General features: G+C 58.5%; 50 protein-coding genes and 1 tRNA gene (1 of these 51 running past the window's edge). 22 read left to right on the forward strand and 29 right to left on the reverse strand.

The genetic code is table 11. The annotated features are described in order from the left end of the window. Positions 1-340 precede the first annotated feature (340 nt). Entirely contained in the window at positions 341-2542 is a 2202-nt protein-coding gene (gene katG / locus AC2FLB_RS20105; protein ID WP_496709946.1) for a catalase/peroxidase HPI, read from the reverse strand. Between the two features lie 428 nt (positions 2543-2970). On the opposite strand from katG, the gene AC2FLB_RS20110 reads away from it, so the two are divergent. After that, complete coding sequence (locus AC2FLB_RS20110; RefSeq protein ID WP_496709947.1) at positions 2971-4590, forward strand: GMC family oxidoreductase; 1620 nt, start codon at positions 2971-2973, stop codon at positions 4588-4590. Between the two features lie 4 nt (positions 4591-4594). Here the strand turns inward: AC2FLB_RS20110 and AC2FLB_RS20115 are convergent, their stop codons facing one another. Then, positions 4595-5440 (reverse strand): SDR family oxidoreductase, encoded by an 846-nt coding sequence (locus AC2FLB_RS20115; RefSeq protein WP_496709948.1) that lies wholly within the window; start codon positions 5438-5440, stop codon positions 4595-4597. An 89-nt stretch (positions 5441-5529) separates the two neighbouring features. Here AC2FLB_RS20115 and AC2FLB_RS20120 point away from each other — a divergent pair, with 89 nt between their 5' ends. After that, a complete protein-coding gene (locus tag AC2FLB_RS20120; RefSeq protein ID WP_142637587.1) occupies positions 5530-6162 on the forward strand; it encodes a class I SAM-dependent DNA methyltransferase in 633 nt (210 codons plus the stop codon). 6 nt (positions 6163-6168) lie between these two features. Here the strand turns inward: AC2FLB_RS20120 and AC2FLB_RS20125 are convergent, their stop codons facing one another. Genes AC2FLB_RS20125 through AC2FLB_RS20135 form a run of 3 tightly spaced genes read right to left on the reverse strand, consistent with a single transcriptional unit; the run spans position 6169 to position 10120 of the window. Further along, positions 6169-6948 carry a carnitinyl-CoA dehydratase gene (locus tag AC2FLB_RS20125; protein WP_496709949.1) on the reverse strand — a complete coding sequence of 260 codons (780 nt, stop codon included), beginning with the start codon at positions 6946-6948 and terminating at the stop codon, positions 6169-6171. Further along, a complete protein-coding gene (locus AC2FLB_RS20130) occupies positions 6945-8963 on the reverse strand; it encodes an acetate--CoA ligase family protein (protein WP_496709950.1) in 2019 nt (672 codons plus the stop codon). The genes AC2FLB_RS20125 and AC2FLB_RS20130 overlap by 4 nt, the downstream gene beginning before the upstream one ends. Continuing rightward, positions 8960-10120 (reverse strand): acyl-CoA dehydrogenase family protein, encoded by a 1161-nt coding sequence (locus AC2FLB_RS20135; RefSeq protein WP_281973960.1) that lies wholly within the window; start codon positions 10118-10120, stop codon positions 8960-8962. The genes AC2FLB_RS20130 and AC2FLB_RS20135 overlap by 4 nt, the downstream gene beginning before the upstream one ends. Positions 10121-10197: 77 nt before the next feature. Between AC2FLB_RS20135 and AC2FLB_RS20140 the strand changes: the two genes are divergently transcribed. Beyond that, complete coding sequence (locus tag AC2FLB_RS20140) at positions 10198-11139, forward strand: GlxA family transcriptional regulator (protein ID WP_496703623.1); 942 nt, start codon at positions 10198-10200, stop codon at positions 11137-11139. Here the strand turns inward: AC2FLB_RS20140 and AC2FLB_RS20145 are convergent. Then, on the reverse strand, positions 11136-12125 hold the full coding sequence (locus tag AC2FLB_RS20145) for a sterol desaturase family protein (RefSeq protein ID WP_496709951.1): 990 nt from the start codon (positions 12123-12125) through the stop codon (positions 11136-11138). The two genes, AC2FLB_RS20140 and AC2FLB_RS20145, sit on opposite strands and share 4 nt — an antisense overlap. Before the next feature lie 12 nt (positions 12126-12137). Then, positions 12138-12893: a class II aldolase and adducin N-terminal domain-containing protein gene (locus AC2FLB_RS20150; RefSeq protein ID WP_142637575.1), complete on the reverse strand. Its 756-nt coding sequence runs from the start codon at positions 12891-12893 to the stop codon at positions 12138-12140. A 116-nt stretch (positions 12894-13009) separates the two neighbouring features. On the opposite strand from AC2FLB_RS20150, the gene AC2FLB_RS20155 reads away from it, so the two are divergent. The 4 genes from AC2FLB_RS20155 (at position 13010) to AC2FLB_RS20170 (ending at position 17709) form a co-directional block, all read left to right on the forward strand. Beyond that, positions 13010-13885: a LysR family transcriptional regulator gene (locus AC2FLB_RS20155; RefSeq protein WP_496693079.1), complete on the forward strand. Its 876-nt coding sequence runs from the start codon at positions 13010-13012 to the stop codon at positions 13883-13885. A gap of 143 nt (positions 13886-14028) precedes the next feature. Further along, a complete protein-coding gene (gene ade / locus AC2FLB_RS20160; RefSeq protein ID WP_496709952.1) occupies positions 14029-15831 on the forward strand; it encodes an adenine deaminase in 1803 nt (600 codons plus the stop codon). Next, positions 15828-17291, forward strand: a complete 1464-nt coding sequence (locus tag AC2FLB_RS20165; RefSeq protein WP_496709953.1) for an AMP nucleosidase — start codon at positions 15828-15830, stop codon at positions 17289-17291. The genes ade and AC2FLB_RS20165 overlap by 4 nt, the downstream gene beginning before the upstream one ends. Positions 17292-17421: 130 nt before the next feature. After that, entirely contained in the window at positions 17422-17709 is a 288-nt protein-coding gene (locus tag AC2FLB_RS20170) for an HU family DNA-binding protein (protein ID WP_142637567.1), read from the forward strand. 431 nt (positions 17710-18140) lie between these two features. On the opposite strand, the gene AC2FLB_RS20175 is transcribed toward AC2FLB_RS20170, so the two are convergent. Beyond that, a tRNA-Arg gene (locus AC2FLB_RS20175) sits at positions 18141-18217 on the reverse strand. 115 nt (positions 18218-18332) lie between these two features. On the opposite strand from AC2FLB_RS20175, the gene AC2FLB_RS20180 reads away from it, so the two are divergent. Both AC2FLB_RS20180 and AC2FLB_RS20185 read left to right on the forward strand, forming a co-directional pair. Then, on the forward strand, positions 18333-19358 hold the full coding sequence (locus AC2FLB_RS20180) for a LacI family DNA-binding transcriptional regulator (RefSeq protein ID WP_496690504.1): 1026 nt from the start codon (positions 18333-18335) through the stop codon (positions 19356-19358). A 3-nt stretch (positions 19359-19361) separates the two neighbouring features. After that, positions 19362-20576, forward strand: coding sequence for a winged helix-turn-helix domain-containing protein (locus AC2FLB_RS20185; protein ID WP_496709954.1), 1215 nt, complete (start codon positions 19362-19364; stop codon positions 20574-20576). On the opposite strand, the gene AC2FLB_RS20190 is transcribed toward AC2FLB_RS20185, so the two are convergent. Next, positions 20569-21267, reverse strand: coding sequence for a fumarylacetoacetate hydrolase family protein (locus tag AC2FLB_RS20190; protein ID WP_496693083.1), 699 nt, complete (start codon positions 21265-21267; stop codon positions 20569-20571). The genes AC2FLB_RS20185 and AC2FLB_RS20190 overlap by 8 nt on opposite strands. Before the next feature lie 616 nt (positions 21268-21883). Then, entirely contained in the window at positions 21884-22336 is a 453-nt protein-coding gene (gene hpaR / locus AC2FLB_RS20195; RefSeq protein WP_142637561.1) for a homoprotocatechuate degradation operon regulator HpaR, read from the reverse strand. Between the two features lie 228 nt (positions 22337-22564). Here hpaR and AC2FLB_RS20200 point away from each other — a divergent pair, with 228 nt between their 5' ends. Together AC2FLB_RS20200 and AC2FLB_RS20205 are read left to right on the forward strand one after the other, a co-directional pair. Further along, on the forward strand, positions 22565-23977 hold the full coding sequence (locus AC2FLB_RS20200) for a pyridoxal phosphate-dependent decarboxylase family protein (protein WP_496709955.1): 1413 nt from the start codon (positions 22565-22567) through the stop codon (positions 23975-23977). Between the two features lie 9 nt (positions 23978-23986). Next, a complete protein-coding gene (locus AC2FLB_RS20205) occupies positions 23987-24754 on the forward strand; it encodes an HpcH/HpaI aldolase family protein (RefSeq protein WP_496699028.1) in 768 nt (255 codons plus the stop codon). Here AC2FLB_RS20205 and AC2FLB_RS20210 read toward each other — a convergent pair. After that, positions 24751-25893 carry a DUF3095 domain-containing protein gene (locus AC2FLB_RS20210; protein WP_496702974.1) on the reverse strand — a complete coding sequence of 381 codons (1143 nt, stop codon included), beginning with the start codon at positions 25891-25893 and terminating at the stop codon, positions 24751-24753. The genes AC2FLB_RS20205 and AC2FLB_RS20210 overlap by 4 nt on opposite strands. A 141-nt stretch (positions 25894-26034) precedes the next feature. Here AC2FLB_RS20210 and AC2FLB_RS20215 point away from each other — a divergent pair, with 141 nt between their 5' ends. From AC2FLB_RS20215 to AC2FLB_RS20225, 3 genes are all read left to right on the forward strand, one after another. Further along, positions 26035-27207 carry an MFS transporter gene (locus AC2FLB_RS20215; RefSeq protein WP_496679284.1) on the forward strand — a complete coding sequence of 391 codons (1173 nt, stop codon included), beginning with the start codon at positions 26035-26037 and terminating at the stop codon, positions 27205-27207. Positions 27208-27230: 23 nt separating this feature from the next. After that, positions 27231-28265, forward strand: a complete 1035-nt coding sequence (locus tag AC2FLB_RS20220) for a glycosyltransferase family 4 protein (RefSeq protein WP_496709956.1) — start codon at positions 27231-27233, stop codon at positions 28263-28265. Between the two features lie 111 nt (positions 28266-28376). After that, entirely contained in the window at positions 28377-29399 is a 1023-nt protein-coding gene (locus AC2FLB_RS20225) for an aspartate-semialdehyde dehydrogenase (protein ID WP_496693089.1), read from the forward strand. A gap of 163 nt (positions 29400-29562) precedes the next feature. Here the strand turns inward: AC2FLB_RS20225 and AC2FLB_RS20230 are convergent, their stop codons facing one another. From AC2FLB_RS20230 to AC2FLB_RS20240, 3 genes are all read right to left on the reverse strand, one after another. After that, positions 29563-30462, reverse strand: a complete 900-nt coding sequence (locus AC2FLB_RS20230; RefSeq protein ID WP_496709957.1) for a type IV pili methyl-accepting chemotaxis transducer N-terminal domain-containing protein — start codon at positions 30460-30462, stop codon at positions 29563-29565. Between the two features lie 163 nt (positions 30463-30625). Beyond that, on the reverse strand, positions 30626-31156 hold the full coding sequence (locus AC2FLB_RS20235; protein WP_496709958.1) for an SRPBCC family protein: 531 nt from the start codon (positions 31154-31156) through the stop codon (positions 30626-30628). A gap of 104 nt (positions 31157-31260) precedes the next feature. Then, a complete protein-coding gene (locus tag AC2FLB_RS20240; RefSeq protein ID WP_142637545.1) occupies positions 31261-31911 on the reverse strand; it encodes a carbonic anhydrase in 651 nt (216 codons plus the stop codon). A 144-nt stretch (positions 31912-32055) separates the two neighbouring features. Here AC2FLB_RS20240 and AC2FLB_RS20245 point away from each other — a divergent pair, with 144 nt between their 5' ends. From AC2FLB_RS20245 to AC2FLB_RS20255, 3 genes are all read left to right on the forward strand, one after another. Then, on the forward strand, positions 32056-32445 hold the full coding sequence (locus tag AC2FLB_RS20245) for a hypothetical protein (protein WP_496690522.1): 390 nt from the start codon (positions 32056-32058) through the stop codon (positions 32443-32445). Between the two features lie 63 nt (positions 32446-32508). Then, positions 32509-33891 (forward strand): leucyl aminopeptidase family protein, encoded by a 1383-nt coding sequence (locus tag AC2FLB_RS20250; RefSeq protein ID WP_496709959.1) that lies wholly within the window; start codon positions 32509-32511, stop codon positions 33889-33891. Then, positions 33888-34625: a C40 family peptidase gene (locus AC2FLB_RS20255; protein WP_496709960.1), complete on the forward strand. Its 738-nt coding sequence runs from the start codon at positions 33888-33890 to the stop codon at positions 34623-34625. Before AC2FLB_RS20250 ends, AC2FLB_RS20255 begins: the two co-directional genes overlap by 4 nt. Here the strand turns inward: AC2FLB_RS20255 and AC2FLB_RS20260 are convergent. The 10 genes from AC2FLB_RS20260 to AC2FLB_RS20305 form a co-directional block, all read right to left on the reverse strand. Beyond that, entirely contained in the window at positions 34622-34972 is a 351-nt protein-coding gene (locus tag AC2FLB_RS20260) for a DUF2794 domain-containing protein (protein ID WP_496693095.1), read from the reverse strand. The genes AC2FLB_RS20255 and AC2FLB_RS20260 overlap by 4 nt on opposite strands. Positions 34973-35043: 71 nt before the next feature. Beyond that, positions 35044-36711 (reverse strand): ABC transporter permease, encoded by a 1668-nt coding sequence (locus tag AC2FLB_RS20265; RefSeq protein WP_496693096.1) that lies wholly within the window; start codon positions 36709-36711, stop codon positions 35044-35046. A 119-nt stretch (positions 36712-36830) separates the two neighbouring features. Further along, positions 36831-38051 carry a phenylacetate--CoA ligase family protein gene (locus AC2FLB_RS20270; protein WP_496693097.1) on the reverse strand — a complete coding sequence of 407 codons (1221 nt, stop codon included), beginning with the start codon at positions 38049-38051 and terminating at the stop codon, positions 36831-36833. 19 nt (positions 38052-38070) lie between these two features. Further along, a complete protein-coding gene (locus AC2FLB_RS20275) occupies positions 38071-38904 on the reverse strand; it encodes an ABC transporter ATP-binding protein (protein WP_496679309.1) in 834 nt (277 codons plus the stop codon). 108 nt (positions 38905-39012) lie between these two features. Next, positions 39013-40296, reverse strand: a complete 1284-nt coding sequence (locus AC2FLB_RS20280) for an ABC transporter substrate-binding protein (RefSeq protein WP_496693098.1) — start codon at positions 40294-40296, stop codon at positions 39013-39015. Positions 40297-40369: 73 nt separating this feature from the next. Further along, a complete protein-coding gene (locus AC2FLB_RS20285) occupies positions 40370-41446 on the reverse strand; it encodes a branched-chain amino acid ABC transporter permease (protein ID WP_142637529.1) in 1077 nt (358 codons plus the stop codon). A gap of 3 nt (positions 41447-41449) precedes the next feature. Then, complete coding sequence (locus AC2FLB_RS20290) at positions 41450-41707, reverse strand: hypothetical protein (protein WP_496693118.1); 258 nt, start codon at positions 41705-41707, stop codon at positions 41450-41452. A gap of 2 nt (positions 41708-41709) precedes the next feature. Beyond that, complete coding sequence (locus tag AC2FLB_RS20295) at positions 41710-42696, reverse strand: branched-chain amino acid ABC transporter permease (protein ID WP_142637525.1); 987 nt, start codon at positions 42694-42696, stop codon at positions 41710-41712. A gap of 77 nt (positions 42697-42773) precedes the next feature. After that, positions 42774-43592, reverse strand: a complete 819-nt coding sequence (locus AC2FLB_RS20300) for an ABC transporter ATP-binding protein (RefSeq protein WP_142637523.1) — start codon at positions 43590-43592, stop codon at positions 42774-42776. Positions 43593-43670: 78 nt separating this feature from the next. Further along, a complete protein-coding gene (locus AC2FLB_RS20305) occupies positions 43671-45614 on the reverse strand; it encodes an AMP-binding protein (RefSeq protein WP_496679343.1) in 1944 nt (647 codons plus the stop codon). A 575-nt stretch (positions 45615-46189) separates the two neighbouring features. On the opposite strand from AC2FLB_RS20305, the gene nadA reads away from it, so the two are divergent. Genes nadA through nadC form a run of 3 tightly spaced genes read left to right on the forward strand, consistent with a single transcriptional unit; the run spans position 46190 to position 49668 of the window. Further along, positions 46190-47242, forward strand: coding sequence for a quinolinate synthase NadA (gene nadA / locus AC2FLB_RS20310; RefSeq protein WP_496709961.1), 1053 nt, complete (start codon positions 46190-46192; stop codon positions 47240-47242). 6 nt (positions 47243-47248) lie between these two features. Next, positions 47249-48817 carry an L-aspartate oxidase gene (locus AC2FLB_RS20315; protein ID WP_496709962.1) on the forward strand — a complete coding sequence of 523 codons (1569 nt, stop codon included), beginning with the start codon at positions 47249-47251 and terminating at the stop codon, positions 48815-48817. Continuing rightward, positions 48814-49668, forward strand: coding sequence for a carboxylating nicotinate-nucleotide diphosphorylase (nadC, locus tag AC2FLB_RS20320; RefSeq protein ID WP_496709963.1), 855 nt, complete (start codon positions 48814-48816; stop codon positions 49666-49668). The genes AC2FLB_RS20315 and nadC overlap by 4 nt, the downstream gene beginning before the upstream one ends. A 41-nt stretch (positions 49669-49709) precedes the next feature. Here nadC and AC2FLB_RS20325 read toward each other — a convergent pair whose 3' ends face one another. From AC2FLB_RS20325 to AC2FLB_RS20345, 5 genes are all read right to left on the reverse strand, one after another. After that, positions 49710-50684, reverse strand: a complete 975-nt coding sequence (locus tag AC2FLB_RS20325; RefSeq protein ID WP_496709964.1) for a hypothetical protein — start codon at positions 50682-50684, stop codon at positions 49710-49712. 91 nt (positions 50685-50775) lie between these two features. Further along, entirely contained in the window at positions 50776-51228 is a 453-nt protein-coding gene (locus tag AC2FLB_RS20330) for an SRPBCC family protein (protein ID WP_496707726.1), read from the reverse strand. A gap of 144 nt (positions 51229-51372) precedes the next feature. After that, the gene (locus AC2FLB_RS20335; protein WP_142637508.1) at positions 51373-52911 is read right to left on the reverse strand and encodes a tripartite tricarboxylate transporter permease; all 1539 of its coding nucleotides are present in this window, start codon (positions 52909-52911) and stop codon (positions 51373-51375) included. A gap of 10 nt (positions 52912-52921) precedes the next feature. Beyond that, entirely contained in the window at positions 52922-53353 is a 432-nt protein-coding gene (locus tag AC2FLB_RS20340) for a tripartite tricarboxylate transporter TctB family protein (RefSeq protein WP_496693124.1), read from the reverse strand. Positions 53354-53439: 86 nt separating this feature from the next. Beyond that, positions 53440-54408: a Bug family tripartite tricarboxylate transporter substrate binding protein gene (locus AC2FLB_RS20345; protein ID WP_142637503.1), complete on the reverse strand. Its 969-nt coding sequence runs from the start codon at positions 54406-54408 to the stop codon at positions 53440-53442. A 148-nt stretch (positions 54409-54556) separates the two neighbouring features. Here AC2FLB_RS20345 and AC2FLB_RS20350 point away from each other — a divergent pair, with 148 nt between their 5' ends. Both AC2FLB_RS20350 and AC2FLB_RS20355 read left to right on the forward strand, forming a co-directional pair. Further along, complete coding sequence (locus tag AC2FLB_RS20350) at positions 54557-55228, forward strand: response regulator transcription factor (RefSeq protein WP_496709965.1); 672 nt, start codon at positions 54557-54559, stop codon at positions 55226-55228. Further along, positions 55221-56369, forward strand: the 5' portion of a protein-coding gene (locus AC2FLB_RS20355; protein WP_496709966.1) for a sensor histidine kinase. It continues 249 nt past the right edge of the window; only the first 1149 of its 1398 coding nucleotides appear in the window; its start codon is at positions 55221-55223; the stop codon falls past the right edge of the window. Before AC2FLB_RS20350 ends, AC2FLB_RS20355 begins: the two co-directional genes overlap by 8 nt.

A 56369-nucleotide genomic window follows, 5' to 3' on the forward strand; every position in this document is an offset into this window, starting at 1 on the left:
GCGTCCGGCCGTCTCTCCAACCCGTCCCACCGTCTCTCCAGTGTGTCACAAGCGCCTCAGCAGCGCCGGTGAAGGGGTATTTACGGATTAGGTCTGGGACCTGCAACCCCCAATCTGAAAAAACTTTGCATTTCTTAACAGAAACTTCTCTAGGTTAATGAAAACAACAGGTTAGCTTAATAATTCTCTCTTCCGAGCCGGTAACGGACCGCACGGAATGGGGGAAAGAACAGCCCCTGGGCGGAATCGTACCCAATGCTGGGTATGCGCCCGGAACCGGGGCAAACAAAACGCCGCCCGAGTCTCCTCAGACGGCGCAAATTCTGCGAAGGTCGCAGGCTTACTTCAGATCGAACCTGTCTGCATTCATGACCTTGTTCCAGGCCGAGACGAAGTCGCAGACAAATTTGCCTTCTGCGCCTGCCTGACCGTAGACCTCGACCAGAGCCCGCAGCTGCGAGTTGGAGCCGAAGACCAGATCGACGCGGGTACCGGTCCACTTGACCTCACCGCTGGCGCGGTCCCGACCCTCATAGACGCCCTTGCCCGCGGGTTTCCATTCGGTGCCCATGTCCAGCAGGTTGGTGAAGAAGTCGGTGCTGAGCGTGCCGACGCGGTCGGTCAACACACCATGCTTGGTGTCACCAAAATTGGCGCCGATCACGCGCAGACCGCCAACCAGCGCGGTCATTTCAGGCGCCGACAGCGTCAGCAGCTGGGCTTTGTCGACCAGAAGCTCTTCGGGCGAAACCGAATAATCCGTCTTCTGATAGTTGCGGAAGCCGTCGGCCTCGGGCTCGAGCACGGCAAAGCTGTCCACATCGGTTTGATCTTGCGTCGCATCGGTGCGGCCCGGGGTGAACGGAATCTCAACCTCCTGACCGCCGGCCTTGGCGGCCTGTTCGACACCCACATTACCGGCCAGAACGATCACGTCGGCCAGAGACACTTTCTTGCCCCCGGATTGTGCGCCGTTGAACGCCGCCTGAACGCCCTCAAGCGCGGTCATTGCCTTGGCCAGCTTCATCGGTTCGTTCGCGTCCCAGTCTTTCTGCGGAGCAAGACGGATACGTGCGCCATTGGCACCGCCGCGCTTGTCCGAGCCGCGGAAGGTCGAGGCCGAAGCCCATGCGGTCGAAACCAGCTCGGACACCGAGAGGCCTGTGGCCGCGATCTTAGCCTTCAGCTCGGCCACATCCGCGTCACCGATCAGCTCGTGATCCACGGCGGGGACATTGTCTTGCCACAGCAGTTCCTCGGCCGGAGATTCCTCGCCGATGTAATTCGAACGCGGGCCCATGTCGCGGTGGGTCAGTTTGAACCATGCACGGGCGAAAGCGTCAGCGAATTCTTCCGGGTTCTCGTGAAAACGCTTTGAGATCGGACCATAGATCGGGTCCATGCGCATCGCCATGTCGGCGGTGGTCATCATGGTTTTGACCTTCTTCGACGCGTCATGCGCCGCCGGGGCCATGTCTTCTTCTTTGACATTCACCGGTTCCCAAATCCACGCGCCCGAAGGGCTTTTGGTCAGGTTCCAGTCATATCCGAACAGCAGGTCGAAATAGCCGTTATCCCATTGGATCGGATTTGCGGTCCAGGCGCCCTCTACCCCTGAAGTGGTGGTATCGTCACCCTTGCCGGACCCAAACTTGTTGATCCAACCAAAGCCCATCTCTTCGATCGGGGCGGCTTCGGGTTCGGGGCCGACCAGATCGGGATCACCCGCGCCATGCGCCTTGCCGAAGGTGTGACCACCAGCAACCAGAGCAACGGTTTCCTCGTCATTCATTGCCATCCGGCCAAAGGTGTCGCGGATGTCACGACCCGAAGCCAGAACGTTGGGCTCTCCGTCCGGACCTTCAGGGTTTACATAGATCAGGCCCATCTGCACTGCGGCCAGAGGATTTTCCAGATCGCGCTCACCGGAATACCGGCTCTGCGGATTGTCGGTCGGGGCCAGCCATTCTGTCTCGGTTCCCCAATAGATGTCTTCTTCGGGGGCCCAGATATCGGCACGGCCGCCGGCAAAACCAAAGGTTTTGCCACCCATGGATTCGATGGCGCAGTTACCTGCCAGGATCATCAGGTCAGCCCAGGAAATCTGGTTTCCGTATTTTTGCTTGATCGGCCACAGCAGACGACGCGCCTTGTCGAGGTTACCGTTGTCCGGCCAACTGTTGAGCGGCGCAAAACGCTGGTTCCCGGTCGAGGCCCCGCCACGGCCATCTGCCGTCCGGTAGGTGCCTGCACTATGCCAGGCCATCCGAATGAACAGACCACCATAATGGCCATAATCCGCCGGCCACCACTCCTGTGAATCCGTCATCAACGCATATAGGTCTTCTTTCAGCGCCTTCATATCCAGCTTTTTGAACTCTTCAGCATAGTCGAAATCCGAACCCAGAGGATTCGACGCCGCTCCGTGCTGGTGCAGGATCGACAGGTTTAGCTGGTTCGGCCACCAATCCCGGTTGGAACGGGTTCCAGCGCCGTGCATCACAGGGCATCCGCCTGCTTTGGGGTTATCACTTCCGTCCATATCGGTCTCCAATCCTAGCTAATATCCGGCGATCTTGCGCAGTGAAATTCGTGGTAATCAAGAACACAGATTCAAGACACGTCTTCCCCATCCAAATACGCTGAGCATCTGGCAAGGGTATCGGTATTCCTGAAGTCCTGACCTAGTCAGAAATAGCAAATTGCATTCATGCATAAAAGTTTTGTTTAATGATGAAAACCATAGGAAATAATTATGAAGAGAACATCCCCGGATCCCGCGCAATCGGAGCAATTTTCAAATCCCTGAATAACCTTGGGTCACATATAGACCACAGCCCTTGTTTTTCATCCGTATGCGACCACTGTCTTTATGAACGACACGAGCGCGGGTTCTTTTGTTCGGATCCGCGCCTAATACAGATTGACTGGCGTATTTGGCTGCCGGTTCCGAAAATTTTTGGAGTCTGAATGCAATTTGATTATGTAATTGTCGGCGCAGGATCCGCCGGTTCGGTTCTTGCCGGTCGTCTGAGCGAAGATCCTGGAATACGTGTCTGCCTTCTTGAAGCCGGAAACGGCGGCAACGGCATGCTTACCAGATTGCCCGCGGCAACAGTGGCCTCGCTGCCGGGGCGGCCGAAAATCAACAACTGGGCATTTGAAACCGTGGCCCAACCGGGGCTGAACGGCCGCAAAGGATATCAGCCGCGCGGCAAGACGGTGGGCGGGTCCAGCGCGATTAACGCAATGTTGTACGTCCGGGGTCAGCGTCAGGACTATGATGGCTGGGCTGAACTGGGCTGTGCCGGTTGGGACTGGGACAGCGTCCTTCCCTATTTCAAGATGTCCGAACATAACGAAGATGGTGCCGACGACCATCACGGCGACAGCGGCCCTCTGCACGTGTCAAACCAGAAACAGCCGCGCCCGATCACGCTTGCCTTTATTGAAGCTGCCGAACAGATGCAGCACCGCCGAAGCCGGGACTTCAACCGGGGCGATAACGAGGGCGTTGGTCTGTATCAGGTCACACAGTTTCACGACCCGTCGAAGAATGGCGAGCGATGCTCGGCAGCGGCGGCCTATGTCTTTCCGGTCATGGACCGCCCGAACCTGACGGTCATTACCGACGCCCATGCCAAAGAGCTGACCTTTGAAGGAAAGCGGGCCACCGGTGTGGTGTACAGGAAAAAGGCCAAAGGTGCGGATATCACTGTCTCCGCCAGGCGCGAGGTTCTGGTTTGCGCCGGTGCACTTCAAACTCCGCAGTTGTTGCAGCTATCCGGGATTGGTGCCGCTGATGATCTGGTCAAACATGGGATCGAGGTGCGGCACGACCTGCCGGGCGTTGGCAAGAACCTGCAGGACCATCTGGATTTCACGCTGCTCTATAAAACCCGGGACACCAACACATTCGGCATCGGTGTCGCTGCCGCACTGAATTTCGCAGGACATATTTGGCGCTGGCGTAAGACCGGCAAGTCGATGGCGGCCACACCATTTGCCGAGGGCGCCGCGTTTCTGAAAACCTCCCCGGATTTGGATCGCCCCGACATCCAGCTGCACTTCGTCATTTCCTTGGCCGATGATCATGCAAGGAAGCTGCATTATGGCTATGGGTTCGGCTGCCATGTGTGCAAATTGCGCCCCGAAAGCCGTGGCACGGTCGGGCTGCACAGCGCCGATCCCTTTGCCGCTCCGGCCATTGATCCGGCTTACCTGTCCGATAACCGCGATCTGGACACGCTGATCAAGGGCGCGCGTATGACCAAAGACATTCTGCACGCGCCGGCCTTCAGTAAATTCCGGCACAAAGCGATGTACGGCATGGATGACGCTCAGACCGATGCGGATTGGGAGCACCATATTCGCGCTCGCGCCGATACGATCTATCACCCGGTCGGAACCTGCAAAATGGGTGTGGATGCGATGGCCGTGGTTGACCCCGAACTGCGTGTGCGCGGGATCGAGGGGCTGCGCGTGGTCGATGCATCGGTCATGCCTACTCTGGTTTCGGGAAACACCAACGCCCCAACCATCATGATCGCCGAGAAAGCCGCGGACCTGATCAAAGCCACCGCCCGATAAGGGCTCAGCCGTCCTTCATCAGGGCCTGCAGTCCAGCGCGGTAATCCGGATACAAAAGCCGGATACCCAGTTCATCCTTGATCCGGTCATTCTTGACCCGCTTGTTTTCATTATAGAAACTTCGGGCCATCGGGGACATATCGGCCTGGTCGAACGGAACCGCAGCGGGCAGAGGCAGGCCTTGCAGCTCAGCCGCATAGGCGATGACATCCTGTGGCGGCACCGGCTCATCGTCACAGACATTGTAAATCGCACCTGGGTTTGGCGATGCCATCGACGCCGCAAGCACCTGCGCGATGTCCGCCACATGGATGCGCGAGAACACCTGCCCCGGTTTGATTATGCGGCGCATTCCCACCCGTTTAAGTTTGGAAAATGGGCCGCGCCCGGGGCCATATATCCCGGCAAGGCGAAAGATGTGGACGGGCAGGCCCGGAATGTCTTGCCATTGTGTCTCGGCCCGGACGCGCCACCTGCCGCGCTCGGCCATTGGTGAAGGAAGGGTCGCCTCGTCCACCCAACCGCCTTTGTGGTCCCCATAGACTGCGGTTGTGGAAAGGTATCCGATCCAATCGAACTGACCTGCGCGGTCAGCGATTTTGTCGCCAAGCGCCGCCAGCACTGGATCTCCGCCCGCATTCGGCGCGGTCGAAATCAACAGATGTGTTACCCCGTCCAAATCAACCGTCTGACCGGGCCAGATCACCGGTTCGGCACCGGATGCGCGGACCGCACCCGATTGCGCCGGATCGCGCGTAGTTCCGAATACGCGCCAACCCGCCGGTTCAAGATGCCGCGACAGGGCCTGCGCCGAATATCCGTGACCGAATGAAAAGAGTGTCTTAACCATATCCTTCTTGATGATCGCCAATGGTCCAAGATGCAAGCACCCGCCACTGGATACTTGATTCGAATCCCCACATACGCCTTTCATGAGTCATGAGTACAAAATCGCCCGACCTGCATGCAGCTTATGCGCTAGACAGCCCCGAGGACCACAAACGGCTTTATGCCGAATGGGCCGGCGACTATGATGACGGTTTTGCGGCGCGCGAGGACTATCAGTTGCATATCCACACCGCCCGCGCCTTTGTCAGCGCCGGGGGACAGGGTCCGGTTTTGGATGTCGGTGCAGGCACCGGGCTTTGCGGTGCGGTACTGGCCGGGTTGGGCGTTGGTCCGATCGACGCCACCGATATCAGCGCCGAGATGCTGGATCAGGCCCTGCGCAAAGACATCTACCGCGACGCGATTGAGGCTGACCTGAACCAGGGCATCCCGGTGCCGCGCGACAGCTATTCGGGCATTGTGTCCTCGGGCACATTTACCCATGGCCATCTCGGCCCCGAGGCCCTGCCCGCGCTGTTGAACGTGGCCCGGACAGGCGCGCAATTCGCTCTGTCGATTAACGCGAAACACTACGAATCTCTGGGATTTGCTGACGCACTGCACCAGCTTGCCCATGGGCAGATACAAAACCTGTCCCTGCCCGAAGTTCGAATCTACGGCGACCTGGCTGCCGGGCCCAACCGGGACGATACCGCCCTTATCGCAATGTTCGAGAAGATCTGAACCCGCTCAGCGCCCTTTCCAGACCGGGTCGCGTTTCTCGGCAAAGGCGCGCGCGCCTTCGAGGTTGTCTTCAGAACCATATAGAATGTCCACCGTCGGCAACTGCCGCCCGGTGATCCGGTTCATGGCATCCTGAAACTTGGAATCTTCGGCGTCGCGCACGATCTCTTTGATCGCCGCGTAAACCAGCGGGGGGCCGCTGGCCAATAAACGGGCCAGTTCCCATGCCCGGTCTAAAAGCTGATCACTTGGGACAATCTCGTTGATCAGGCCCCACCCTTTTGCCTCAACCGGATCGAACCAGCGGCCAGTCAGCAGCAGTTCCATCGCGATATGGTAGGGGATGCGTTTTGGCAGCTTTACACTGGCCGCATCGGCCACGGTGCCCGACCGGATTTCGGGCAGGGCAAAGCTGGCATGCTCTGCAGCGATGATCATATCCGCACTCAGCGCCAGTTCCAGCCCGCCACCACAGGCAATCCCGTTCACCGCGGCGATGACAGGCTTGTTCATATCCCGCAATTCCTGCAGCCCGCCAAAACCGCCGACTCCATAATCTCCGTCCACGGCGTCTCCGTCCGCGGCGGCCTTCAGGTCCCACCCCGGGCAAAAGAACTTTTCGCCACCACCGGTCAGGATGGCCACGCGCAACTCAGGATCATCGCGGAATTCGCGGAACACTTCACCCATGATCCGGCTGGTGGCCAGATCAATGGCATTTGCCTTGGGTCGGTCCAGAGTGACCTGCAGAATCGCGCCATCGCGCTTGGTTTTAACCGGGTTCATATACGTGCCTTTCGGATCAGAGCATCCACGGCCACAGCGCCATCGGGATTGCAGATGAGTGGATTGATTTCAACTTCGCTGACATGGGCTGCATTGGCAATAACATAGGCTTGCACCGCCTCGGCTGCATTCAGGATCGCCTCGGTATCCGCCGCCGGTTTACCGCGATACCCCGCAAGCAACGGCGCACAGTTCAGCTTGCCCAGCGCCTGACGGACCACGTCCCGGGATGACGGGATCAGCACTGAAACACTGTCGCGCAGAATTTCGGTCAGCACGCCTCCTGCTCCTAGCGTCAGAACATAGCCATGGGCCGGATCACGGGTGACGCCGATCAAAAACTCGGCAACACTGCCTTGGGCCATCTCTTCGATCAGAACTTCGTCTGTTCCAAGCTCGGTCGCAACCGCGCTCAGATCGTCCAAGCCGACGCCAAGGCGCACCGCACCGTGTTCGGATTTATGCGCAAGCCCGACGCCCTTGACCGCGAAAGGCGCGGTCAGATTCGATGCAGCATGCGCAGCCTTGTCCGGACGCGTCACTACGGATTGAGGAATCCGCAGACCATGATCTGCCAGCGCCCGTTTGGCTTCTGCTTCGGTCAAGACATGGTCTGCCTCAGCCTGCGAGGGCAACAGTACCGGATCAGCCGGTGCCGCAACCGGCCGCGCGGCGGCCTCAACCGCAGCCAAGGCTTCATGCAGACCGGCAAAGGGCACCACACCGCCGTCCAGCAGGCGCTTCGCCACATCCTCGGGCATCAGTTCGGGCAATGTCGCGGCAACGGCAAAGGGTCGCCCGGTCCGGGCAGCGCAGTTCAACGCCGCTTGGGTGGCGCACTCCCAATCCGACGCGTCGGTATGAGGATAGTCGACAATCGCGATGGTAATGGCCTGTTCTGGCCCGGTCATCGCCGACCACGCGCGGGTCATCGCTTCGGTATCGCGCCATATATAGGTGTGGTAGTCTAGCGGGTTCGCCAACGCCACCATTGGGCCCAAAGCCGCCCGCAGGTCAGTTTTCTGTGCCTCGGTCAAGGGGGGGAAATGCAGATCACGCCCCTCTGACATATCGGCGGCGAGGCTGGCCTCACCACCCGAGCAGCTGATCGTGCTCAACCCGGTGCCGTCCAACCGACCCGTGACATGCAACAGCTTGAGACATTCCAAAAAGCTGGGAATGTCGTCCAACCGTGCGATTCCCAACCGGTCCAGAAACGCCTGCGCGCCCGCATCACCACCTGCCAAAGACGCGGTATGCGAAATCGTCGCCGCCTGCGCATGGGACGAGCGGCCCATTTTCAAAGCAACGACCGATACGCCCCGTCTGCGTGCCTTGTCGGCCAAAGCCTCCCATTTTCGCAGATCGCCAAACCCCTCGATATGAACACCGATAGCGGTGATCCGGTCGTCGTCCAGAAGTGTTGAGGCAACGTCAGCCTGATGTGTCTGCGCCTGATTCCCGCAGGTCAGCATGAACGCCAGCGGCAGGGCCCGGCGTTGCATGGTCATGTTGATTGCAATATTCGAACTTTGCGTCAGGATCGCTACGCCTCGTTCCACCGGTTGCATCCCATGCTGATCCGGCCAGACTGCGACTTGATCCAGCCCGTTGACGAAACCATAGCAGTTGGGACCCAGAACAGGCATTTCCCCGGCGGCTGCTATCAACTGGTCCTGCAGATCCGCGCCCAAATCATCCTCGGCTCGCGCCTCGGTGAACCCCGACGCGAAACAAACCGCACCCCCTGCCCCGATCGCTGCCAGCGCCTGAACCGCCTCGATTGTTGCATGACGATTGATGCCCACAAAGGCCACATCCGGGGCCGTGGGCAAATCCTCGAGCCGCGCAAAAGCGCGCTCTCCGGCCACCTCAGAGGCTTTGGGATGGACCGGCCAGATATCGCCCTGAAACCCGAACTTGCGCGCCTGTTGAATGACTGACGCGCACCAAGCCCCACCACCGATCACGGCAATGGAGCTTGGGTTCAACGCCCGTGCCAGCGCCGTTGTCATGCGCCAAGTGCCCGCAACAGCTCACGACTGATGATGTGACGCTGAATCTCGCTGGTACCGTCCCAGATGCGTTCGACGCGCGCATCGCGCCAGAACCGTTCCAGCGGGTAATCGTCCATCAGCCCCATGCCGCCATGCACCTGAATCGCGGCATCGGTCACCCGCGACAGCATCTCGGAGGCGTAAAGCTTGGCCGAGGCAATCTCGCGGTTTGCAGGCAGCCCTTTGTCCAGCCGGTCGGCCGCTGCCAGCGTCAACAGGTCAGCGGCATCGATTTCGGTGATCATATCGGCGATCTGGAATGACACGCCCTGGAACTTGCCGATTTTCTGACCGAATTGTTCACGCGTGGCTGCATAGTCCAGCGCATAGTCAAAGGCGCGACGTGCGCGTCCGACCGACATGGTCGCCACGGTGATGCGGGTGGCATATAGCCAGGTATTCATCACCTCGAACCCGCCATCGACCTCGCCCAACACCTGACTGTCGGGCAGGCGACAATCGTCAAAATCCAGGACCATGTTCTTATAGCCCCGGTGGCTGACCGATTTATACCCGTCCCGGATGGTGAATCCCGGCGTGCCGCGATCCACAAGAAAGGCTGTGATCCGTTTCTTTGGACCTTTTGGCGTCTGATCTTCACCCGTCGCGATGAAAACGATGATGAAATCGGCATGCTCCGCGCCCGAGATGAAATGTTTGGTCCCGTTGACGACCCAATCTCCGCCGTCTCGAACTGCGGCACATTTCATACCACGCACATCCGAACCTGCACCTGGTTCGGTCATCGCCAGTGCATCCATCCTTTCGCCCCGAACTGCGGGCATCAGATAGCGTTCGACTTGCTCGCCCTCGCAGGCCATCAGGATGTTTTGCGGACGGCCAAAGAAGTGGTTCAAGGCCATCGATCCCCGGCCCAGTTCGCGCTCGACCAGTGCAAATTCCCGATGGTTCAGCCCGGCACATCCGACGCTTTCGGGAAAATTGCAGGCATAGAAACCCAATTCAATTGTCTTGCGCTTGATCTCATCCGCTATTTCCTGCGGAACTTCGCCGGTACGTTCAACCAGCTCTTCATGTGGATAGATCTCTTTCTCGACGAAACTGCGAACAGTCGCGGCGATCATCTCTTGCTCGTCGGTCAGGCCATATTGCATCTGCGGTCTCCACATCTAGGGCTTGCGATATCGTGGCGCGGGTTGCAAAGTTCATCGTGCAGAAATAGACGTTAACCATGCGAAGATGGACAAAATCGCCTGCCGCGATGCAGCAATTCGGGGTTCTGCTTTTTGATGGGTTTTCAAACCATTGCCTTGCCAACACCGTCGAACCCCTGCGCGCGGCCAATTCGCTGGCTGGACGAAAGCTGTATGACTGGGAATTCCTGTCGCTGACAGAAGGGCCGGTCACATCATCCTCGGGGTTGCAGGTTACGCCGCACGCAAGACTGCAATCTGCCCGCGGCGGTACATTGATGGTGATGCCATCATATGGGTTTCGCGCGCATGGCGGCTGGCCGACGCTGACCGGATTGCGATCCGCCGCAAATCGCTATGACGTTCTGGCTGGGCTGGACACCGGAAGCTGGCTGCTGGCGCTGGCCGGACTGCTGGACGGGTATCGCGCCACCATCCATTGGGAAGAGCTGACCGGCTTTACCGAGCGGTTCCCCGAGATCGACGCCCGGCGCGAGCGGTATGTCCTAGACCGGAATCGCATTACCTGTTCCGGCGCCATGGCAGCTTTTGATCTTGTGTTGCATCTGATCGGTCATGACCAGGGGCAGGCACTGGCACTGGAAGTCGCGCAGTTGTTCATGACCCGCGATTCCGCTCGGTCGCATTCCGGAGGGGTCGGGGCAACCAGTGGGTATGTGAACAAGGCCTTGGCATTGATGCAGGAAAATCTTGAAACCCCGCTGCCCATTACGGATATCGCCCGACAGGTCGGGCGCTCACACAAGGCATTGTCGACACGAATGCAGGCCGAACTGGGTGCGGGTCCGGCCCAGGTCTATCGCCGCTTGCGCCTGAATTTAGCGCGGAAGCTGGTGGCAGAAACCGACCTGACTGTCAGCGAGATCGCCCTGCGGGCCGGATACGATGATCCCAGCGCCCTGACCCGCGCCTTCCGAGCCGAATTCGGGATCACCCCCCGTGCCCTACGGGTCGGCTAGGTATACATCTGCTTTTTATAAGCCCGCGTGCGCGTCGTCGCCTCGGCTGAGCCGTCATGATAGGTGCCAAACCACTTGTCGAACGGGATCTCTGAGGTGCCATAGTTGCACTCGAAATACCGGTGATGCAGCTGGTGGAAAAAATCGCCTGCGCGGGCGGCCTCGGTCTCCCCGGCTTTCAGCTTTTCGAACCCGGAATGGGACAGAACCGGGCTGACCTGCTGGAAATAGGCGTGGAATAACAAATGTATCGGGTGCGACGGCACGATCAGGTGGATGAAATAGGTGGTGAAGTACAACAGGTTCTCAAACCAGTGATTTGATATCCCCGACCACGGCCCGATATTGACGTTGCGGTGATGCACGGCGTGGACATGTTTATAGAGCTTGGGGTGATGTTCCAGCCGATGCACCCAATAGAAATGCAGCCCCGACCACATGGGGATTAGCGACATCCAGATCACAAACCAGACCGGTGCGGCGGACCATGTGACCGTGGGGACATAGCCATTTGCCATCGCCCAATAGATCCCCCATTGGTAAATCGTGGCGACACTCATGGCGCTGCCCAGGGTCCACCAGATATTGTCCCAGACCTGATTGCGAAAGGTGAAGGTCCCGTTGTCCCGGGTCAGATCCCGGCGGTCGAACTTCTTGTACATGCCCTGCCCTTTGCGCATGTACAGCCACCAATGCAGCCCGCCCGCGACCAGAATCTGAGGCACCATGTTCAGCAACCAGATTCGGAACATCCAGCCGGGCTGGAAGGTCTTCATCGTCTCTAAACCCGGGAAAAACAGCACATAGACCGTTGCAGCAAGCCCCATGCACAGCGTCAGAGAAGTAATTTGCAGCCACGCGCCACCATACCACCTTAACACCGCTGATGGGCGGGGTGGCCAGTTGAACAACGGGTTCAAAGCCACCGGCCCCTGAGGGTGATAGTGCCAGCGGGCTGCTTCGGGATTTTGATCAGAATCCGTCATCCGGGTATCTCGTCAGCTTGCGTAATCCGAGCCTTCAGCATCCAACAGCGCCTTGATCTCACGCAGATGTGCCTCGGCCTGATCGGGATAATCTTCCAACTCTTGCGCGGTCTTTTCCGCAATCTCGTCTGACAAAACGCGCAGGGGTTGGCCGGTCTGTAAGGCACGGATATACGTTTCGGCAGCGCGCTCGAAATAATAGAGTCTATTAAAGGCATCTGCCGGGTTACTGCCCAAAATCAAAACCCCATGATTACCCATGATCATGACTTTCTTTTTTGGGTCTGCCAGCATGGTTGCGCAACGTTCCCCCTCGCTTTCGAAAGCAAGTCCACCAAATTCGTGATCGACCACATAACGGTTGTAGAACGTAGTGGTGTTCTGATCGATCGGCGGCAATGTGCTGTCGGCCAACGAGGCCAGAACCGTGGCAAAGATGGAATGCACATGCATTACACAGCGGGCATGAGGACAGTGCCGGTGAATCGAACCATGCAGGCCCCAGGCAGTTGGGTCCGGTGCGCCGGGTTGGGTCATGACATCAGCGTCTTTGGCATCCAGAAAAAGCAGGTTCGATGCTTTGACTCGTGCAAAATGCATCTGATTGGCGTTCATCAAGAATTGCGTGCCGTCCTGATTCACCGCCAAGCTAAAATGGTTTGCAACCCCTTCGTGCATATTCAGACGTTCAGCCCATCGAAATGTGGCCGCCAGATCCACACGCTCAGGCCAATGGTCAATATTGGGGCGCAAGCTGGCAACGCTCATTTCCGTCTCCTGTCAGCGGATTGCTTGATTGGAAAATCGTGCCCGCAGTAGAAAAAATTGACCAACGAAAAAATCGCGCCTATTTCATAAGCTGAACTAATGGCCAGGTTATGCCCATGCAAAAACAGCTGCCCCCGTTGGGTTGGCTTCGGACTTTCGAGGCCGCGGCCCGCCACCTGTCCTTTACCGCGGCAGCGCGCGACCTGAACATGACACAAAGTGCAGTCAGCCAGCAAATCAAGTCGCTTGAGGCCTATCTTGGCCAACCGCTTTTCCTGCGCCGTCCCCGCGCACTTGAACTGACCGGGGCCGGGATCAGCTATCTCCCTGTCGTGCGTGAGGCATTTCGCACATTACTGCGCGGAACGCGGGCCGTGACCGGGGCCCAGCAGAACGCGGTGCAGGTACAATGCAACATCACTTTTGCGGTCAACTGGCTGGCCCCCCGCCTTCCAATGTTTCAGGCTGAACACCCGTCTGTACAGCTGAACATATTCACCGAGTTGTGGGAGCCCCGGGAAATGGCGGAGGGGGCTGCGGTAGAAATTCGGTTTTCGCTCAGACCTTCGGACACGGTGCGAACCGAACTACTGCGATCCGATCATTATTATCCGGTTTGCGCGCCTGGCTATGAGGTTTCGCTGGATACACTACAGCGAACCCCCTTGTATGACTGCTCAAACCTGCTGTCGAATTGGCAGAATTGGATCGAAGATCAGGGTCTAATTTGGGAAAATCCTCCGATCACATATTCCACCACCTATCTGGTCAGCCTGTCGGTTGCGATGGCCGGGGGCGGCTTGTGCCTGACGCATGACACAATCGCGCGCGACTTGATTGATGAAGGTCGATTGGTTGCACCATTCGAATATCGCGCGGTTGTGCCAGAGGCTTATTACCTGTTGCTGTCGCCTCAGGCAGAAGAGTCACCAGGAGCGATTGCCTTTGCCGAATGGGTCCGGCGCGAGATTGCGAAAACGTTCCCTGGCTAGGCCGTGGCTCTCCTGCCTAGCATAGCGGCTCTTAAGGGACCTTCACGGGGCTAGGCACAACAGCGCTGACGCGCTGCATGACGGAATCATGATAACTGCCGAGCAGGGGTTGCACCTTTCCGTGCGTTCGGGAAAGTTGGGCCATGGAATTCACACCTTTCCCAAGCTGGCCCGATACCGCCCCCCGTTTGATCGCTGTCGCCGCAGGGCGTCAAGCCGCTGACCTTGTTGTCCGCTGCGGGATCTGGGTTAACGTGCACAGCCGCGAAGCCCTGCCCGATCATGACATCGCGATTGTCGATGGACGTATCGCCTATGTTGGCCCCGATGCTTCGCACTGCGTCGGCCCGAACACCCGGATCATCGAGGCAGAGGGGCGGTATATGCTGCCCGGCCTGTGCGACGGGCATATGCATATCGAATCAGGAATGCTGACCCCGGCCGAATTTGCGGGGGCCGTTATCCCTCATGGCACGACAAGCATGTTCACTGACCCGCACGAAATAGCCAACGTGCTGGGCCTGGACGGCGTTCGTATGATGCATGACGAGGCGCTGATGCAGCCCGTTAACATTTTCACCCAGATGCCTTCTTGCGCGCCATCGGCGCCAGGGCTTGAGACCACCGGTTATGAGATCACCCCCGAAGACGTGGCCGAGGCGATGAACTGGCCGGGCATCATCGGACTGGGCGAGATGATGAATTTCCCAGGCGTCATTCATGGCGATCCCAAGATGCTGGCCGAGATTGCCGCGACCCAACGGGCAGGGAAAACCGTTGGCGGGCACTATGCTTCGCCTGATTTAGGGCCTGATTTCGCAGCTTATGTCGCAGGCGGCCCTGCCGACGACCACGAAGGCACCTGCGAGGCCGATGCCATCGCGCGGGTGCGTCAAGGGATGCGGTCGATGATGCGATTGGGATCGGCCTGGTATGACGTGGAAACTCAGATCACCGCCATCACCGAAAAAGGGCTGGATCCGCGCAACTTCATCCTGTGCACGGATGATTGCCATTCTGGTACCCTGGTCAATGAAGGGCATATGAACCGCGTGGTGCGCCATGCGATTGCCTGCGGCTGTGATCCGTTGATCGCGTTGCAGATGGCGACCATCAACACAGCCACGCATTTCGGGTTGGAGCGCGATATCGGCTCGATCACGCCCGGGCGCAGGGCGGATATCATCCTCAGCTCGGACCTGAAGGACCTGCCCATCGAGCTTGTCATAGCGCGCGGCCAAATCGTGGCAGAGGACGGCAAGATCACTGTGGACTGCCCGCATCTGAATTGGCCTGCAGCCGCTCGAAACACCGTGCATCTGGGCCATGCCCTGACCAGCGCGGATTTTCAGATCGAGGCCCCTAAGGGGGCGAACCGCGTTCAGGCCAATGTGATTGGTGTGGTCGAAAACCAGGCCCCGACCAAAGCGCTAAAGGCCGAACTGCCCATCATTGGCGGCCTGGTTGAAGCCGAGGGTGAGGTCTGCCAGATTGCGCTTGTCGAACGCCACCGCGCAACGGGCGGGGTCACAAATGCCTTTGTCTCGGGGTTTGGATATCAGGGGCGCATGGCAATGGCTTCGACCGTTGCCCATGACAGTCACCATATGATTGTTGTTGGGACCGACCGCGAACAGATGGCCCTTGCCGCAAATCGGCTGGCCGAGATCGGCGGTGGCATCACGATTTTCCGAGACGGTGAGGAACTGGCGCTGGTGGAACTGCCCATCGCTGGACTGATGTCTGATAGCCCGGCAGCCGAAGTGGCCGCCAAGGCCGAACAAATGGTTCGGGCCATGCAGGCCTGTGGCTGTAAACTGAACAACGCCTATATGCAGCACTCATTGCTGGCCCTGGTGGTGATCCCGGAATTGCGGATCTCGGATGTCGGGCTGGTGGATGTGCGCAAATTTGAAAAGATCGATCTTTTGGAACCCCTTGCATGACAATAATACGAGCACCTAAGGCCCCCGCGCCCGAGAACTTCACCGATCCCGCAGCCGCGGTCGCAAGGTTGGAAGAACTGTACGAGCAAGCCACCAGCTTCCTGTGCGAGAACTTTGCCAATGTGATCGAGCACGGAGCACCAACTGAACGCTTCAGAGCCTATTACCCGGAAATTCGCATCAAAACCTCCTCCTATGCGCGGGTCGACAGCCGGCTAAGTTTCGGTCACGTCTCGGAACCGGGCATCCACTCGACCACTGTAACGCGGCCAGATCTGTTCCGGTCCTATTTGACCCAACAGATTGCCCTGCTGATCAGAAACCATGACCAGCCGGTCACGATCGGGGCCTCGGACACACCCATTCCGGTTCATTTCGCCGTGGCCAACAATCCTGATCTGATAGTTCCGCATCAGGGCGCCGCCGGATTTACCCTGCGCGATGTATTCGACGTACCGGACCTGACAACCACTCATGACGACATCGTCAATGGCGTCCATGACCACGAGGAAGAAGACGGCCCGCTGTCTTTGTTTACTGCGCAAAGGGTCGACTATTCACTGGCCCGGCTGGCGCATTACACTGCGACTGATCCCAGTCATTTCCAGAACCATGTGCTGTTCACCAACTATCAGTTCTACGTCTCGGAATTCGAAAACTATGCACGCGCGCAGCTGGCCGAACCAGACAGTGGCTATACCAGCTTTGTCTCGACCGGAAATGTCGAGATCACCACCGAAGGCGGAGCGCTGGAACAACCCCTGAAGCTGCCGCAGATGCCAACCTATCACCTAAAGCGGGCGGATGGATCGGGTATCACGCTGGTCAACATCGGCGTCGGTCCGTCGAACGCCAAAACCGCGACCGATCATATCGCCGTGCTACGCCCGCATGCCTGGCTGATGGTTGGCCACTGCGCCGGGCTGCGCAACACACAGGCATTGGGCGATTTTGTTCTGGCCCATGCCTATCTGCGCGAAGACAAGGTTCTGGATGATGACCTTCCAGTCTGGGTGCCGATTCCGCCTTTGGCCGAGGTTCAGGTTGCGCTGGAACAGGCTGTAGCCGAGGTCACCGAGCTGGAAGGTTATGAGCTGAAACGGGTCATGCGCACAGGCACCGTCGCTTCGGTCGATAACCGCAACTGGGAACTGCGCGACCAGTCCGGCCCGGTACAGCGGCTCAGCCAATCACGGGCAATCGCGCTGGATATGGAAAGCGCCACCATTGCCGCCAACGGCTATCGGTTCCGTGTTCCCTATGGCACGTTGCTCTGTGTTTCAGACAAGCCGCTGCACGGCGAATTAAAGCTTCCTGGCATGGCCTCTGCCTTCTATACCACGCAGGTCAGCCGCCATCTCGCGATCGGAATTCGTGCGATGGAGCACCTGAGGGGCATGCCGCTGGAGCGCCTGCACAGCCGGAAATTGCGTTCCTTTGATGAAACGGCCTTTCTCTGAAGCAAAAAAGCAACGAATTCCCCCTATTTTTAGGGTTTTCGACGCTACTATTCGTTGTGTTCACCTACAATATCCCGTTACAGTTACGCGGTGAGGCCCTATTTATCGGGCACGTTAAGGAGACCAAGAAATGGCAAAGCCTATGACAAAGACTCAGCTGGTTGCTGCTCTCGCTGAGGAAATGGGAACCGACAAGAAAGCTGCGAACACTGCGCTGGAGGCCATGACCGGCCTGATCACCCGCGAAGTGTCGGCGGGCGGCGCGGTGACCCTGCCTGGTGTCGGCAAAATCTACTGTCGCGAGCGCCCCGAGCGCATGGTGCGTAACCCTGCCACCGGCGAGCAGTTCAAGAAAGAAGCCGACAAAGTGGTCAAAATGACCATTGCGAAGGCGCTGAAGGACAGCGTGAACGGCTGATCCCAGCTTTCACTGCAAAACGATCAAGGGCCGCCGCTTGGGGGCCCTTTTTCTTTTACCCCCCTATTGAAGCCAGTTTTTTGTAAGGCTTTGGGAGGCCGGCCGTGGTCAGCCTGGTGTTATGCAATCTGAGATCAGCGAAGAATAAATCTAGCGCCGCGCTCATTGGCTGGGTGCGCAACAGGACCGGTGGCCTAAGCTGGCGAATGCCACAAATTCGCGAGGCTGGCCCCGTCACAGAGCAAGAACGGACAATATCCGGTCGACTTTCGGACCAGTAATTTGTTTTGCCGCACTCGCCCCAAAAGAAATTCATTCTCGGCGATGGATGTTTTGATTGGCTCATCCGAACCAATTATTCGTCATGTGTCACCTTTCGAAGCGAATGAATTGTCTAAAGTTTGGAAAATAAATGATTTCATTAGATAACTTGGCGACCCCGGCAGGATTCGAACCTGCAACCTGCCCCTTAGGAGGGGGCTGCTCTATCCAGTTGAGCCACGGGGCCGCGCAAAACTCTCTGTAGCGTGGTTTTTTCGGGTTGTCATCGGCTTTGAAGGACAGTTGTAAAATGCGTCCTGTTCACGCTACCATCGGACAAAACAACAATGCAGGTGCACCCCGTGACCACAGAAAACAAACGCCCGCTCACCCTTCGTGATGTTTCTGAAGCGTCCGGAGTGTCTGAGATGACGGTCAGCCGGGTTCTGCGCAATCGGGGTGACGTGTCGGATGCGACCCGCACACGCGTTCTGGCCGCAGCAAAAGAGCTGGGATACGTGCCGAACAAAATCGCTGGTGCGCTTGCCTCAAGCCGGGTGAACCTTGTGGCGGTGATCATCCCGTCGCTGTCGAACATGGTGTTCCCCGAGGTGCTGACCGGGATCAATCAGATTCTTGAGGATACCGAGCTACAGCCAGTGGTCGGCGTCACCGATTATTTGCCCGAAAAAGAGGAAAAAGTCCTGTACGAGATGCTCTCGTGGCGGCCCTCGGGCGTGATCATCGCCGGATTGGAACATACCGATGCCGCACGCGCTATGCTGGATTCGGCGGGGATTCCGGTGGTCGAGATCATGGACACCGATGGTAAGCCGGTGGACGCGATGGTCGGGATATCCCATCGCCGCGCTGGACGTGAGATGGCACAGGCGATCCTGAAAGCGGGCTATGAACATATCGGCTTTATGGGCACCAAAATGCCCCTGGATCACCGCGCTCGGAAACGGTTCGAAGGCTTTACCGAAGTGCTGGGCAAGCATGGGATCGAGATCGAAGACCGCGAGTTCTATTCCGGCGGCTCGGCCTTGGCCAAAGGCCGCGAGATGACTCAAGCCATGTTGGAACGCTCACCGGATCTGGATTTCCTGTATTATTCCAACGACATGATTGGTGCTGGTGGATTGCTGTATCTGTTGGACCAGGGGATAGACATTCCAGGCCAGATCGGTTTGGCAGGGTTCAACAATGTCGAACTGTTACAGGGCCTGCCGCGCAAGCTGGCCACAATGGATGCATGTCGACACGAGATTGGGCGCAAAGCAGCCGAGATAATCGCCGTTCAGCTTTCCGATCCCGCTTCCGAGGTCGAAAACCGCATAACTCTGACCCCCAAGATCAGTTATGGCGATACGCTGAAACGCCGCTGACCCATGGCGATGCAAAGGCTGAACAATCGGGCGGCCCGCGCCCTGTTCATGGACCGGCACGCGCTGGCAGAACAGCCAAGCGGGGCTGCGAAAGGGTCTGACCTGCTCGAATTGATCAGACGTCTGGGATTTGTTCAGCTGGACAGTATCAACACGGTCGCCCGCGCCCATGACATGATCCTGTTTTCGCGCAGGCCCGCCTATCGCGCCAAAAACCTCAAGCATGTGTATGAACGGGATCGCGGGCTGTTCGAACATTGGACCCATGACGCGGCCGTTATCCCGATGGAGTTCTACCCCCATTGGCATCTGCGGTTTCAACGCGACGCCAACCTGCTGAAATCGCGCTGGAAAAACTGGCGGAGGGATGGGTTCGAGCAGCAGTTCGAAACCGTCCTGCAGCATATCCGCGATCATGGGCCGGTTTCCTCATCGGATGTGGGAAAAGACGAAAAGAAGGGCTCGGGCGGCTGGTGGGATTGGCACCCGTCGAAAACCGCGCTGGAGTTCCTGTGGCGCTCGGGCGCGCTGACGGTGATCGGCAGGCAGGGGTTTCAGAAACGCTATGACCTGACCGAACGGGTGATCGAGACGCATCTTTGCCCCGGCAATATGCCTTATGACGCCGAACAGACCGTGGATTGGTTGTGCCATGCGGCACTTGACCGGCTGGGGTTTGCGACCTCGGGCGAATTGGCGGCGTTTTGGGATACGGTCAGCACCGCAGAAACCCGAAGCTGGTGCAAAACCGCCTTGACCGAGGGCCATGTCGAAGAGATCGAGATCGAATGTGCCAATGGTCAGGTCAGGAAACTGTTTGCACGCCCGGATGTTGCTGAACAAGCCGCGCAGATCCCCCCAGCGCCGGGTCGGATCAGAGTGCTGAGCCCGTTTGACCCCATGCTGCGTGACCGTGACCGTGCGCAGCGGCTGTTTGGGTTTCACTACCGGATCGAGGTGTTTGTCCCCGCCCCGAAACGCACCTATGGCTATTATGTTTTCCCGCTTCTCGAAGGCGACCGGCTGATTGGCCGGATCGACATGAAGGCCCATCGCGATCAGTCGGTGCTGCGGGTCAGCGCCCTGTGGCCAGAACGAACAGTACGGTGGTCAGATGCCCGCACGCGCCGCCTACAGGCCGAACTGGACCGGGTTCGTCGCTTTGCCGGGTTGGATGACATAGAATTTGCCGAGAATTGGCAAAAAGACCCTATTTAGGGTCTGATATACTCAATTTGACCGGCTGCAACCCGTCAATCTCCCCCTCCAGTGAATCTCCGGGCTGAACCGGTCCTACACCAGCCGGCGTTCCGGTCAGGATCAAATCCCCTGGTCGCAGATGATAATAGCCGGACAAGTGACTTATGATCTCGTCAATCGACCAGATCAGCTCATCCAAGGTTGCGTCCTGCCGGGTTTCGCCATTAACGCGCAAAATGATGCGTTTTTGCGGGTCGGGTTGCCAATCGCTCACGCGGGTCAGAGGGGCAAATACGGCTGCATTCTCGAAATCTTTTCCAAGATCCCAAGGGCGCTGTTTGTTGCGCTCGCGAATTTGCAGATCACGTCGGGTCATGTCCAGGGCGCAGCCAAAGCCAAACACCGCTTCCTGCACCTGAGAAGTATCAGCTTGAAAAACCGGCTTTCCGATTGCAACAGCCAGCTCCATCTCATGGTGGAAATTTTCGGTCCCCGGAGGGTAAGCCGTCGTCACCCCAGACAGGACCGCGTTTGCAGCGGCCTTGGTGAAATAGAAAGGGGCCTCACGGTCGACCTCATGTCCCATTTCAGCCGCATGTGCGGCATAGTTCCTGCCCACACAAAAGATTCGCCCAACCGGGTATGTGTCGTCCTCGCCGGTAACCGGCAAAGCGATCGGATCAGGAATAGAGAACAGGCTACCCATCATCATGCCGCCATAAAACAGGTTAGTTAAAGTGGATATTAAAGGGCATAAACCAGAGCAAGTCGCAATCCTTGCAAACCCGCACGCCGGTTTTTGCCGACAATTCGGGGATAATTCGGCACAGGCTTGCCCAAATCGAACCGGTAAGCCTGCGCGTGTTTCAAAATTCGCAGACATGGCTACTTATGGCGCTGGGCTTACTTTCAACATGCGGCTGAAAACACGGCGACAGCTCATTCAGTTTTTAGCCGTTAAACCTTGGAAAACCGCTGTATCGCGCTAGCTTGTTGCTAACAGAAAGCGTTCAGCACTGAGACGTCACCACTCACAAAGGCGGCGGACCACCAATCCTCCGCCTTCTTGCGAAGACACCCGCGTGGACGGCAGAAATCGCTGAAATCCGGGTGCGAGTATTCAGAGGACCACGGCCAAACACCCATCCCCCTGGGTAAGTTTGCGTCTGAGAAAACCCGATTTTCGGGATCTGATGTTCTCTGAAACGTTGCCGGATCGTTTGAACACCCCTCGTATCCGGCTGTAGGCCAGGCACATGGTCCACTCGGGCCTGGCCACTCCGCCAGAGAGGTCACAAAGGCCCTCTGGCGGGGCCCACACACTGTTAGTCCCGAGAATCTGATTGTAATTTCAACTGGTGCAGATCGTTGAGAAGATCCAGCAACGCCTCATGCCGCTCTGGTCCCAGCGTGTTGCGGATTTCTTCAGCCAAAAGCAACGTATAGTCGATGTTATCCCGGATAATCCCTGCCCCTTTGACCGTGATCTCAACAATCTGCCTGCGCTTGTCGACCGGATGGCTTTTCCGCACGACAAGGCCCTTGGCCTCAAGCTTTTGCAGAATGCGGGTAAGGCTGGGCAAAAGCAGACAGGCACGGTCAGCAATATGGGTGGGCTCTTGCGGGCCTTCCTCTTCCAGCACCCGCAGAACCCGCCATTGCTGTTCGGTTACGCCCGCCTCGACAAGCATTCTACGGATAGGCCCCATAACCCGTTCCCTCGCGCGCAGCAGCGCAATAGGCAAAGACCGGGACGTCAATGGAATTTCATGAGCCATGTTAAATTCTGGCCGAATTCGGTTCATTCTTCAACTGACCTTTCCGTGTTCGGGATTCCAGGCATTCATGGCTTATTAGAGCCTAGATTATTCCACTTCTCTCTGCGGAAACATATTCAGAAAAACCTCAGACCACTGGATTCCTGCAAAGGGCGTTGACGTTTCAACCCGGATATTCATCACTGGCACAGGATCGAAAGCGGTGTTCAGAGAAGATTGGAAGATAAAATGAACTGGGATGAATTCTCGGATTGGGGCGCCAAGATTGCTGAGTGGGCACAGGATTACCATCTGACTGTCGGCGACAATCCGGTTAGGGCCAGAACGGAACCCGGTGATATTCTTAACGCTTTACCCGCGCGCCCTCCCGAGCGCTCCCAGGCGATGGAGGAAATCTTTCACGATTTCGAACAGATTGTGATGCCTGGGATTACCCATTGGCAACATCCTCGCTTTTTTGCCTATTTTAATGCAAACGCCTCGGCCCCGTCGGTTCTGGCCGAGTTTCTAACCAGCGCCATCGCTCCGCAATGCATGTTGTGGCAGACATCCCCCGCCGCGACCGAGATGGAGACGCGGATGATGGATTGGTTGCGGCAGGCCCTGGATCTGCCCACGGGCTTTGCAGGTGTCATTCAGGATTCCGCCTCGTCCGCGACCCTGGCCGCTGTGCTGACCATGCGGGAAAAGGCGCTGAATTGGCAGGGCAACCAACATGGGTTGTTCGGACAGAAACCGCTGCGCGTATATTGCTCGGCCGAGGTCCATACCTCGGTTGATCGCGCCATATGGGTTGCGGGGATCGGGCAGGAAAATCTGGTACGGGTGCCCATACAAGGCGACTGGCGCGGGATGGACCCACAGGCGCTGGAAACAGCAATCCAAGCCGATTTAGACTCTGATTATCAGCCAACCGGCGTGATCCTCTGCGTCGGCGGCACCGGAACCGGCGCGACCGATCCGGTAGAGGAATGTCTGAAGATTGCGCAAAAATACGGGCTGTATTCACACATCGATGCAGCTTGGGCTGGCTCGGCCATGATATGCCCCGAATACCGCCATTACTGGGAGGGAGTCGAGCAAGCCGACAGCATCGTATTCAACCCGCATAAGTGGCTGGGCGTTCAGTTCGATTGCTGCGCCCATTTTCTGAAGGACCCCGATGATCTGGTACGGACACTCGCGATCAGCCCGGAATACCTGAAGACCCACGGCAAGGACGGGATCATAAATTATTCTGAATGGTCGGTACCGCTGGGCCGCAGGTTCCGAGCCCTGAAACTGTGGTTCGTAATCCGCGCCTATGGTCTGGAAGGGCTACGTGAAAGGTTGCGCAATCATATAACATGGTCAGTGGCTCTGCATGACCGGCTGAAGGCGGAATCCGATTTCGAAATCACCACCAACCCTATGTGGTCATTGTGGACATTCCGCTATGCCCCCCTTGGGTCAACCGATCTGGACGATCTGAACCTACGGCTGGTTAATGCGATCAATGATGATGGCCGCATTTACTTGACTCAAACCCGCGTTGATGGCGACTTGGTGATCCGCTTTCAGGCCGGTCAGTTTGAGACCACGCAGGCAGACGTCCAAATGGCATTTGACGTGATCACTGAAATCGCCCGCTCGCTAAACTAGAGGTTCCACATGTCCGCACCCGTCAACACGTTCAAACAAGCCCTGAAAAACGGCGACCATCTGATTGGGTGTTGGTCCAGCTTTGCTGAGGCGGTAACAGCCGAGATCATGGGCACTGCCGGATTCGACTGGCTGGTGATCGACGGTGAGCACGCGCCGAATGATATCCGGTCCATCCGGGATCAGCTGATCGCGCTGGCCGCCAGTCCGACACATCCCGTCGTGCGAATCCCGGTGGGCGACACCGCATTGATCAAGATGGTGTTGGACGCAGGTGCTCAGACAATCCTGGTACCGATGGTGGAAAGTGCCCAGCAGGCGCGCGATCTGGTAAGCGCCTGCCGCTATCCGCCCCAAGGTGTGCGAGGCGTCGGCGCGATGGCCTCACGCGCAACGCAATACGGAACGGTTCAGGATTACATTCAGACCGCAGACGATCAGATATGTCTGCTGTTACAGGTGGAAAACCGCGCCGGTATCGCCGCATTGGATGCCATTGCACAGGTAGAAGGCGTGGATGGCGTGTTTATCGGTCCGTCTGACCTGTCCACTGACATGGGTTTTCAGGGAAACAGCGCCGCGCCCGAAGTCCAGGCGGTGATCGCCGACGCGATGAAACGCATCGTTGCAGCAGGCAAAGCCCCGGGCATTCTTGGTGTCACGGATGAGGCATCGCAGGCCTATAAGGACATGGGCGCCCAGTTCCAGGCGGTGGGGATCGACGTGATGCTGCTGACACAGGCGGCGCGTGCCCTGGCCGCAAGGTGGAAGGCCTAAGCCCGCATCGCCGAGGCCGCCTGAGCATACCCGCCCGAGGCACCATCGACGAAATGGACGTGATCGTCACGGGTGGCCGAGGGGACAAAGCAGGTCATCATCGCCTCATCCTGCGCGTGCAGCCCGTATCGGATCCTGCCCTGTTTCCGGGCCTGTTCAAGAACGGTCTGAATCTGGTTCAGGGTGGCCGGGTCACAATCCAGCGTCATTTTCAGCCCGTCATCGAATTTGCGGAAATCCGCATTGCGACTGACCGTGCGCTTATAGTGTTCTGGCTCAAAATTCCCCAATCGCTTGCCAGATTTGAACAGCAGCCCGATCATCAAATTCTGCGCCAACAGCTTGATTTTCTGCAGCAAAAGATTGCGACCCGCACGGGACACATGGGCGTCCAGCGCCAAACCAGGCGGCGGCCAGCGGATCGGAGGGCCGCTTTCCGGCATCGGGTGGCCGGACCGGTCCAATCCTTCAGCGGCCACTAGAACAGCCCGTGACAGGTCGGCGAAATCGGTCTCGGTAGCGCGGGCAGTTGGCTGCACCACCACCGAGACAATCTGACCATTCTGCGCCTTGCTGTTGGACCAGCGGCAGGACAGCCCGGTCAAATCCGGCAGCGCACCGGGGGCTGCGTACGGAACCTCAAACCGGCCTGCTTTCATCTCGGCCTCGGCCCAGGCCAGACCACCGCCCGAGAACATCGCATAATCCACCCCCTCGGATGGCGCGTAACGCGCAACCCGAAGATCCTTGCCCGCCTGCCGGATTTCGGCGACGGGCACGACGGCCCCGCGCAGTGCGATCTCGAACTCTTCTTCCGCCCAGCGCCGCAAATCGGCCAGAACGCTACGTGCTGCCTCTGCCGCGCTTGCCGGTACGGCGAACCCGGCACCATCACCCCCAAAGACATAGGGAAATTCTTGCCCGCGAAGCGCATTGATCATGGCCGAGATCACCGCGGCCCCAACCATGTTCACGGCCTTGTATCGTCCCCGCTCTATCTGACCGGTGGAATCCACGACATCTGCGACACCAAGAACCCATTCCGTCGGCACCGCGGTAAAGCGTTCAGGATCAGTCAGATTGTTAAAGTCCCGCAACAGCGGAAGGCTGTCATAAAATGCGGCCTGTGCGTCTTTCATTGGTTCCTCGACAATATGAATAGACCTTCAGATAGCCCAAATTTGTTCGATGTCCGCTGAAAACATCATAGCACACGCGCTTGTACATATCACGGGGACATGCCAAGCATTTGCTGGCGGGTTGGGCGAAAGAGGCGTCTCATGAAAACCGGACTGGTGGTTCTGTGTCTGGGCTATGTGCTCAGCCAATTTTTTCGCGCCTTTCTTGCCGTTCTCAGCGTCGATCTGGGGCGTGACATCGGGGCAAGGCCCGAAGATCTGGCCTTTGCCTCGGGGCTTTGGTTTCTGGTCTTTGCCGCCATGCAACTGCCAGTGGGTTGGGCGCTGGACCGGATCGGGCCGCGTTTGACGGCTGCGGTTTTGTTGCTGGCAGGTGGCGCGGGCGGCGCTGCGTTGTTTGCAGTGGCCAGCACCCCGTTTCATATCGCAGTCGCGATGGGGCTGATCGGAGTCGGGTGCTCGCCCGTTCTGATGGCATCCTATTACATCTTTGCCCGCGAATACCCGCCCGCCCGCTTTGCCACGCTAGCAGCCATCATGCTGGGCGTTGGGTCGGTCGGCAATCTGGTGGCCTCCTACCCCACAGCACTTGCGGTCGAACTGATGGGCTGGCGCGCCACAATGGCTACACTGGCAGTCGTTTCGGCCATTATCGCAGCGGGCATCTGGATCAGCGTTCACGACCCCAAACCGGTTGAGACCGAGCATCGCGGGTCAGTGCTGGACCTGCTGAAAGAACCTGCCCTGTGGGCCATCCTGCCGCTGATGCTGGTGGCCTACGCCCCCGCGGCTGCGACACGAGGCTTGTGGGCAGGTCCATATCTGAACGACGTTTTCGCCCTCAGCACCACGCAGATCGGAACCGCGACGCTGGTCATGGGGGCGGCTATGATTGCCGGCACCTTTGCCTATGGGCCGCTCGACCGGCTTTTGGGCACACGGAAATGGGTGATCTTTGGCGGCAATGCCTTGGGCGCGGCGGCGCTGGGGCTGTTGTGCCTGTGGATCGACATGGCAGTCTGGGTGTCAGTAAGTCTGATGGCGGTGATCGGTTTCATGGGCGCCAGCTTTCCGGTCATCATGGCCCATGGCCGCGCCTTCGTGCCGCCGCATCTGGTCGGGCGTGGCATGACCCTGTTGAATCTGTTCGGCATCGGCGGAGTGGGTCTGGCGCAATTTGTCACCGGCCGCGTCCATGCCGCGACAGTGGACATCAGTCCAACCGCGCCCTACACAGCGATATTCGGCTTTTTTGCAGTCACGCTTGCCATTGGATGCGTGATTTACCTATTCAGCCGCGACAGCGTTGACTGACGCTGGAACCATCGGGAGAGCCCATGTCCGACCCTGTTGTCATCGCACCGAACCTCAAGCGCAGGCTGTCCGGCGTGACCGCGACGATTGCGCGGCTGGTGCCCTTGCAGGTGCAATGGATCGACATCGCCGCAACCGGACCGGGCCTACCGGCCGACCTGCCCCATATCCCGCTGGGCCGCCTGCCCTTTCTGTCGCGCAAGACCACGCGCGTCTGGCATGCGCGCCGCAATACCGAGATGCTGTTGGGCCTGATCCTGCGCAATGTCTTTCGTCTGCGCCTGAAACTACTGTTCACAAGCGCCTCGCAGCGGGCGCATACGGGCTATACCAAATGGCTGATCGACCAGATGGACGCGGTGGTTGCCACCTCGCGCAAAACCGCCGGATATCTTGAGCGGGACGCGCAGGTCATCATGCATGGCATCAACCTGCAGGATTTCACCCCGCCCGCGGACAAAGACACCCTGCGGGGCAAACTCGGCCTGCCAGGTGGTCTGCTGCTTGGGTGCTATGGCCGTATCCGGCACCAGAAAGGCACCGATGCTTTCGTCGATGCGATGATCAACCTTTGTGGCCGTTTCGAAGACGTCCATGGCATCGTCATGGGCCGCGCGACCGAAAAACACACCGGCTTTCTGGCCGAGCTGAAAGACAAGGTCGCCAAGGCGGGCCTGTCTGACCGCATCCTATTCAAACCCGAGGTCACGGTGGATCAGATCGCCGAGTGGTACCAGGTGCTGGACTTGTTCATCGCGCCGCAACGCTGGGAAGGCTTTGGCCTGACCCCGCTCGAGGCGATGGCCTGCGGCGTGCCTGTGGTGGCAACCGATGTCGGTGCCTTTGCAGAGATCGTGACTGACCCCTCACTGGGCCATGTGGTCGAACCGGGGAACATTCCCGCCCTGGCTGATGCCGCTGCTGAAATGCTGTCGAACCCCGAGTCGCTGGCGCTATCCGGCAGCGCCGCCCGCGTCCATGTGGAACAGAATTTCGACATCTACGGCGAGGCAAAGACCTTGGTGGCGCTCTATGAACGGCTTCTGACCGACGCCTGAGACGATGCACCGCGTCAAATCGGTGTCATTGGGGGAAATATCCCGCGAAACCTCTTTTTTCTTTGCTGCAACGCGGCTATGAACGCGCGTCCTTAACTTTGGAGACATGAAATGGGCTATCGCGTCGTAGTCGTCGGCGCCACAGGTAATGTGGGCCGCGAAATGCTGAACATTCTGGCAGAACGCCAGTTCCCCATCGATGAACTTGCCGTGCTGGCAAGCCGTCGGTCGCTGGGAACCGAAGTAAGCTTTGGCGACAAGACACTCACGACCAAAGACCTGGACACGTTTGATTTCACCGGCTGGGACATGGCACTGTTTGCTGTGGGATCCGAGGCGACCAAGGTCTACGCCCCCAAGGCGGCGGCGGCTGGCTGCGTGGTGATCGACAACTCGTCCCTGTATCGCTATGACCCTGCAATTCCGCTGATCGTGCCGGAATGTAACCCCGAGGCGATCCACGACTATAAGAACAAGAACATCATCGCCAACCCCAACTGCTCGACCGCGCAGATGGTTGTCGCGCTGAAACCACTGCATGATCGCGCCAAGATCAAGCGCGTCGTCGTGTCGACCTATCAGTCGGTTTCCGGCGCGGGCAAAGAAGGGATGGATGAGCTGTGGGATCAGACCAAAGCCATCTACAACCCCACCACCGAAGTTCCGCCGAACAAGTTCCAGAAGCAGATCGCCTTCAACGTCATTCCGCAGATCGACGTCTTCATGGAAGACGGCTCGACCAAGGAAGAGTGGAAGATGGTTGTCGAGACCAAGAAGATCATCGACCCGTCGATCAAGGTCACCGCGACCTGCGTCCGCGTTCCGGTTTTCGTTGGCCATTCCGAGGCCGTGAATATCGAGTTCGAGGAATTCTTGGACGAAGACGAAGCCCGTGACATCCTGCGCGAAGCACCAGGTATCATGGTGATCGATAAGCGCGAACCGGGCGGCTACGTCTCGCCGATCGAATGCGCGGGTGATTTCGCCACCTTCATCAGCCGCATCCGTCAGGATTCAACCATCGAGAACGGCCTGAACCTGTGGTGCGTCAGTGACAACCTGCGTAAGGGCGCAGCGCTGAACGCGGTACAAATCGCCGAATTGCTGGGCCGTGAGGTCCTGAAGAAGGGATAACTGATACCCTTTCTTTATGTATTGACCAAACCCCGCAGCGCCGCTTGCGGGGTTTGTTTTTTCTTAGGCCGCAAAAAGAAATCCGGGCCCATCTCTGTAGTGGACCCGGATCAGATTAAAGTGATTGGTGTTCGTGTAGCCCGCCGGTACGGCGCAGCCCCAATCAAGAGGCGATCTTGATCGCATCCTCGTACAGCAGAACCGCACGTTCGGATTCTTTCTCGAGCACATCCATTTTTGCACAGAATTGCACAACGTCCTCCAGGCTTGGCACCTCTGCGGCGTTCAGGGCCTCGACGGTTGGCTGCAGATCGTTCCACTGGGCCTTTACCTGTTTCAGCGCCTCAAGCGAGGCGTCACTGGGCGGTACAGACATCTTGAGGTATTCATTGCCGCCGCCAATCAACGCATCGACGATCTTGCCAAACTTGGTCGCGTTCTTCTTGAACTTCTCGTGGTGTTCTGCGGTTTCTTTTCCGGTGGCGGCCAGCGCAATTTCTTTGCAGATCTTCTGGGTGATCATCCGCTGACGACCTGCGAATTCCAATGCCAGGGCCATCGACGGTTCAATATCGACCTCGCCATAGGCCGCTTCTAGCTTGCGGACCACGGCGTGGCAGGATTCTTCAAGTGCCTCGACATTGCCCACGATCATGTTCAGTTGCGCTTCGTTGATCGACTTGTCAGCAACGATGTCTTCGACCGCGGTCCCGTATGGCACCCAAACGCTGGCGACTTCCTCAAGCGCTTTGTTAACGGAATAGAATCTTTCCCGGTCAATACCGGACGACCCTTTGCCTTCTTTGAAGCCAAGCAGGATATCGTCAAATTCATCATGCGCCTGCTGCAATTCACTCAGGTTCCGATCAACTGCTCCGCCGATGCTGACCAGAACGGCGGATTTGGCGACCTTCTCGGACAGAAAGCTCAGCTTTTCAGCGGCCAGAATTCGGTGCGCAACCTGACCCGCGGCCATAGCCAACGCATAGCCCCCAACCGGTAAGAATGCCGTTAGCCCGATTCCCAACGCTCCGGAGGCGAAAACACGACGATTGATACTCATGGCGGTCTACCTAACCCTGCTGCTTTAACATGTGTTTATCGAGGAAAAAGCGCGTTAAATGTCCCAACACGGTGTTCAGAAAATGAAATAATGGTGGCTTTTTGAGTTTCAACTGGCCAATCCGGCCCTCGGCTGATCACTCCGGTCAGGGGTTTGGCCTTGTTTACCCTTCGACCAGCGTTTTCAGATTATCCAACCCGCGCTGGTAATCTCCGCCAACCCATTTATCCATCATCAGCCCCATCCAGCGGGACATGGGATTCATACCCAATTCGGATTCAAACCCCCAGGTCACTTTGGTGCCGCTGCCCTCCGGCTGCAGTTCAAACATGGCAATAGCAGTGCCCATTGGACCAAAATCCAAGGCGGTTCTGACCATCTGGTTTTCAACGCTTTCGGTGATCTCTTGCGAACCGGTGCCGACCTGCCGGTGATCCGACGACCAGTTCAGCACATTCCCGACCCCAGAATCAGGCCCGCCATAGGTCAGCTTCGTCTCGGGATCACGAGATAACCATGGCGACCATTTCTCAGTCTCTTGCATGGAGTTGACATAAGGAAAGATGACCTCGGGCGAGGCATCAATCGTGATGCTACGCGAAACTTCTGCCTTGCCTGGCAATATAAAGGACACCCCTACCAGAACCAGAATCAAGACTAGCACGGTGACAAGAACACGTTTGATCAATCGCATGGAATGCTCCGAATCCCTAAAATGACATCCCAAACTTATCAAAAAAACAGCGCGGAATCAGTAGTCTGATCCGCGCTGCCTGAAATTGTCGAAAATCCGCCGGGTCAGACGACCACGAATTTCTTTTCGCCGGGATCATAACACTGAAGGCCACCTTCACCGATATCTGTCCACAAACCGTGCAGGCTGAGCGAGCCGCTCTCTACCGCCGCGGAGATGAAGGGGAAGGTCATCAGGTTTTCGAGCGAAGCAACAACCGCCTGCCGTTCGAACTGGCGCGCTTGGTCGGTGCTGTCTTCGATATCGGCAACCAGATCATATTTTGGTTTGAGGATATCCATCCAGCGACCAACAAAGCTTTCTTTGGCTTCCAGCAGTGGTGCCTGGCCCTTGCACATGTCGATACAGCCCTGCACACCACCGCATTGGGAATGGCCCAGCACGATCAGATGCGCCACTTTCAGCGCGGTCACCGCGTATTCGATGGCAGCACTGGTGCCGTGATGATCGCCGTCGGGCGCATAAGGCGGCACCAGATTGGCAATGTTGCGGTGAATAAAGAACTCACCCTGATCCGCCCCAAAAATCGAGGTGACATGAACCCGGCTGTCGCAACAGGAAATCACCATGGCCCGCGGACGCTGCCCTTCGGTGGCAAGACGGCGATACCAGACCTGATTTTCCGAATATGTCGTGGCTTTCCAGCCATGATACCGATTGACCAGATAGTTTGGCAGAGGTTTGGCGAATTCCATTCTTGTGTCCCTGTTCATGTCTCGGTGGACTGCTGTAACCTGAATTCGAAGAAAATTCGAGCCATTATCCTGCCCCATGGCAAGGTTTTGCAAAGGAATTGCGCACCACATTCGGGCTATGCCGTGGGGGCGTATAGAATTGGGGTGAATGTGGTGGAAAAGATCGTCACGCTTGAACACAAAGAAACAGTGCGGCTGGATTCGGATCGTCTGAATGGGCTGTATCGACAACTGGGTGAGAAAAACGCGTTGGACGTGCTGTGTCGCACGGTCGAGGAATTGGCGGTGCGCCTGTCGAATTGCGAGCGGTTCTGGAGACAGCGTGACTGGGCCGGGCTGCGCAAATGTGCACGATCCATTGTGGCCATTGCCGAACAGATCGGAATGATGGCGCTGGCCTGTGTGGCGAATGATGTGGCGCAGAATGTGGACGCGGGCGACTCGGTCGCCGCCGGGGCCACGCTGTCGCGGCTGATCAGGGTGGGTGAGAAATCGCTGACCGTGATCTGGGATCAGCAAGATCTTTCGGTCTGACAGGGCTTGCGGACGGTCCATGGACGGCTAGGTTGGGCATAAGCCACAACAGTCGAGATTTTCATGACCCTGTCTTTCGCACCATCGTCGGACGCATCTGTCCCCCTTCACGTCATTGCCCAGCCGGATCTGGACGACTGGCTGACGGGTCAGCCCGAAACAGTGACGGCCTGGGCCAAGATCAGCGGATTCACCGGTGCGATGGGTCAGGTTTTGCTGATTCCAGGGCCTGACGGTGCGGTACAGTCTGCTTTGGCGGGGTATGGCACAGCCACTGGCCGGTCCCGCAAGCGGTTTCCGCTGGCCGCCGCCGCCGAAGCCCTGCCCGAAGGCGCATATCACATCGCGTCGGGCATAGACCAAGCTGATCTGGAAACTGAATGCCTGGGGTGGTTGCTGACCGGTTATGCCTTTGACCGCTATGCCAGCCAATCCCCGGCCAAGGCTCGTTTGGTTGCCCCCGACGGGATCGACGCCCCCCGGCTTGAGGTTCTGGCCGGGGCCGAGGCGCTGACCCGCGATTTGGTCAATACTCCGGCCTCGGATATGGGACCGGAACAGCTTCATAGCGCAGCCGAAGCCCTGGCACAGGAATTCGGCGCCTCTTTCGAGGTTGTTCTGGGCGACGCCCTGCTAGAGCAGAACTTCCCCATGATCCACACGGTTGGCCGCGCCGCCGCACAAGCGCCCCGTCTGATTGAGATGAACTGGGGCGTGACAGGCCCAAAGCTGACCCTTGTCGGCAAGGGCGTCTGCTTTGACACTGGCGGGCTAAACCTGAAACCCGGCGCCTCGATGGGGCTGATGAAGAAAGATATGGGCGGGGCCGCAAATGTATTGGGGCTGGCCCGGATGATCATGGCGCTGGAGCTGCCCGTGCAGCTACGCGTGCTGATCCCGGCGGTAGAGAATTCCGTTGCGGGCAACGGCTTCCGGCCCGGCGACATCCTGACCTCGCGCAAGGGGCTGACGGTTGAGATTAACAATACCGATGCCGAAGGGCGCTTGGTTTTGGCCGACGCATTGGCGCTGGCGGATGAGGGCGAACCGGATTTGGTAATCTCGATGGCGACACTGACCGGGGCGGCACGTGTGGCGGTGGGCAGCGATCTGGCGCCGTTCTATACCGACAGCGATACTGCGGCGAACGCCTTGACCCGCGCAGCGGGCAAAGCGGCCGATCCGGTCTGGCGCATGCCTTTCCACGACCCCTATGAGGGCCTGATTGAACCCGGTATTGCGGACCTGGATAACGCACCGGCGGGTGGTTTTGCCGGTTCGATCACCGCCGCGCTGTTCCTGCGCAGATTTGTCGGTGACAGCCCCTATATGCATTTCGACATCTTCTCGTGGCAGCGCAGCAAGGAACCCGGACGCAGCAAGGGCGGGTTCGGTCAGGGGCCCCGCGCCCTTCTGACTGCCCTGCCCAAGATTTTGGGCCTATGACCCGGCAGCGCATCATACAACCGGTCATCGACCTGTTGCGCGCCCCGGACGGGCCGCGAGATCGCCAGCTTTTGTATGGGGATGGTGTTTGCACGCATGAAGAGAACAACGGCTGGAGCCGGATCACCTCGGACAAGGACGGCTATGCGGGCTGGGTCCGGTCAGACTGTCTGGCCCCAGATGTGCCTGCCACCCACTGGATCACGGCACCGTCAACACATGCATATGAGCAACCGAACATGAAATCCCGGGACCGAACCTCGTTAAGCTTTGGCAGCAAGGTTCAGACAATGTCCGAACAGAATGGATTTATTGAGACGGAGCTAGGCTTTATCCCGGCCATACACGCCAAACAGATCAACGTCACCCTGACCGATCCGGTCGCCGTGGCCGAACTGTTTCTGGGAACGCCCTATCTTTGGGGCGGCAACAGCCGGTTCGGGCTTGATTGTTCAGGTCTGGTTCAGGCCGGAATGCTGGCTTGTGGGCTGCCCTGCCCCGGTGATAGTGGCGACCAGGAGCGTGATCTGGGTCAGGCGCTGACCCCTGGCACACCCGCTCAGCGCGGTGATCTGTTGTTCTGGAAAGGGCATGTGGCCTGGGTCTACGGCGACAATATGCTGCTGCACGCAAATGCGTTCCACATGGACGTGACCTTTGAGCCGATGGATGTTGCAATCACGCGCATTCTGGAACAGGGCGATGGGCCCGTGACCGCCCATAAAAGGCTCTAATCCAAGTCGACCGACCGTATCAGCTTGCGTTCCAATACCCGCAGAACTGTGCGCAGATCATGACCGCGTTTCAGGATGCGGCCATCCATACCGACCACCGAATACATCCCTTGTCGTGCCCGCAGACGCGGATCTTTTTCGACCCGATAAATCGGATGCTCTGCCGTGCGGCGGAAGATGGAAAACACCGCCATATCACGCAGGTTCGAGATCCCGTAATCGCGCCATTCTCCGGCGGCGACCATCCGGCCATAGACAGAAAGGATTTGGGACATCTCGTGGCGGTCAAACGCGACAGGCATCTGGGTCGGGTTTGCAGAAAACCGGCTGGGAGGCTGCATGTTCATGCCCCAAGCCTTGCCGGAAAACGTGTTCGAATCAAGCCTATCCGCAATCGGGTGTGACTTTTTCGTCGGTGCTAGCGCTGTCGCCCAACCTGTCGGCAGATCAGGATCACCGGCAACAACCCCACTGCCAGTATCACCAGCGAGGGCACAGCAGCGCCCTCTAACCGCTCGTCTGATGCCAGCCGATAGGCCTGCACCGCCAGCGTATCGAAATTGAAAGGCCGCATGATCAGGGTCGCGGGAAGCTCTTTCATCACGTCCACAAAGACGATCAACAAAGCTGTCAGCAGCGACGGCGTCAGAATCGGCAAATGCACCCGGCGCAACGTCCCCAGCGGCGTTTGCCCCAAAGACCGCGAGGCCGCATCCATATTGGCATGCACCGTGCTCTGCCCTCCCTCATATGCGCTGAGCGCGGCGGCCAGAAACCGCACCATATAAGCGGCTACCAACAGCCAGATCGAACCGGTAACAAGCAACCCGGTCGACAGGTCGAAATTCTGCCGCATCCATGCATCCAGTGCGTTATCGAAACTGGCAAATGGCACCATCAGCCCGACGGCGATCACACCGCCTGGAACCGCATAGCCCAGCCGCGCCATGTACCCGGCACCAGAGGACACCCTCCCCGGCCGCAATCGCTGAAAGAACCCAACGCTGATGGCCGCAAAAACCGTGACAACCGCCGCCACACCGGCCAGCGTCAGCGAATTCTGAATGAACCCGAGATAGCGCCGTGACAGAAGGTTCTGTTCGGACTCCATCCCCATCTGAACCAAAATGAACACCGGCAACAGAAATCCGAACAGCACCGGTATGGCACACAGGGAAAAAGCCGCGCCCGCTTGCCAGCCCTTCAGCCGGGCGGATGGCAGCGAGGCGTGGCTTTTGCCTGCCTGATAGTATTTGGCCTTCCCGCGCTGCATCCGTTCCGCCACGGCCATGACCAGCGCAAAGCCCAGAAGGCAGAGCGCCAGCTGCGCCGCACCCACCCGATCACCGATCGAAAACCAACTGGTATAGATGCCCGTGGCAAATGTCTGCACCCCGAAATAGGCCACGGTGCCGAAATCGGCGATGGTTTCCATGATGGCAAGCAGCACGCCACCCGCAATCGCCGGGCGCGCCATTGGCAGCGAAACGTGCCAAAAGGCCAGCCACGGACTTTTGCCCAACGCGCGCGCTGCCAGAAAGGCCGTTGCACTCTGCTGCAGAAAAGCGGCCCGGGCCAACAGGTAGACGTAAGGATACAAGACCAAGATCAACATCACCGCCGCACCCTCGGTCGACCGAATCTCGGGGAACCAATAGTCGCGCGGGCCCCAGCCCGTTACCTGACGCAGGGTGGTCTGGACAATGCCCGGATGATCAAGAATGAATGTATAGGCATAGGCCAGCACATAGGCCGGGAAGGCCAGCGGCAGCACCAACGCAATTTCCAGAATGCGCACGCCAGGGAACCGCGTCATCGTCACGAGCCAAGCTGCGCCCACGCCGATGGAAAACGTGCCCGTGGCCACCAGCACGACCAGTATCAGTGTCGTCATCGCATAGCCGGGCAGAACAGTTTCCAGGAGATGCGAAACCGTATCCGTGCCGCCCGTCGTTGCGGCCAGAACAACCGCAAGCATCGGCAACAGACAGGCTGCCGCCACAAGGCAGGCCACCACGCCGACGAGGCGTGTACCTACAGCGCCGCGGTTGCGCCTTCCGTGCTCAGAGATTTCAATATCGGCCATGATCCCGGCTTTAACTGGCTAAGGCGCAGAGTCCGTCTTTAATCGACCAAAACGCTCGGAAACACCAGTGGGCAGCGAAACAAATCTGCGACACATACTGCCGCAGAGTTGCACAGCCTTCATTCGTAGACGCGCTGATCCTCGATCACCAAACCATCTTTCGGCAGCGATCCCGGCGCCACGACTTCGATCGCGCCTTTCAACTTCAGCACCTCGACGACGGATTTCGCATAAGCCAAGTCATCTCCGCCGGCGCTTTCGATCTGAACCTTCATCGTGTCCATCTCACCCTGGCGGGCGGCAATGACGCGCGCCTTGACGATTTCATCATGCTTGTCGACCAGCGCCGCGACCTGTTCAGGGCGCACGAACATACCCTTGATCTTGGTTGTCTGATCCGCGCGTCCCATCCAGCCCTTGATGCGCATGTTGGTGCGACCGCAAGGTGACTGACCAGGTTGAACCGCCGACAGATCACCGGTGGCAAACCGGATCAGCGGATAATCGGGGTTCAGTGAGGTCACGACAACCTCACCCACTTCACCCGGCGCGACCGGGTTTCCGGTTCCGGGGGTGACGATCTCGACGATGACATGCTCATCAATGATCATCCCGTCCATCGCCGGGCTTTCATAAGCGATGCTGCCCAGATCGGCGGTGGCATAGCATTGCAGACAGGCGATACCGCGATTGGCGTATTCCTGACGCAAAGACGGGAACAAAGCACCGCCACCAACAACGGCAGTCACGAAATCCAGTGCCACGCCCATCTCATCGGCCTTGTCCAAAATGACCTTGAGGTAATCCGGTGTGCCCGCATAAGCGGTGCAGCCGACATCGCGCGCGGCGGTTACCTGCAGTTCGGTTTGGCCGGTGCCGGCAGGCAGCACAGCAGCCCCCACCGCCCGCGCGCCACTTTCAAAGATCATGCCCGCCGGGGTCAGGTGATAGCCAAAGCAATTCTGAACGATGTCTCCGGGCCCGACACCTGCTGCGTGCAGGAACCGCCCCATCCGCCACCAGTCGTGATCGGTGCTGCCGGGCTCATAGATCGGGCCGGGCGACTGGAAAACATGATGGAAATGCCGGGCCGGTTTGACGGTAAACCCGCCAAAGGGCGGGCGCGACGCCTGCGCCTTAGCCATATCGGACTTGCGCAGAACTGGCAGCTTCACAAGGTCGTCCAGCGACTTTACAGCTGCCGTATCAACATCCGCCATATGCGCCGCAAACCCCGGAGCCGAGTTCGCGCGCGTGATCTGTACCTGCAACGCCTCAGACTGTTCAGAGGCGCGCTGGTCGGCCGAGCGGGTTTCTAGCGCATCGTAGAATTTCGTCATCGCCAAATCCTCCATCCGCCTACAGCCACCTCTTGCGGCGGCGGTATGAGCGCACATCGCGGAAGCTTTTGCGGCCGTCATCCGACATGCCCAGATAGAATTCCTTAACATCGGGGTTTTCGCGCAGCTCGGCAGCTGGGCCATCCATCACCACGCGGCCGGATTCAAGAATATAGCCGTAATGTGCGAACCTGAGCGCCACATTGGTGTTCTGCTCGGCCAGCAGAAACGAGACGCCCTCTTTTTCGTTCAGATCTTGGACGATGCCGAAAATCTCTTCGACAAGCTGCGGGGCCAGCCCCATGGACGGCTCATCCAGCAGGATCGTCTCGGGCCGCGACATCAGCGCCCGACCCATCGCAACCATCTGTTGCTCTCCGCCCGACGTGTAACCCGCCTGGCTGCGGCGGCGTTCCTTCAGACGTGGGAAATAGGTGTAAACAAGGTCCAGATCCTGTTGGATCGCGGCCTTACCATCTTTGCGGGTATAGGCGCCGGTCAGCAGGTTTTCCTCGACCGTCAAATGTTCGAAACAATGGCGACCCTCCATCACCTGGATGACGCCTTTTTGCACCAGATCGGCAGGCTCACTTTCATGCACGCTGGTCCCGCGATACTTGATTGATCCCTTGGTGACTTCGCCCCGTTCCGAATGCAGCAGGTTCGACACCGCCTTGAGTGTGGTGGTCTTGCCTGCCCCGTTGCCGCCCAGCAGGGCCGTAATGCCCCCTTTGGGCACCGTTAGGCTGACGCCTTTCAGCACAAGGATCACATGATTGTAGATCACCTCGATATTGTTGACCTCAAGCAGGGTTTCCGCCTGCACGTCAGTGGTTTGTGCCGCATCCAGCATCAGCGCGTGTCCTCATGCCTGTCCCGAGAGGGACCGTTGGGATAGAGCGGCGGCTACCCGCCGCTCTGGTCAGTTTCGCGGCCCCGGATCAAGACCGGGGCCAGCCACTTATTCACACCCAGGTGTGATGTTGTTTTCCGCTGCATAGGCTGCAGAATCTTCTTCGATCAACGTGTTGATCACATCTGCATCGGTCGGCTGGAAGTCCTGAACCGGGTTCCAGGTTCCGGCCGCAGCATCCCACTGCACAACGCCGACAAGGCCGGGTCCGCCGTGATTTTCGCACGAGACCGAGAATTCAGGCCCGAAACCGGTCATGCCCAGCGCTTCCATCTTGGCGTTGGTCATTTCCAGCGCCTCCATACCATCGCGCATCATGGATGCGTCGATATCAGCGGTATTGTGGATTCCCTGCGCAGTCTTCACAGCTTCAGCGGCCAGCATGGCGGCATAGAGACCGCGGTTATACTGAACCGAGCCAAGCTGATCGCCCGCACCCGCCGCTTTGCCTGCATCCACCACGTATTTCTGCAGATCGTCATAGACCGGATAGTCCATGCCCAGCCCGGTAAAGGTCAGTGCCTTATAGCCGTTTGCCTTGTCGCCCGCGGGCTGCACGTCAAATTCAGCGCCAGACCACCAGACTCCGATGAAGTTTTCCATCGGGAAGCGGATGTTCGCAGCTTCCTGCACCGCGACCTGGTTCATCACGCCCCAGCCCCACATGATTACATAATCAGGCTTTTCGCGGCGAATTTGCAGCCACTGCGATTTCTGTTCCTGACCGGGGTGGTCAACAGGCAGCAGCGTCAGGTCGTACCCGTGCTTTTCAGCCAGGGTCTCCAGCGTGCGGATCGGTTCCTTGCCATAGGCCGAGTTGTGATAGACCAGTGCGATTTTCTTACCGTTCAGGTCACCATCGTTTTCGCTCAGCAGATAGTTGATCGCGCCCGACGCTCCGTTCCAGTAGTTGGCCGGATAGTTGAACACGTGGCTGAATACCTTGCCGTTCGCAGCAGAGGTCCGGCCATAGCCCATCGTGTGCAGCGGAATTCCATCTGCGGTCACTTTTGGGATCAACTGGTAGGTAATGCCGGTCGACAATGGCTGATATACCAAGGCGCCTTCGCCCTTTGTGGATTCATAGCATTCTACGCCTTTTTCGGTGTTATAGCCGGTTTCGCATTCGATCACATTGGCCGAAACACCTCCGATGCCGCCGTCACGCTCGTTGAGCAGTGTGAAATAATCGGCATAGCCGTCAGCAAACGGGATACCGCCTGCCGCATATGGTCCCGTCCGATAGCTGAGCGACGGGAACACAAGGTCGGCCATGGCCGGACCTGCGGCCATCATGGCGCTCAGCGCCAGGGTTGCCAGTTTCGTCTTCATCGGGTGTCTCCTCCCTTGATTGGTCCGATGTTGAATTCGGGCTTTGCACCCGTCTTGTCTTTGGGCCTGCCCGTCAGTGCGGAAACGGCCAGAGTCTGAGTTTCTCTTTCGCCACACGCCAAAGCTGCGCCAGCCCATGCGGTTCCAGAATCAAGAACATGATGATGAGTGCGCCGACGATCACCAGATTGAGATGCGCAACGATATCAGTGGGCCAGCCCAGTAGATCGACACCGACCACCTTCAAAACAACCGGCAGCAATACCAAGAAAGCTGCCCCGGCGAAGGAGCCGAAGATAGACCCTAATCCGCCGATAATGACCATGAATAGGACCAGGAACGATTTCTGGATGCCAAAGACTTCGCCAACCTCAACCGCGCCCAGATAGACCGCAAAGAATAGCGCCCCCGCGATACCCACAAAAAATGAGCTGACAGCAAAGGCGGTCAGTTTTGCCTTGAGCGGGTTTACCCCGATGATCTCGGCCGCGATATCCATGTCGCGGATCGCCATCCATGTCCTGCCGGTCGTTCCCCGAGTCAGGTTCCGTGCAATGATGGCGCAGAAGGTCAGGAAGATCAGGCAGAACAGATAGGTTGCCCAGGCCGGAGCATTCGGGCCTGTGATGATGATGCCGAACACATCCCGCTCGGGCGCGTTGATCTGCCCAGATGCCGAGTAGTTGTAGAACCACGGCACACGGTTGAACAGCCACACCAGAAAGAACTGCGCCGCAAGCGTGGCCACGGCCAAATAGAACCCTTTGATCCGAAGCGAAGGCAATCCGAACAGAACACCGACAATGGCGGTGATCCCGCCCGCAAGGATGACATGGATGAACATGCTGACTTCGGGAAAGGCCGTCATCAGCTTGTAGCAGGCATAGGCTCCCACAGCCATGAACCCACCGGTACCCAGCGACACCTGCCCGCAATAGCCAACCAATACATTCAATCCGATGGCGGCGATCGCATAGATCAGAAACGGAAGCAGCAGCGCGTTCGCCCAGTAGTCATTGATGATGAATGGAATGATCCCAAATGCCACTGCCAGCACCACATAGTACCGATACCGGTCAAATTTGATCGGAAAGGTCTGGCTGTCTTCCACGTAAGAGGTTTTGAAATCTCCGGCCTCGCGATAAAACATGTCTTACTTTCCCCATTCTTCCTGCGCCCGGTCGCGGGCGACAGTGTTCAGTTGGCTGGAGCCTTTGGCATATCCGCTCGCCTCTGAGGCGCGCACAAGTTTCATGTAGGCCATGACACCCGTGACCAACCCGGCAAAAGCCAGGATCGCGGCAATCGTCAGTTGGCTGTCGGTCAGATCGTCCGAGGTCAGGGCGATATACCCAAACGCCCAGAACCCGGCCCATGCGATAACGTTGAGAATGGCGATGAGTTTGGTCATGACTACACCCTTTCGATGATCTTCTCGCCGAACAGACCCTGCGGCCGGAACACAAGGAAGATCAGCGCAAGCACGTAGGCAAACCAGTTCTCGGTCGCACCGCCAACCATCGGGCCAATGGCGAACTCGAACAGTTTCTCACCCACACCGATGATCAACCCTCCGACGATGGCTCCTGGGATCGAGGTAAATCCGCCCAGCATCAGCACCGGCAACGCTTTGAGCGCGATCAGCGACAGTGAAAACTGCACGCCAGACTTGGTGCCCCACATGATACCCGCGACCAGCGCTACAAACCCGGCCACAGACCAGACCATGATCCAGATGAAGTTCAGCGAAATCCCCACCGACAGCGCCGCCTGATGGTCATCCGCCACCGCGCGCATCGCCCGGCCCTGCTTGGTATATTGGCTGAACACAACCAGCGCCGCCACCAACAGCGCCGCAATTACCGTTGCCACAATGTCCAGATTGTCGATGAAGAACCCATAGCCGAAGACGTTAAAGGTCGCTTCATCGAGCCAGAGGTTGATGCCCTGCGGCAGGCCTACATCCAGCGTCTTGATCTCGGACCCCCACATCAGGTCGGCCACGCCCTCAAGGAAATAGGCCAGCCCGATGGTGGCCATGAACAGGATAATCGGCTCTTGGCCAACCAGGTGACGCATCACGAACCGCTGCACGGCCCAAGCCAACAGAACCATCACCGCCATAGTCAGAATAATCGCCAGCAGCGCAGGGACACTCCAGCCAAAGTAATGGATATGCGTCCCGAAAGTCGCATTGATCAGATGTGCAAACGGCACCTGCCCGTTCATGATCCCGACCAGAGTCATCGCGGCAAACAGGGCCATAACCCCTTGCGCATAATTGAAAATCCCTGACGCCTTGTAGATCAGCACAAAGCCCAGCGCGACCAGCGCATAGAGCACCCCGGCCATAAGACCGTTGAGGATGACTTCCATCGCAAATACGAGTTGTTCAGGCATCCTATGTCCTCCGAACAGATTTCATCGGGCGCGTCATCCCGGAAAATTCGTCGAATTTTCTCAGCCCGTTCCGTAGATCAGTCATGGCTCACCCCCAGATAGGCATCGATGACTTCCTGATTGTTGCGCACCTCATCAGGCGTGCCGTCGCCGATCTTCTTGCCGTAATCCATCACGACCACCCGATCGCTCAGATCCATCACCACGCCCATGTCATGTTCGATCAGGGCGATGGTGGTGCCGAATTCATCATTCACGTCGAGGATAAAGCGGCTCATGTCCTCTTTCTCTTCAACATTCATCCCGGCCATCGGCTCATCCAGCAGTAACAGCTTGGGTTCAGCGGCCAGCGCCCGGGCCAGTTCGACCCGTTTTTTCAAGCCGTAGGGCAGGCGTGAAACGGGCGTCTTGCGGATATGCTGGATTTCGAGAAAGTCGATGATCCGTTCGACCGCCTCACGGTTTTCGGTCTCTTCGGCCTCGGCCTTACCCTTCCACCAAGCCTGCTGCAGGATATTTGTCTTCATATAGTTCAGGCGCCCGGTCATGACGTTGTCCAAAACGCTCATCCCTTCGAACAGGGCGATGTTCTGGAATGTTCGTGCAATCCCCTGCCGCGCGACCTCATAGGGCCGCATTGGAGGGCGCTTGGCCCCGTGAAACCAGACCTCGCCCTCTTGCGGGACATAGAACCCCGAGATCACGTTCAGCATCGAGGACTTACCCGCCCCGTTCGGACCGATAATGGCGCGGATCTCACCCTCACGGATGTCGAACGAGATATCCTTGATCGCCACCACACCGCCAAAGCGCAGAGTGATGTTCTTCATCTCCATCACGACGCCGCCGATCTTGCGGCCGTCTTCGGTGACATATCCTTCGGAACTATCCAACATCAGCCCCTCCTTGACTTACGCAATACACGGAATGGCGGGCGGGCGATGACCATAGGTCGAGCGGCGCAGGACCGGACTTCATTCCGCCGCTACCTTGTGTTGCGCGACCGTTACAACCGGCGCATCCACGATCTCAAGTGTGGCACTGATCGAACCCTTGCGGCCGTCCTCATAGGTCACCTCGGTCGTGGTCGAAACGCTTGAAGACCCGTCATAAAGCGCGGTGATGATGTCGTGGAATTTCTCTTCGACAAAGCCCCGGCGCACCTTGCGGGTTCGGGTCATCTCGCCGTCATCCGCATCCAGTTCCTTGTGCAGCACCACAAAGCGATGCACCTGACAGCCCGACAGCATTTCATCGGCGGCGACCGATTTGTTGACCGCTTCCACATGGGACTTGATTGTCTCTAACACTTGCGGATGTGCCGTCAGTTCCTGATAGGACCCATAGGCGACGTTGTTGCGCTCCGCCCAGTTCCCCACGGCGGTAAGGTCGATATTGATGAACGCCACGCAGCGATCCTTGCCATTGCCGAACAGCACGACCTCAAGAATATCGGGATAGAACTTCAGCTTGTTCTCAACATATTTCGGCGCAAACATCGAGCCATCGACCATTTTTCCGACGTCCTTGGCCCGATCAATGATCCGCAGATGACCGCTGCTTTCCTCAATGAACCCGGCATCACCCGTGGCCACCCAACCCTCGGCATCCTTGGTCGAGGCGGTCGAGTCCGGGTTGTTGTAATATTCGACAAACACACCTGGCGAGCGATAGTAGATCTCGCCCGTTTCGGCGATCTTCAGCTCGACATCTGGCGCGGGCACACCAACCGTATCGGCGCGCACCTCGCCATCGGGCTGCACGGTGATGAAGACCGTCGCCTCGGTCTGCCCATAAAGCTGCTTCAGGTTAATCCCCAGCGAGCGGTAGAAATCGAAAATCTCAGGCCCGATCGCCTCGCCTGCCGTATAACCGACCCGGAACCGGCCATACCCCAGCGTATCCTTCAGCGGCCCATAGACCAGCAGATTGCCCAGCGCGTATTTGATCCGATCACCAAACCCGACCGCTTTGCCATCCAGCAGTAACCCACCCACCTTTTTGGCATGGGCCATAAAATGGTGGAACATACGCTGCTTCAGCTTGCCCGCATCTTCCATCCGGATCATGACGTTGGTCAGCTGCGTTTCAAATACCCGCGGCGGGGCAAAGAAATAGGTCGGACCGATCTCGCGCAGGTCGGTTATCATCGTGTCAGCGCTTTCGGGACAATTCACACAGAATCCGCACCAATAGGCCTGACCGATGGAAAAGATGAAATCACCCACCCAAGCCATCGGCAGATAGGACAGGATGTCCTCATTCCGGGTCAGGTGGTCAAACTCTGCAGAATTCTTGGCGCTTTCGATCACATTGCGGTTCGACAGCACCACGCCTTTCGGCTTGCCTGTGGTGCCCGAGGTATACAGCATCACACAAGTGTCGTCATAGGTGATCGCAGCGATACGCGCGTCCAGCTCGGCATCAAAGCGAGCATGACCTGCGCTGCCTTCGGCCTTGATGTCGTCCAGCGCGTTCATCTGGGAATGATCATATTTCCGCATCCCACGCTTGTCAGTGTAGAGGATGTGTTTGATCTGGTGAACTTTTTCCTGAATCTCGATGACCTTATCGACCTGTTCCTGGTCACCGCAGACGACATATTTCGCCCCGCAATGTTCCATCACATATGTCATCTCTTCGGCGACCGCGTCCTGATAGAGCGGCACCGGAATCGCACCCACCATTTGGGCCGCAACCATCGACCAGTAATGCGCCGGGCGGTTCCGGCCTATGACGGCGATATGGTCGCCCTTCTCAACGCCAATCTCAAGAAACCCCAGCGCAATGGCGCGGATTTCCTTGGCCGCCTCGGCCCAGGTCCAGCATTGCCAGATCCCGAATTCCTTTTCGCGATAGGCCGGGGCATCCCCGAACTGAATCACATTGCGGTGTAGCAGCGCCGGAAGAGACTGCATCCCTTCAGCGCCTGACTGCGTCTGAGTCAATCTTTTTCTCCTCCCCACCCGGCCCCTCCCCGGGCCGGAAATGGCGGGTCCGGGTCTGGCCCGGACGCCAACGCCCCGATTAAGGGACGTCGACACGATCAGCGTCAAGTTTTGCCTGATGTTTTCTCAATTCTTACGAAATGTAACAAGTTGGGCCGTGCCGCCCGGACCATACACCTCGTCAGAGACCCGGCCCGAGATGACCACAAACTGTTCCGCGAACTGCAAATTTGCAGCAGGTAAGCGCATTCATCCGCGTATACCGATATTGGCTTGGGGTTTTGTATGTTTACCGCGCCTGGAATTCACCGTATGCATCCCGCAACTGAGTAGGACATTCAGAGCGGTTTTTCATGCCGATTTGCTATGCATGTGTATCGACCGAAGGCATCGGTTATGCGGAATGATCCAGATCGCATGACCAAAACCGCTCGAATTGTGCGATCAGAGGCGTGCGCCTTTGAAATCAACCGTTTTCTTGGACGGTCGGGCAGCACGAATTCCGACCCCCTTCCCACCCCAATACGCAAGGCAGGACTGCCGAGATGAATGTCACTCACCAGAGCATCACCAATGTGCTTTCTCAGCATTATGACCTGACACCTTCGACCGGATTGGTCGCGGATATGCAGGATATCTATGCACGGATGGACCGGGTGGTGGCGCCACCGGATTTCGCAATCTATGCGCCCTATATCAAGGCGATCAATGCGCTCAAGAAAGAGCGGGACGCAGTCATTCTGGGCCACAATTACATGACGCCTGAAATCTTTCATGGCGTGTCGGATTTCGTGGGTGACAGCTTGCAGCTGGCAATGAAGGCCAGCGACGTCGAAGCCGATGTGATCGTGCAGGCGGGCGTGCATTTCATGGCCGAAACCTCGAAAATCCTGAGCCCCCAGAAAACCGTGCTGATGCCAGACATGGCCGCGGGTTGTTCGCTGGCCGAAAGCATCACCGCCGAGGGGATTGACGAGATGCGCGCCAAATATCCCGGCGCGCCGGTCGTCTCTTATGTGAACACCACCGCCGAGGTGAAGGCGGCATCCGATATCTGCTGCACATCGTCCAATGCCGTTCAGATCGTCGATGCGATGGAATCCGACACCGTCATCATGACGCCGGACCAGTATCTGGCGCAGAACGTGGCAAATGAAAGCCGCAAGAACATCGTGTACTGGCCGGGCTCGTGCATCGTGCATGAACAATACACAGCGCAGGACCTGCGCGATTTTCGCAAATGGAATCCGGGCACGCGGTTGATTGCCCACCCGGAATGCCCGCCCGAAGTGGTGGCCGAGGCCGATTTCTCTGGCTCGACCAGCGGGATCATCAAATATGTCAGCACCGAGAAGCCCGAAAAGGCGATGCTGATCACCGAATGCTCGATGGCCTCGAACATCGCCGATGAACTGCCCGAGGTCGACTTTGTCGGCCCCTGTAACATGTGCCCCTACATGAAGAAGATCACGCTGCAAAAGATCCTCTATGTGCTGCACACGATGGAAGGTCAGGTCGAGGTTGACGCCAAGATCGCAGAAAAAGCGCGCCATTCGGTGCAGGCGATGATCGACCTGTCGCGAAAGCTGGGTCTCTGATCCGAGATGGAAACCCTCACCACCGACCGCGTTATCATCGTGGGCGCCGGGCTGGGCGCGCTCTATGCTGCGCTGAAGCTGGCGCCGCATCCGGTGGTGATGATCTCTCCTGAGGCGTTGGGTGAAGGTGCAAGTTCCGCCTGGGCGCAAGGCGGGGTGGCTGCGGCGATGGACGCCCATGACAGCCCGGAAAGCCATGCGGACGACACTGTAAATGCCGGTGCGGGCACCGTGGATCCGCAGGTTGCCGAATTGGTGACGCGTCAGGCACGCGACTATATTCTGGACCTGACCACGCTGGGCACGCCTTTCGACCGGACCGCGGGCGGCGATTACGTGCTGTCGCGCGAGGCCGCGCACAGCTTTGCCCGCGTCGTCCGGGTCAAGGGCGATCAGGCGGGCGCACAGATCATGGCCGCCCTGATCGAGCAGGTCCGGGAAACACCCTCGATCCAGGTGCTGGAGGGCACCATGGCCCTTGGGCTGGACGTCGAGGATGGGCGTGTTACCGGCGTCAGCATTCAGCGTGCGGATAAGGGCGGGTCAGCCCCAGTGATGCTGCGCGGGGCTGCCGTGTTGCTGGCCGGGGGCGGGTCCGGTGGGCTCTATGCGCTGACCACCAACCCGCCGCGTATCCGTGGGCAGGTCATCGGTATGGCTGCGCGCGCGGGGGCGCTGATTGCGGATGCCGAATTTGTGCAGTTTCACCCCACCGCCATGGATGTCGGCGAAGACCCTGCGCCGCTGGCAACCGAAGCGCTGCGCGGTGAAGGCGCCATTCTCGTCAACCGTCATGGCGCGCGGTTCATGCAGGCCATCCACCCGGATGCCGAGCTTGCCCCGCGCGACGTCGTCGCCCGCGCCATCTATGCGCAGGTTCAGGCGGGCAACCGTCCCATGCTGGACACGCGCGAGGTTCTGGGCGAGGCGATCAAGGCTCAGTTCCCCTCGGTCGCGGAATATTGCGCCCGCAATGGGATCGACCCGGCGCAGGAGCCCATCCCCGTCGCCCCCGCAGCGCATTACCACATGGGTGGCATCGCAACCGACACCAGCGGATGCGCCAGTATCGACGGCTTATGGGTCTGCGGTGAGGCATCCTCGACCGGGTTGCACGGCGCCAACCGTCTGGCCTCGAACGGTCTACTTGAGGCGCTGGTCTACGCCCGCATCTGCGCGGAAGGCATCGCCCGGACCCTGCCAACACCTAGCGCGACGCCGCCGCTGGAAATCAACTTTCAGGACGGCAGCACCCCATCTGACCCTGCAGCCGTGTCCAAGCTGCGCCAAACCATGACCTGCTATGTTGGCGTTATCCGTGATCGCAAGGGCCTGACCAAAGCGCTTAGCATCATCGCGCGGCTAGAGGCGGCGAACAGCGAAAACCCGTCTTTCCTGAACATGTGCGCCACCGCCACGTTGATCGCGGCGGGCGCTTTAGCGCGCGAAGAAAGCCGCGGCGCGCATGAGCGATCCGATTTTCCCGACCCCTCGGCCGGACCCGGCAAAAGGTCCGAAATGTACTTTTCCCAAGCACTCGCCATCCGCGCGCAGGCCTGCAAGGAGCAATCATGAGCTTCTCTACCGTTCCCGATCTTGTCCTTGAACCGATGATCCGCATTGCCCTGATGGAAGATCTTGGCAGCTATGGCGACGTCACCACCCGCGCGGTGATCCCGGCGGATACCACCTATGATGCCTGCCTGAACGCGCGCGAGGATGCGGTCGTGTCCGGCATGCAAGTCGCGGCGCTGGCGTTTCGCCTGATCGACCCCTCATTGGACATCACCACGCATATTGCCGATGGCCAACCCTGTAAGGCAGGCGATACGCTGATGACCATCAGGGGATCGGCCGCCTCAATCCTGTCGGGCGAACGGGTGGCCCTGAACTTTGCCGGTCGCCTGACCGGGATCGCCACAAAGACCGCCGGCTTCGTGGCTGAAACTAAAGGCACAAATGCCCGCGTCACCTGCACCCGCAAAACAACCCCCGGCCTGCGTCTGGTTGAAAAACTGGCCGTGCTGCATGGCGGCGGGTTCAACCACCGATACTCTCTGTCAGATGCGATCCTGATCAAGGACAACCACATCGCAGCCGCTGGCGGGGTGCGTCAGGTGCTGGAGGCCACCAAGGCCCATGCCAGCCACATGATGGCCGTCGAGATCGAGGTGGATCGGCTGGACCAACTGGCCCAAGTGCTTGAGGTCGGAGGCGCCTCGGTCGTCCTGTTGGACAATATGGACAATGACATGCTGCGCGAGGCGGTGGCGATGGTGCATGGCAGGCTCAAGACCGAAGCCTCGGGCAATGTGAAACTGGATCGCATCGCCTCAATCGCGGCAACGGGTGTTGACTATATCTCTTCAGGTGCATTGACCCATTCGGCGCGCACCGTGGATTTGGGATTGGACTTTCCGGTTTAGACCACGGTCGCGCGTCAGCACTGGCACATGGGCTACAGCTGCTAACCCTGTGCAGAAAGCTCCACCATTTCCCTGTGCCGGTCCCGCGCCTGCCCCTGTACACGCTTGACGAAGGGCTGAGGCAGCTCCGGGCCGAGACGTGTTCCATATTTTTCGCAGGATTTATCACCGATCAGCTCAGCGAACCTGACCCATGTGCGAAAGGCAAAAACGTCCCGCAAGCTGAGGATCGGTTTGGAATTGCTTGGTCTTTCCGGGGCAGGCATCGGAATGTCCGTGAAATACGCCTCTTCGATCCCGCTCCAATCGGATGGTGTTTCAAAGTCGTCCCCCGCACCCTCGGAATACTTAAACGCGGGGTATTCCATACTGTATTCAGAACATCCGTGGGATATTTTTGAGTGAACCCCGGTGATCTCAAATTCCGCCTGTGCGGCACGGAAAATCGCAAGACACTCTTTCGCCTCTGCGATCGACTCACAATAGATATACGCCTTATAGGGAAACTTGACCGCTTCGCGCAGCTCGATCATGCTTTTTCTGGCATTGTCCCTGGGCAGCTGCAGGTTGAGCAGCAAGAAATAGACCTGAAACATCCCCTCAAGGTTCTCAGGCAGGATCTGCACCTTGTAGCACTCGTGGCACAGGCCACAAATCACCTTGGTTTCTTCAAAGAAATTCAGGCGTTGGCCGCAATTCCCATGCTCGCCATTGATGGTGATGGTTTGACCCACATAGATCTGGGCGATGGGCACAGCCAACTGGATATTCTGTGTGTCCAGGGCTTTCATCCAACCGGAATAGGCGGCGGTCTGCCGCCCGGTGTCGACCAGGGCTGCCTGCCAGCCCTTTTTCAACCCGCCCGTCACCTCAAGCTGCGCTTTGCAGTAGGCGCCCAGATGCTGTTTCGGCAGGTTGGAGTATTCCAGCATCGTCACAAGCTGCCGGATGGCCTGTCGGTCATTGGGCTTGAGTGAAACCCGCTTCTCAAGACGTTCCAGCTGCGCGTAATCCATCACTCTGGCCTCCTGCTTCGGGTTTGGCCCGCCAGTTTTTCTTGTGATTGCGCCGAATGAGGTCGCCGTCAACTGAAATGCGCGAAACTGGCTAGCTGCCGGATTGTTCTGAGACGATCTCTCCGAGCCGGGTAAAGAATTTCCCCGACAGTTTCTTGGCAGTCCCGGAAATCAAACGGCTGCCAAGCTGGGCGATCTTGCCGCCGACATCCACCTTAGCAGTATAGGCAAGAACCGTCTCGGACCCGTCTTCGGTCAGGGTCACATCGGCACCGCCCTTGGCAAACCCGGCAGCCCCGCCTTTGCCCTCGCCCTGCAGCGAAAATCCGTCCGGTGCCTTGGATTTATCCAGCGTGACCTGACCCGCGAATCGCGCTTTCACCGGGCCGATTTTCAGAACCACCTTTGCCTCAAGGTCTTGCGGCGAAGATTGGGTCAGCTCTTCGCAGCCGGGGATACATTCCTGCAGGATATCGGGGTTGTTCAGCGCCTCATACACCACGTCCCGCGGGGCAGCGATACGGATTTCGTCACTGAGTTCCATTCTGGCATCCTTCGCACAACAGCTTTGTGCCTATCAATAACGCGGTTTTTGCCAAATGTTTCAATTTTTTGTTTCAGATCAGGATACGCGACCCCAAATCTTACCTAATCGGGCGCCACCGGTTTGCGGTGACGCCCAATGCGGTCAGTCGCTGATCGCGCCCTCTTCGTCGCGGCGCTGATGCATCTTGGCTTTGACACGCGCGCCTACGATCAGAGGCAGAACAAATCCGATCAGGGCAATGGACCACAAGCCGATGGCCAGCGGGCTGTCAACCAGCGTCCACCAGTTGCCATTGTCGATGGTGACTGCGCGGCGCAAGTTATTCTCCATCGAGTTGCCCAGCAGCGTGCCCAGAATGATCGGCACCAGCGGCACGTCCAGCTTGCGCAGAACCCAGCCCATGACACCGAACCCAATCATCACCAGTAGATCAAAGCTGGACCCCGAGATGCCGTAAATACCCACAAAGCTGACCATCGCCACGACGGGCATCAGGATACGCGAGGGCACCATCAGGACGCGGGTGAACAGGCCCACCATCGGGATATTCATCGCGAGCAACATAAAGTTGGCAATGAACAGTGCCGCAATCAGGCCCCAGACCACATCCGGGTTCTGGGTGAACAGCAGCGGTCCGGGCGTGATATTCAGCGCCAGCAGAACCGCCAGCAGCACGGCGGTGGTCCCTGACCCCGGCACGCCCAGCGCCAGCATCGGCACCAAGGCCCCCCCGGCGGCGGCGTTGTTGCCGGCCTCGGGCGCGGCGACGCCACGCGGATCACCGGTGCCAAATGTGTTGTCCTTGTCGACCAGCCGTTTCTCCATCGAATAGGAAATAAACGAGCCCAAAGACGCCCCGGCCCCCGGCAGAACCCCCGCCAGAAAGCCCAGGAATGAGGTGCGCAGCATGGTCGGCATGCATTGCTTGATCATTGACATCGGCGGGTAAAGCCGCCCGATATTCAACTTGCGCCCAGCGGCATCCGACCCGCCATGACGGTTTTCCAGAAAGATGAACACTTCGGACAGGGCAAACAGGCCGACAATGGCGACAAGGAAATCCAGCCCATCATACAGGTGCACCTCACCAAAGGTGAACCGCGGTACGCCGGTCTGGGTATCGACACCAATGGTCGCCAACCCAAGGCCCAGCGCAGCGGCAAAAGCCGATTTCGCCTGATTGGTCGAGGACACGCCGCCCAGCGTCATGAAGGCCAGCGCGAACAGGGCGAAATACTCAGCCGGTCCAAACAGCAGCGCGATCTTGACCAGCTGCGGCGCCAGAAAGATCAGGCCCCATGTGGCCAGAAACGCACCAATGAATGAGGCGATACCGGACAGCGAGAGCGCCTCGCCCGCAAGGCCTTTTTTGGCCATCGGATGCCCGTCCAAGCAGGTCATCATCGCAGGCTCGTCCCCAGGGATGTTCAGCAAGATCGACGAGATTCTCCCGCCATACATTGCCCCATAATAAACACTGGTCAGCAGGATCAGAGACGGCGTCGCGCCCAGCCCCAGCGTGAACGCAAGAGGAATCAGAATGGCCACGCCGTTCGACGGGCCCAGACCGGGCAACGCGCCCATGATCGTGCCCAGAAAACAACCCAACAGGGCCAGCAACAAGTTTTGCCATGTTAGCGCGATAGCGAATCCATCGCCAAGGGATGCAAGAGTTTCCATGACGTTCCCCTTAGAAACCCAATGGTCCGCGAGCCAGTGACAGGCCCAGAACCAGATGGAAGATGACGTAGATACCGACAGAAGTACCGATTCCGACCATTACGCTTTCGATCGGACCAGATCCCAGCCGCCAGGCCAGGTAAGCCGCAGCAAAGGCGGTAGAGATTACAAATCCCAGAACCGGCAACAGCTCGGCATAGAACATCATCACGACTACAGCGGCGCCGACTTCGACCAGCCGGCCCAGCGCGGGCCACTCGGGCTCGGCATCCGGGCGCAACGCGATGACCGCGCTGGACAGGCCAAGGATGGCGGCGACAATCAGTGGAAAGGCCTTGGGGCCAACCGCGTCTGACAGAAAGCTCTCTTCAATCGCCAGCGCTGACAGGGCAAAGCCGATGGCAAGAAGAATGCCGAAGACCCCGAATATGCGATCACTCATGGGTATCTCCTATGAAAGGGAAGTATGGGCCTGGTCGGGGTGCCGCGCGCCCGGCGCGACACCCCGCTCTCAGGTGAGTGCTGGTCTTATTTGATGATACCGATCTCTTTCGAGATGGTCTGGATCTGACCCACGGATTGCGCAACAAAATCCTGGAAAGCTGCGCCTTGCAGGTCCAACGGGGCCAGACCATTGGCGGCCATGACCTCTTTCCATTCATCCGAGGCGTAAAGATCACCGATCTTACCGACCCAATCGCCATAGGCCTCATCGCTCATTCCGCCAGGGGCGTAGAACCCGCGCCAGTTTGCGCCGATGGCATCAATGCCCTGTTCCTTGGCCGTCGGGAAATCAGCGAATTCGCCGGGCAGACGTTCAGGCGCCAATACGGCGATGACTTTGATATCGCCCGAGTCGACAAAACCCTTGGCTTCCGAGATGTCACCGGTAAAGGCTTGAACCGAACCGGCCAACAGCTGGGTCACAGCTTCGCCGCCGCCATCAAAGGCGATGTATTTGACCGACCGTACGTCCTCGATGCCATAGGCATTGGCCGCGATCAGAACCTTCAGGTGATCCCAACCGCCCACGGCGGAACCGCCCGCCACGGACACAGACGTCGGATCGGATTTGATCTGATCCAACAGGTCGGGCAGCGTGTTAACCGCGCTATCGGCTGCAACGGCGATCACGCCATAATCCGCACCGATGGCCGCTAGCCAACGCACCTGATCCATGGTGTTGCCTGGATAGGCGCCCTGCGCCAGGCGGGTCGCCGTGGCTGCGCTGGCCGCTACGATCAGCTCATTATCCTCGCCGCGCTTGTTGACGACCTCGGCAAAGGCAACACCGCCACCGCCGCCGGCCAGGTTCACAACCTGCATGGTCTGGTCGATCAGACCCAGATCCTGCAGAGATTTACCGACCTGACGGCAGGTGAAATCCCAACCGCCGCCGGGGTTGGCCGGGGCAATACATTCCTGTGCGCTGGCACTCACGCCGGACAGGGCAAAAACAGCAGCCGCAATCGCGCCGCTTGTTCCAAACAGTTTCATTCGTGTCTCCTCCTCTGGTCTTTTTGGGCTGCGTTCCCGCAACCGAAACCTGTTCCCGCATGGCTCTGTCCTTGCGGGCTGGTACTGTTTACAGAATAATGCTGTCACGAACCTGTCACATAGATTCAGGGCAGGGCGCGGGGGGACAATGCGCGTATTGATGATCGAGGATGCCGTAGATCTGGCCGAGGGCGTAATGGCCCATCTGGCGCGGTCGGGCGTCGTTTGTGATCTGGCGACCACCGTCGAATCCGCAGGTGATTTCCGCGCAGTTCAAACCTATGACGCGATGCTTCTGGATATAAACCTGCCTGACGGGTCCGGCCTGAACTTTCTGGGCAAAATCCGAGACAGCGGCGACCGCACCCCAGTGCTAATGCTGACGGCACTGACTTCGGTCGAAGATCGTGTCGCCGCTTTGGACAAAGGTGCCGACGATTATTTGGGCAAGCCTTTTGACCAGCGCGAGCTTGAGGCGCGGTTGCGCGCCCTTGTCCGGCGCGATGCCGATCGCAAAAGCGAACAGATCACGCTGGGTCCGCTGATCTATGCCGCCAAGGATCGCAGCGCCACGCTGAACGGTAAACGCCTGAACCTAACCGCGCGCGAGGCGGCGGTCCTGGACGCCCTGATCCGGCACGAAGGTCAGTATCTGTCGAAATCACGGCTGTATAACTCGCTTTACGGGTTCGAAGACGCCGATGTGGGGGAAAACGCGATCGAGCTGTATATCGCACGGCTCCGCAAAAAATTCACAGGCAGCGCCATCACCATTACCACCCAGCGTGGGGTGGGGTATCGGATCGGCCTGAATGACTAGGCTGCGCCTGCCCCACAGCCTGACGGCCCGCGTTCTAAGCGCGGTGGTTTTGATCCTGATTCTGGGCGGGTTTCTCGTTGGTCTGTCGATCTGGGCCAATGGTCGCCTTGCTGCGCGGCAGGCCTATGACCGGCTGCTGCTGGGCGCGGCCAGTGACATTGCCGAATCCGTTCGCATTCAAGATGGCCAACCCTTTGTCGATCTTCCAGTCTCGGCCTTTCAACTGTTGGCACAGGCGCCTGATGACCGTATTTTCTATGCGGTTCAGGTACCGGATGGCCCCTTCATAACCGGGCTGGACCGGGACACCGTGATCGAGGTGCCGCCACAGACTGGCACTGCGCCGGTCTATTTCGCCTCTGATCTGAACGGGGAACCCGCCCGTTTCGTCCGCGTTACCCGCCTGTTTGCCGAGCGCGATTTCTCGGGCGAGGTGGAAATTCTGGTCGGCCAAACCCTGCGCGCGCGCCAATCCATGACCGTGGGCCTGATGCGCGATGCCTTGCTGCCCATGGCGGTGGCCGGGATGTTGCTGCTGATCATGTCGTGGTTTGTCACCCGCTCGGCCCTGCGCCCGCTTGAGGCGCTGTCCGATGACCTGACCCGCCGCGATCCTTATGACCTGACACCGATGGCCAGCGACGGGTTGCCACGCGAATTGCAGGTGATGCTAAGCGCAATGAACCGGTTCATGGGGCGGCTGGACCGGCAAGTGGACACGATGCGCAACCTGATTGCCGACACCGCCCATCAGCTGCGCACACCCGTGGCCGCAATCCGGGTACAGGCCGAGATTGCGCAGGACGATCCCGACCTTCCAGCCCGCACGCGCGCGCTGGATCGGCTGTTGGGGCGCACCCGGTCACTGGGCACGCTGCTGGATCAGTTGCTGTCGCGCGCCATGGTGATCCACCGTATCGACAGCGCCCCGCGCCGGCCCGTCGACCTACGCGAAGTGGCGCTGGACGTGCTGGAACACAGCGATCATGAATTGATGGCCCCCACCATTGAGGTGCGTCTGGAAATCGGCGATACGCCAGTTCTTGTGAATGGCGATGCCTTTTCGATCGGCGAAGCCGCCAAAAACCTGCTTGGCAACGCTCTGCGTCATGGTCTGCCACCCGTCCGTATTGGCGCCGCG

The organism is Ruegeria sp. CDSA236 (assembly GCF_059611285.1).

What these genes read in the sequence shown, in the direction of transcription:
- AC2FLB_RS20155 (WP_496693079.1), top strand. Translation starts at nt 13,010, where the DNA reads ATGCAAAAACAGCTGCCCCCGTTGGGTTGGCTTCGGACTTTCGAGGCC.
- AC2FLB_RS20130 (WP_496709950.1), bottom strand. Translation starts at nt 8,963, where the DNA reads ATGACAACGGCGCTGGCACGGGCGTTGAACCCAAGCTCCATTGCCGTG.
- AC2FLB_RS20330 (WP_496707726.1), bottom strand. Translation starts at nt 51,228, where the DNA reads ATGGAACTCAGTGACGAAATCCGTATCGCTGCCCCGCGGGACGTGGTG.
- AC2FLB_RS20185 (WP_496709954.1), top strand. Translation starts at nt 19,362, where the DNA reads ATGGCGATGCAAAGGCTGAACAATCGGGCGGCCCGCGCCCTGTTCATG.
- AC2FLB_RS20300 (WP_142637523.1), bottom strand. Translation starts at nt 43,592, where the DNA reads ATGTTGGATAGTTCCGAAGGATATGTCACCGAAGACGGCCGCAAGATC.
- ade (WP_496709952.1), top strand. Translation starts at nt 14,029, where the DNA reads ATGGAATTCACACCTTTCCCAAGCTGGCCCGATACCGCCCCCCGTTTG.
- AC2FLB_RS20340 (WP_496693124.1), bottom strand. Translation starts at nt 53,353, where the DNA reads ATGAGTGATCGCATATTCGGGGTCTTCGGCATTCTTCTTGCCATCGGC.
- hpaR (WP_142637561.1), bottom strand. Translation starts at nt 22,336, where the DNA reads ATGGCTCATGAAATTCCATTGACGTCCCGGTCTTTGCCTATTGCGCTG.
- AC2FLB_RS20270 (WP_496693097.1), bottom strand. Translation starts at nt 38,051, where the DNA reads ATGACGAAATTCTACGATGCGCTAGAAACCCGCTCGGCCGACCAGCGC.
- AC2FLB_RS20150 (WP_142637575.1), bottom strand. Translation starts at nt 12,893, where the DNA reads ATGAGCGTTGCCAGCTTGCGCCCCAATATTGACCATTGGCCTGAGCGT.
- AC2FLB_RS20345 (WP_142637503.1), bottom strand. Translation starts at nt 54,408, where the DNA reads ATGAAACTGTTTGGAACAAGCGGCGCGATTGCGGCTGCTGTTTTTGCC.
- AC2FLB_RS20165 (WP_496709953.1), top strand. Translation starts at nt 15,828, where the DNA reads ATGACAATAATACGAGCACCTAAGGCCCCCGCGCCCGAGAACTTCACC.
- AC2FLB_RS20115 (WP_496709948.1), bottom strand. Translation starts at nt 5,440, where the DNA reads ATGGTTAAGACACTCTTTTCATTCGGTCACGGATATTCGGCGCAGGCC.
- AC2FLB_RS20295 (WP_142637525.1), bottom strand. Translation starts at nt 42,696, where the DNA reads ATGCCTGAACAACTCGTATTTGCGATGGAAGTCATCCTCAACGGTCTT.
- AC2FLB_RS20170 (WP_142637567.1), top strand. Translation starts at nt 17,422, where the DNA reads ATGGCAAAGCCTATGACAAAGACTCAGCTGGTTGCTGCTCTCGCTGAG.
- AC2FLB_RS20325 (WP_496709964.1), bottom strand. Translation starts at nt 50,684, where the DNA reads ATGGATTACGCGCAGCTGGAACGTCTTGAGAAGCGGGTTTCACTCAAG.
- nadA (WP_496709961.1), top strand. Translation starts at nt 46,190, where the DNA reads ATGAATGTCACTCACCAGAGCATCACCAATGTGCTTTCTCAGCATTAT.
- AC2FLB_RS20335 (WP_142637508.1), bottom strand. Translation starts at nt 52,911, where the DNA reads ATGGAAACTCTTGCATCCCTTGGCGATGGATTCGCTATCGCGCTAACA.
- AC2FLB_RS20235 (WP_496709958.1), bottom strand. Translation starts at nt 31,156, where the DNA reads ATGCGATTGATCAAACGTGTTCTTGTCACCGTGCTAGTCTTGATTCTG.
- AC2FLB_RS20120 (WP_142637587.1), top strand. Translation starts at nt 5,530, where the DNA reads ATGAGTACAAAATCGCCCGACCTGCATGCAGCTTATGCGCTAGACAGC.
- AC2FLB_RS20350 (WP_496709965.1), top strand. Translation starts at nt 54,557, where the DNA reads ATGCGCGTATTGATGATCGAGGATGCCGTAGATCTGGCCGAGGGCGTA.
- AC2FLB_RS20290 (WP_496693118.1), bottom strand. Translation starts at nt 41,707, where the DNA reads ATGACCAAACTCATCGCCATTCTCAACGTTATCGCATGGGCCGGGTTC.
- AC2FLB_RS20135 (WP_281973960.1), bottom strand. Translation starts at nt 10,120, where the DNA reads ATGCAATATGGCCTGACCGACGAGCAAGAGATGATCGCCGCGACTGTT.
- AC2FLB_RS20260 (WP_496693095.1), bottom strand. Translation starts at nt 34,972, where the DNA reads ATGAACATGCAGCCTCCCAGCCGGTTTTCTGCAAACCCGACCCAGATG.
- AC2FLB_RS20250 (WP_496709959.1), top strand. Translation starts at nt 32,509, where the DNA reads ATGACCCTGTCTTTCGCACCATCGTCGGACGCATCTGTCCCCCTTCAC.
- AC2FLB_RS20280 (WP_496693098.1), bottom strand. Translation starts at nt 40,296, where the DNA reads ATGAAGACGAAACTGGCAACCCTGGCGCTGAGCGCCATGATGGCCGCA.
- AC2FLB_RS20125 (WP_496709949.1), bottom strand. Translation starts at nt 6,948, where the DNA reads ATGAACCCGGTTAAAACCAAGCGCGATGGCGCGATTCTGCAGGTCACT.
- katG (WP_496709946.1), bottom strand. Translation starts at nt 2,542, where the DNA reads ATGGACGGAAGTGATAACCCCAAAGCAGGCGGATGCCCTGTGATGCAC.
- AC2FLB_RS20275 (WP_496679309.1), bottom strand. Translation starts at nt 38,904, where the DNA reads ATGCTGGATGCGGCACAAACCACTGACGTGCAGGCGGAAACCCTGCTT.
- AC2FLB_RS20190 (WP_496693083.1), bottom strand. Translation starts at nt 21,267, where the DNA reads ATGATGGGTAGCCTGTTCTCTATTCCTGATCCGATCGCTTTGCCGGTT.
- AC2FLB_RS20110 (WP_496709947.1), top strand. Translation starts at nt 2,971, where the DNA reads ATGCAATTTGATTATGTAATTGTCGGCGCAGGATCCGCCGGTTCGGTT.
- AC2FLB_RS20205 (WP_496699028.1), top strand. Translation starts at nt 23,987, where the DNA reads ATGTCCGCACCCGTCAACACGTTCAAACAAGCCCTGAAAAACGGCGAC.
- AC2FLB_RS20255 (WP_496709960.1), top strand. Translation starts at nt 33,888, where the DNA reads ATGACCCGGCAGCGCATCATACAACCGGTCATCGACCTGTTGCGCGCC.
- AC2FLB_RS20220 (WP_496709956.1), top strand. Translation starts at nt 27,231, where the DNA reads ATGTCCGACCCTGTTGTCATCGCACCGAACCTCAAGCGCAGGCTGTCC.
- AC2FLB_RS20145 (WP_496709951.1), bottom strand. Translation starts at nt 12,125, where the DNA reads ATGACGGATTCTGATCAAAATCCCGAAGCAGCCCGCTGGCACTATCAC.
- AC2FLB_RS20285 (WP_142637529.1), bottom strand. Translation starts at nt 41,446, where the DNA reads ATGTTTTATCGCGAGGCCGGAGATTTCAAAACCTCTTACGTGGAAGAC.
- AC2FLB_RS20200 (WP_496709955.1), top strand. Translation starts at nt 22,565, where the DNA reads ATGAACTGGGATGAATTCTCGGATTGGGGCGCCAAGATTGCTGAGTGG.
- nadC (WP_496709963.1), top strand. Translation starts at nt 48,814, where the DNA reads ATGAGCTTCTCTACCGTTCCCGATCTTGTCCTTGAACCGATGATCCGC.
- AC2FLB_RS20140 (WP_496703623.1), top strand. Translation starts at nt 10,198, where the DNA reads ATGCGAAGATGGACAAAATCGCCTGCCGCGATGCAGCAATTCGGGGTT.
- AC2FLB_RS20315 (WP_496709962.1), top strand. Translation starts at nt 47,249, where the DNA reads ATGGAAACCCTCACCACCGACCGCGTTATCATCGTGGGCGCCGGGCTG.
- AC2FLB_RS20215 (WP_496679284.1), top strand. Translation starts at nt 26,035, where the DNA reads ATGAAAACCGGACTGGTGGTTCTGTGTCTGGGCTATGTGCTCAGCCAA.
- AC2FLB_RS20225 (WP_496693089.1), top strand. Translation starts at nt 28,377, where the DNA reads ATGGGCTATCGCGTCGTAGTCGTCGGCGCCACAGGTAATGTGGGCCGC.
- AC2FLB_RS20265 (WP_496693096.1), bottom strand. Translation starts at nt 36,711, where the DNA reads ATGGCCGATATTGAAATCTCTGAGCACGGAAGGCGCAACCGCGGCGCT.
- AC2FLB_RS20210 (WP_496702974.1), bottom strand. Translation starts at nt 25,893, where the DNA reads ATGAAAGACGCACAGGCCGCATTTTATGACAGCCTTCCGCTGTTGCGG.
- AC2FLB_RS20305 (WP_496679343.1), bottom strand. Translation starts at nt 45,614, where the DNA reads ATGCAGTCTCTTCCGGCGCTGCTACACCGCAATGTGATTCAGTTCGGG.
- AC2FLB_RS20230 (WP_496709957.1), bottom strand. Translation starts at nt 30,462, where the DNA reads ATGAGTATCAATCGTCGTGTTTTCGCCTCCGGAGCGTTGGGAATCGGG.
- AC2FLB_RS20240 (WP_142637545.1), bottom strand. Translation starts at nt 31,911, where the DNA reads ATGGAATTCGCCAAACCTCTGCCAAACTATCTGGTCAATCGGTATCAT.